Raw genomic sequence first — 57,671 nt, 5'->3', positions numbered from 1 at the left:
CACGTTGGCCGCACCGCCCGGTCTGTCTTCGACTTGGTTAATCTTCACCACAGGCACAGGCGCTTCGGGCGAGATACGACCCGTTGGCCCAACCCAGTAGCGATCTAACATCACATCGCCGACAACTAACACTTTGGCTTTTTCAAATGCTGGCAGAGAAACCTTCATAGCGCTCTTATCTATTGCAGAAATTAAACCGTGATTGTACCTAATTTTCGGCAAAATATGAGTTAGAATAAGCAGTAATTTTCAAAAGTAGTGAGTATTTTTGTGGTCGAGAAAGCTGAGTTTTCATCATCCTTATATCATCCGAAGCACTGGCCCATGTGGTTTGGGGTGTTAGTGATGCGGATTACCCAAGTGTTACCTCTCTCGTGGCAGATGAAGTTAGGTAAAGGATTAGGCCGATTAGTTAAGACTATTGCAGGCAGTCGAACCCATACCGCGCGCCGCAATTTAACTCTCTGCTTCCCCGATATGCCCGAGTCAGAGCGCGAAGCCCTCCTGACCCGTAACTTTGAAGAAACGGGTAAAGCGATTTTCGATACCATCAATGCTTGGTGGTGGACCGATGAAAAAATCCAACAGCATATGCAGATCACCGGCAAAGAGTACGTGCAAGACACCTTGAATGCCGGCCATGGAGTGATTCTGTTTGCCGTGCACTGCTTACCACTGGAAATGGGCGCGCGTATTTTTGGTCAATTCCAACCCGGTGTTGGGGTGTATCGTCCACACAACAATCCGGTGATGGAATATCTACAGGTAAAAGGCCGCTTACGCTCAAACAAAGCCTTAGTGCCGAAACGCGATCTACGCCAAATGGTGCGTTGTTTACGCAATCCCGATGTGATTTGGTATACCGCCGATCAGGATTTTGGGCGTTCGAGTGCGGTGTTTATTCCCTTCTATGCCGTGCCCGATGCAGCGACCATTACCGGTGCCACCACACTGGCAAAACTCGGTAAGGCCAAAGTGCTGCCCTTCTTTGTGGAGCGCACCGAAGGCGATAAGGGTTACCATATTGAGATTATGCCGCCGCTGGATAACTTCCCCGGTGAAGATGAGCTAGCCGATGCCATTCGCGGTAACAAAATTATCGAAGGAATTATCGATAGAAATCGCGCCCAATATATGTGGCTTCACCGCCGCTTTAAGACTCGCCCAGATCCAACGGACAAGTCCTTATATAAATAAGCTATCGTTACGTCTGTTTGAGATAAGTGCTTAAAAGCGGATAAAAAAATGCCAAGCAATTGCTTGGCATTTTTTATGTTAGATGTTTTGTTTAAAGCATTTTGAAGGCTTGAAACCCTACGCATCATATCTTTTTAAGCTCTACTTAGCAGGCACTTCAATACAGCTTCACTTAAGCCTCCGCCGGTAAGCGAATACCCACATTGGTCACTTTGCCTTCATTGAGTCCTGCAACTACCCAATGCAGTGACTGCCATAGGAACTGATCCCCAAGTACCGGATGCGAGCCTAATTCTGCCGCCACTAAATCTGCGACCGTCATGTCGCCGGTTGCTTCATCTAACTCCAGCCCATAAATCGGCGCCAGATCCAGCAGCTTAACTTCAGTATCGATAAAGAAGTCACCGAAGAAACGTGGCACTTCCTTGGTTTCGGGCGCCTGACTAAACAGGTTACTTAAGGCTTCTAGGCTCTTCTCTTGCCCAAGCACGCACAAAATATCCCCCGCTTCGAGGCAGGTACTGCCCGATGGGTGCAGCAGTGTATTATGGCGAAATACCGCCGCAATCCTTGTTCCATCTGGCATTGAGAGGCGTTTAAGCGGCTCGCCGATGCACCATTTGTTTTCACTCAGATGGTACACAAACACTTCCCACTCACTGCTCGGGTATATTTCGACCCCAGAGCGTGAAATAGGCAACGGCTTAGGCGGTAATTCGACCTTAGCTAAACGTGCCGCGGTGGTGAGTGACGCACCCTGCACAAGCAGCGACACTAACACCACGAAGAAAGCCAAGTTAAAGTACAGCTGAGCGCCCGGTAATCCCGCCATCATAGGGAATACCGCTAAAATAATCGGCACGGCGCCACGCAGTCCGACCCAAGAAATAAACCAACGGTCACGACTGCTAAAACTCTTAAAGGGCAGCAAGCTGAGCCATACGGCTAACGGTCTGGCAAACAGGATCATCCCAAAGGCTAACGCTAAGCCCGGTAACCAAATATCCAACAAGTCAGACGGTGTGAGCAGCAGCCCTAATACGAGGAACATACCGATTTGGCTGACCCAAGTCATGCCATCCAACACGTTTAAGATTGAATGGCGACCACGAGTTGGCTTATTACCGAGGAAGAGACCGACGAGATAAATCGACAGAATGCCGCTACCGCCGAGTTTGTTCGAGGCGGCATAAATCATCAGGCCGCCACTGAGCACTAAAATCGAATACAAGCCTTCGGCAAGCTTGCTTAAATTCACCAACTTCCACAGCAGCCAACCCCCGCCGAGGCCGAGGAAAATCCCCAAGCCAAACTGCTTGATAAAGCTTATAAGCATAAAGCTTACGGATAACTCGGCGTCCACATTAGCGAGGATGGCAATCAGGGTCACGGTTAAAAACACCGCCATTGGGTCGTTACTGCCCGATTCGATTTCCAGTGTCGCGCCTACACGTTCGTTAAGGCTACGTCCCTTTAATAGTGAGAATACCGCCGCCGCATCGGTGGAGCCGACAATTGCCCCCACAAGCAAGCCTTGCAACCAGTGTAGGTCAAATAACCATGCGGCCATCACGCCCGTGATACTGGTGGTAATAGCGACCCCAAAGGTCGCCAGCGATAATGCTGGCCACAGTGCCACCCTAAAGCTCGCGACCCGCGTGCGCATACCGCCATCGAGCAAGATAATGGCTAAGGCTAAGTTACTGACAAGATAAGCGGTTGAGTAGTCGTCAAACAGAATGCCGCCGGGACCATCCTCCCCAGCTAAAATCCCTACAGCGAGGAAAATTAATAAGATAGGGATACCCAAGCGCGAAGACACGGGACTTAACAAAACACTCACAGCGGCAAGCAAGGCACCGATCAGAAAAAAACTATTGATGGAATCTGCATCCACACATGCCTCCTTAAATACAAGAGTGTTTAGTTAAACGATAAAGAAATCACCTAGATTAAAAATGACTCAATTGAAAATTTTTGTGTTTCTATACTAGCATAAAAAATGCAAATTAATGGAGTTTTAAATATTAAATTTCAAACATCTACATCCAAATCTTCAGTGAAAGGCCATTTTGACTAACTTTTACATAAAAACCAGTACAACCACAAACGCCTACCGAACATGAACCCAAGCTCATAAACAAGATAAAATCTATATTTATCAATATATTTTAAAATTTCATTCCATATAAACTCACTGTATACCGCCAAAATCGCGAGGATAACCATATAAAAATATGCTGTATTCGCTAAAAGTCGGCTTAAGTCCAGTTAAACTCTGCAATAACTTGAAAGCATAGATAAAATCACCTTTTCCATTGTGTTATCGACATACAAGCCTCTAAAGATGTCATAAAGACAATCACTGTCATATCAACAATCAACATTCAGTATCAAAAAGACAATCAAGCATAGGGTAAAATTTATATTCTTCTTTATTTTCAACAACAAAAAGGTTTGGCACGTATTACGCAATAGCAGGTGAAACGTATCAAAATGACGTTGCATCAAGGAGACTTATGAGCAAACAAAAACTCACCGCTATCGCACTGTTAGTTGTGCTGATTGCTTCATTCACTGTCCTGCTGAGCATCGGCAGTGAAATTTATCGGGAAAAACCGCCGATCCCCACTGCATTTACCGATGTAAATGGTCAGGTTGTGTTTAGCGAAAATGATATCGAACAAGGTCAATTGGTCTGGCGCTCCATGGGCGGCCATCAACTGGGTTCGGTTTGGGGACATGGCTCTTATGTTGCCCCCGATTGGACCGCTGACTGGTTACACAGAGAAGCCGAAGCTTGGCTCGATATTCGCGCTGAGCAGCAATATCAAACGCCGTTTGCCCAATTAAACTCCCAACAAAAGGCTGGGCTTGAGCAGGCATTAAGGGAAGATTTACGCCATAACAGCGTCGAGCCACAGGCCGATGGCACTGTGCTGATCCGCTTGTCCGACACTCGTATCGAGGCGATAAATAAGGTCGAGCAGCATTATTTATCCCTGTTTGGCAGCGATCCAGAACTCAGCAACCTTCGTGAACAATACGCCATGAAAGAAGGCACTGTGCCCGATCTAGTGCGCCGCGAACAACTCAATGCATTTCTCTTTTGGGGAGCCTGGGCGGCAATCACCGAGCGCCCCGATGCCCCCTATACCTACACCAATAACTGGCCCTTCGATCCCCAACTAGGCAATACACCGACCTCGGATAATATCGTCTGGTCGATACTCAGTATTGTGACCTTAATTGCGGGGATTGGCGGATTGATCTGGCACCATGCGAGCGGCAAGCATGAAAGCCTGCCCAAGCCCTCGGAGCAAGATCCGCTGTTTTTCACTAAACCCACCGCCTCACAAAAAGCCGTCGGCAAATACTTCATCACGGCAATAGGACTGTTCTTACTGCAAATTTTACTCGGCGGGATCACAGCCCACTATGCGGTTGAAGGCCAAGAGTTTTACGGTTTACCGATTTCAGAAATACTGCCCTACTCAGTGACTCGTACCTGGCACACCCAATTAGCGGTATTTTGGATAGCCACGGTCTGGTTAGGTACTGGGCTGTATATTGCTCCCGCCTTATCGGGTTATGAGCCTAAATATCAGCGTCTCGGCGTTAACGTACTCTGGGTAGCCTTAGTCGTCGTGGTGCTTGGCTCCATGGCGGGCGAATGGATTGGGGTGCAGCAGTATTTTGACCTCGATATGAACTTCCTCTTTGGTCATCAAGGATATGAGTACATAGATCTTGGCCGAGTATGGCAAATCTTACTCCTCGTCGGATTATTGATTTGGCTTGCCTTAGTCACCGCAGCCATCAAACCCGCCCTTAAAGTGCAAGGCGAGATGCGCCCTGTGATTTGGGTACTCTATGCCTCTTGCGTGGCAATTGGTTTGTTCTATGGCGCAGGCCTCTTTATGGGTAAACACGCCAACTTAGCGATTGCAGAATATTGGCGTTGGTGGGTAGTGCACCTGTGGGTTGAGGGCTTCTTCGAGACCTTTGCCACCGCCGTTATCGCCTTGATGTTGGTACGTTTAGGGTTAATCCGCGGTCGCAGTGCCAACGGTGCGGTGTTATTTACAACGGTGATCTTCTTAACCGGAGGTTTGATTGGCACCCTACACCACCTCTACTTTACTGGCACCCCGACCTCAGTGATCGCCTGGGGCGCCATCTTCTCCGCCTTAGAAGTCGTTCCCCTCGCCATAATTGGTTTTGAAGCGATGGAAACCTACCGTCTGCGTAAAGCCAGTGGCTGGATGCAACGTTATCACTGGACGATAATGTTCTTTGTGGCGACCGCGTTTTGGAACTTAGTCGGAGCAGGTATGCTGGGCTTCTTAATCAATCCACCTATCTCGCTCTATTACATTCAAGGATTAAACACCACGGCCACCCATGGTCACGCCGCCTTTATGGGCGTGTACGGTATGCTGGGCATGGGCTTGATGCTCTTCTGTCTGCGGGGCCTCACCGGCAATATGCAGTGGAATGACAAAATACTCAAAGGCGCCTTCTGGAGCCTCAACATTGGCCTAGCAGCTATGGTGTTCATGTCGTTATTACCCGTGGGGATTACGCAGTTTTTTGCCGTCATCGACCATGGATACTGGTTCGCCCGCTCACCAGAAGTGATCCATAGTCCACTGGTTGAAAAGCTGGTTTGGATGCGTATGTTTGGAGATATAATCTTCAGTATCGGCGGTCTCTTAATGGGTGCCTTCTTAATCGATTTGATAAGAAAAGCCCTGAATAAACCGGCCAAAGTGCAACAGGAAGTTTTACAAACAAATCACTAATCACAACGATTAATCCTGTCTGACCAAGGTGCCGTTTAGGCACCTTGGTTGCTTAGTTTGATGGCCTGCGCCGTTTATCGTTTACCACGCTTTTATAGCCTTACCGCATTAACGGTTAGCAGTGTCTAAACAACCTGTGTCAATATAACAATCAATGCTATAAATCAGGGGAACCTCGCTGCAGGAGTTTTTATGGCCCTAAGTCAAACTGACCTTACCCGTATCGCACTGGATATCACCTCTGGTTTAGCCCACAGAGACCGCTTCTCACGCTTGCTCGATACGGTGAGAGCTAACCTGCACTGTGACGCGGCAGCGCTACTCACCTTCCATGGACACTATTTTACCCCGCTTGCCATCGACGGTTTGAACGAGGATGTGCTCGGCAGACGCTTTATCCTGAATGAACATCCAAGGCTTGAGGCCATTGCCCGGGCGGGGGATATAGTGCGCTTTCCAGCCGACAGTGAACTTGCCGATCCCTACGATGGCTTGATCCCCAATCAAACCGGGGCATTGAAGGTCCATGCCTGTATCGGACTGCCCTTATTTGCCGACGAACAGCTTATCGGTGCCGTGACTATCGATGCCTTTAATCCCCTGCAGTTCGACCAATTCAGCAATACTGAGCTTCGCAGCTTAAGTGCGATTGCCGCCGCATCCTTAAGCAACGCCCTGCTGGTTGAAAAGTTGGAGCGCATGGCACTCAATAGCCACTCGACCCATGTGCAGGAAAAGAGCCCGAACCTTAACCACGATGCCGAAATCATCGGTAACTCGCCCCAGATGCAAAGCTTGAATCGAGAGATAGAAGTTGTTGCCCATAGCGACCTTAACGTACTGATTTTAGGCGAGACTGGAACAGGCAAAGAGTTAGTTGCACAGGCAATACACCAAAAGTCCGCGAGACAGCACAAACCCTTGGTTTATCTCAATTGCGCGGCGCTTCCTGAATCGGTTGCCGAGAGTGAACTTTTTGGCCATATCAAAGGCGCGTTTACCGGCGCCATCAGCCATCGCAGTGGTAAGTTTGAAATGGCCGATAAGGGCACACTCTTTCTAGACGAGATTGGCGAGCTTCCGCTCACCCTTCAGGCTAAGTTGCTGCGGGTCTTACAATATGGCGACATTCAAAAAGTGGGGGATGATCGCAGTCTTAAAGTCGATGTGCGTATCATTGCCGCCACCAATAAGGATCTGAAGACAGAAGTGCTGGCTGGTCGCTTTAGGGCCGATCTTTACCATAGGTTGAGCGTGTTTCCCCTGCTGGTGCCGCCCCTGCGCGAGCGCGAGCAGGACATCACCTTGTTGAGCGGATTCTTTGCCGAGCGATATCGACAAAAACTCGGGATGAAACAACTTAACTTCAGCCCCAGTAGTTTAATCTTGCTCAATCAATATACCTGGCCGGGCAATGTGCGCGAGCTCGAGCACGCCATTCACAGGGCGACCGTGCTGGCGCGCGTCTCGGCACAGGATGGCTGCTGCACCATAGCGCCACAACATTTTGATTTACCGTTTAAACAAAGTCATTCAGAAACAAGCGCATCGACAAGTTTAAGCGTAAACGAAACACAGCATCGCCCGCAGGAATGCGCCAGTTTAGCCCAAGCGACCGACACCTTTCAGCGGGACTTCATCAAACAAGTGCTCAGTGTACATAACGGCAATTGGGCCGCTTCGGCCAGAGCCTTAGGACTCGACCCAGGCAATCTGCATCGCCTCGCAAAACGCTTAAGGCTAAAATAAGTGATAAATACGCCGTACGGATCATATTTCAGTTGAAATAATGGCCAAAATAAGGAAGGATGCGAGCTTCGCGCGCCAGTGCACTTTGCCCGACAATTTGCCGCCCTGTTTTGGGGAGAAAAAGCCGCGTAAAACAGGTTATTTTATTAACAGGAATCGTAGTATCCGCTTATGAGTATGCTTCGCACCACAGCTTTATTATTGACTCTGGTTTTTCCGAGTCTTTCCGCTTTAGCAACGGAATACCCTTTACCGTCTTCGAAGAGTCGGTTGGTTGGCGAAAACCTGTATTACACAGTGCCAGAGGGTAAACACACCCTCGAAGATATTGCCGCTAAATTCCAACTCGGTCTAAGCAACTTGCTGGAAGCAAACCCTGGCGTGGATCCTTTCCTACCAACACCAGGCAGCAAGCTATTAATTCCTCAACAGCTCATTCTGCCCAATGCGCCGCGTGAAGGCATAGTGATCAACGTTGCTGAAATGCGCCTGTATTACTATCCAAAAGGTAAGAACACCGTTGAAGTGCTGCCCATCGGTATTGGTCAGATTGGTAAAGATACCCCTGAAAACTGGGTCACCAGTGTTCAACGTAAACGCGCTAACCCAACTTGGACACCAACCCCACGTATTCGTAAAGAATATGCCGCAAGGGGCGAAATTCTGCCTGCTGTATGGCCAGCCGGTCCCGATAACCCAATGGGACTCTACGCGCTCTACATAGGTAACTTGTATGCCATCCATGGTACCAACGCCAGCTTCGGTATTGGTTTACGTGTCAGCCAAGGCTGCGTACGTTTACGCCACGATGACATTGAACACTTATTCAAAACGGTTCCAGTGGGTACCCGAGTACAATTTGTGAACCAACCGATTAAAGCGACCGAAGAGCCAGACGGTAAGCGCTACTTAGCCGTGCACCAACCACTGTCACGCACCATTGCCGAGTTTGAATCAGAAGAGCCCGTCTCTCTGACCCTACCGAAAGACATCGCCAAGTTTATTGCCAAGGCCGATACTGATTCAGCAGTGATTAAAAAGCTGCTCGATGAACGTACAGGCGTGCCAACGATTATTAATCAATAATCGGCAACCAGTAATAGATTGCAGCGGTTGATGCCGCTGCGCCCATAAAAATACCCGCCTAGGCGGGTATTTTTGTTTCAATCGAAATGAACTTATCGAATCAATCGCATAATGGTGCGCAAAGGGCCAAGAAATGAGTCATTGCCGCGCTATTTGCCAAGATACGTTGGTCGAAGTTTTGCAGTGCAGGGGTTTCGGTACAGGCACCGACACGTGCGCCGCTACGCACTAAACACGCCTCAAATGAGGTATCGAAGTGATTGAAAATGAGGCCATCTTTAACAGGGCAACCATCAATCTCACCGTCGGCGGCGATAGGGAAATAGCCCCCTAAGGTATCGCGTAAATCGAGACTAAAACGTCCCGGCACTTGGCTTGGCTCGAAGGAATACACATAAGCCTCACGGCTCAGTACGTCCTCATGGCAGGTTAAAATACCGTCACGGCTCGCCGCGATGAGTAACTGCGCATGATCTAACAGCAGCTTACCTTCCACCGAGGTGCTCTCGTTGGCCTTAGGTTTACCGTTTTCAAACACGAAGCCACGGTTAGGGTTTTCACCAAACTTGTTAAATCTGTGGCCACGCTTAAAGCCGGTTGGGTTCACCAGAGGCAGAATGCTCAAATTCACCCGTTCGAATAAATCGGCCGATGCCTCACTTAAAAAGTGCAGTAAGCCCCAAGGGCCAGCCGATTCTTCGCCGTGAAACCCTGCGCTGATCAATAACGAAGGTAAGCCAGATTTGGCGGCGGGAGATTGATACAGACTGACGCTGTACTTGCCGACTTCACCGAGTTTTTTCTCAACCATCCCCAAACGGGACATTTCCTGCTCAAGCTGTAGATAAAAATTATCGATATCTGTGCTTTCACAGTTAAAAATATCGCTTTTCCACTGAAAGGATTCGAACGGAGATCTGCTTACCATATCTTGTACTTATGCCAGAAAAAGAACTGTGCCATCATAGCAGTTCTTTTAAAAAACTGAATGCTATTCAACTGATTTAGATGAAATCAGAGGAGTGGGCTAAGCTGCTCACACAAGCACACAGATGAAAGCCTTCAGCGGGTAATTTAGATAGGATGCTAAATGAGACCATACCTTAGCGGTTATTTCGGCCTAGTTATCGCGTTGCTTAGCCCTTCGCTTAAGGCGCAGTGCCAGATAACGGGCGCCGAGCGCCTGTATCAACTCGAGTCGCAAATTGAGACTTACACTTTAGCCAATGGCCTCACTGTGCACCTCTTGCCGCAAGCGGATATGCATACTTTGACCATTGCCAGCCAATTTAATGTCGGCGCGCGCAATGAGGCCAAGGGCCAAACTGGCTATGCGCACTTATTCGAGCACATGCTCTTCAAGGGCAGCGAACAAGCGCCCGGCGACAGTTATGCCCAGCAGTTAAGTGCCCTTGGGGCGCGTTTTAATGCCAGCACCCACTTCGATTACACCAATTATTACGTCACTCTACCCAGCCAAGCCCTCGGCTTAGGGCTGTTCCTCGAGGCCGACCGTTTTATTCGCCCCGATTTGAACCAGACTACGGTAAAGAATCAGCAGGAAACCGTGCTCCAAGAAATGGCGCAAACCATAGATAACCAGCCCTATGTGCGCAGTGCGATGGAATTTCTGCTAGAACAGGTGAAGTATACACCCTACGGCCACGGTATTATTGGCAGCCGTGAGGATATTACCGAGGCGAGTCCCGAGCGTTTAATCGCCTTTCACCGCGCCCATTATCGCCCCGATGCGATGCAGTTATCCTTAGTCGGCAAGCTTCCATCCGACGTTAAGTCGCTTATAGCACAACACTTTAATGCTTGGCCCACGCCTGATCAGCCCATAACCGAATTCGATGAACTAAAAATCACGCCTAAGCCCGTACATGCAGAGCTTATTGATGAGCGTGGTCCTTGGCCCGGCTTACTGCTCGCCTGGCATACTGTGGGTAAAAATCATCCCGACGCCGCCGCTATTCGCCTGCTCGAAGGCTATTTATTCCAAAATACCCGCAGCGTTATAGCGCAAATCAGCCAGCACGATCCGGCGCAAATGTTGAGTTATTCACTGCCCTTTGAGCTGGAAAATCATGGCATAACCAATCTGATCTTAGTGCCTAGGGCCAAAACCTCCCTCGATGACTTAACGGAAAAGGTTTTAGGCGTGGTTGCCAAAGTGCATCAGACGCCATTGAGTGACGCTGAACTGTGCCAACTGAAACAAACTTGGCTGAACAATCAGTTAGCGCAGCTCGATAACACTCAATCGCTCGCCACTCTGCTATCCGCCACGGCGAAACAAGACCAAACGCATCCCTTAACGGCCCAATGGCAACGGATTAACTCAGTGACGACAGAAGATCTTCAACGGGTTGCCACGCGATACTTTAGCAACAATATGGTCAGGGTTGACCTCTTGCCGCCTTGGTATATCCGCGTAGGCAAGACTTTGCTGGAGTGGCTGCCATCGAGTGTGAGCGATAGCCTTGAGGACGCGGTACTATGATAAAAACGATTCTATTCAGTAGATTGGCAATAGCGCCAACTCTCCTTAAAGGCCTAAAAGCCATGAGTCTTGGCCTTATCGGTATCACGCTAATGGCCTGCCAACAGACCCAGCTTAACTTTACCGCCACCCAAGCGCCCAGTTTGGCAAGCTTCGATACACCAACTCAGCTACCGGAGGTGGGGCTGATCCGCCTACCCACAGAATCAGCGTTTATCGATGTGGTGCCCGATGGCCTAACACTCCCCTACCAGCTCCACACAGCACACAGCAGCCAAGGGCTGAGTAATAGGGTGAGCCTTGTCGCCATCAGCCCCAGCAAACCCTTCGAAAATCCGGATATTTTACAATTCGCCTTGCAGGAAAAAGCCCGTAGTCTGGCGCTCCGCCAACCCGATGCCTGCCTTGAAACCTTCGAGACTCGCGTTACCCTGCACAGTATCAATCTGAGCCTAGCCTGCCCCATGCCGGTTAATCATCTCTACCGCCTATTGATACAGTTTTGGCAAGCCGATGCGTTTAGCGAACATGCCATGGCAGCGGTCGATATCGACAATATCCGCCGCCAATTGAAACTCAATAAGCACTTGAATGCCTTTAGTGGTGCCGAAATTGATAAAGTCTGGCGCGATAAACTCCTCGGGGCGGCGCATCCCTATAATCAGAGCATCAATAATCAGGCAATGTACGACTCACTGACCTTAAGTGAGCTATCGCAATTGCAGCAGCGCACGTTTACCCAAGCAAAGTGGCACCTGTTTTTAGAAAGGACAGAGACCGAAGAAGCCGAGTTTGATTTAAAGCAAAGCCTCGCCCTGTGGCCGAGTAATACAAACTTAAGCTTGCCCACCGCATCAACTAAACCAAAGCCGCTTAATCGAGCGACGTCGTCAATAAAGCAGTCCCACACTATCTATCTGATTGATGCGCCGGGCAGCGTACAGACTCAGGTACGAATAGGTTATGCCCTCGACGATAAACACTTGTCTGCTCAGGATATACCGCTCGCATGCCGCAGTTTGGCCGCCATCTTGGGACGCAGCTTTTCGGGTCGGCTCTATTACGACTTACGTGAACAGCGCGGCTTAACCTATGGCATTTACGGCCAATGCGCTAATGCGCCGCTCGCCACCAGCATCAAGTTTTATGGCAGTACGGCGATAGAGCACACGGGCGCCTTTGTGGTGGGGATTTTAGATCATCTAAAGCTGCTAGCCTCTACACCCGCGAGCGATGGGGAAATTGCCGCCCTTAAAACTTACCTGATTGGTGAAGCACTGTTAACCCAAGACAATCCCAGCCAGCGCGAAACCCAATTTATTCATCAACTTGTGTTGGGATTAGATCCCCAGTCGAACCAAGCGATGAACGCTAAGCTGCAGGACCTCACGCCCGCTCAGTTGCAGCAGTTAACTCAGCAAGCCTTTAGCGGCGAACCTTTGGTGATTTTACGGGGGGATGTCGATAGGATAACGGCCGATCTCACCCACAAGCTGCCGGGCTGGCAGCTAGAGGTGGTCAAAGTAAACGATTAATTTTTAGAGTTTACCGCTAGGAACATCGCTCGCCGAGCCCTGTTGTAACATCTGGGCATGGCCTTGCTCCATTTGCGCTAAGTCTTCCATGGCAGCGCCAGATTCCATATCAGGATTCCCTTCGCTTGGATGTTCTGGATTACTGCCATCATGGCTATCCAATGCCATGGCTGAAGCCGTTTGTGTGTCGTTATCGCTTGCTACAGCGCTATCCTTGGCGAGCGAGTCATCTTTCACGGGGGATGGCAGCAGAGTTTCACTATTCAGGGCATCCCCCTGCGCAGTATTTGCTGTAATGGCCGCTGGTTGACTAAGGTGGCTTAGCCAAGTGGTTAACTTTACGGGTGTTATGACACTGACCAGCACAATAATGGCTGCGGCCGCGGCGCCATAGGGTAACCATTTGCGCGCCCCCGGCTGATTATCCCGAGCATACAAGGCGTTAGTCTGAGCGGTGTTGGTATTTTTAGCTGCGCCCTCTGGCGCTAAGGTTTGTAATAGCTCGGGTAAATGTTCCAACTCTTGGCCGATAATGCGCTGACCGATAAATTGCCCGCCCTCATAAATTTCTAATTGGTGGCTAAGCACTTCGCCCTCGACCGTGCCAGAGCTGACAATCACTAATTTATTGCAACGCACCTTGCCGCGAAAAACTCCGCAGACCCTCAGTTCATCACAGCAGAGTTCACCCGAGACTTCGCCACCAAGCTCGATTTTAATCTGTCCGGCGCAGCGGATATTTCCCGCTAATTTCCCCGCAACTAATGCCGTGCCCGCCAGTTGCATCTCGCCCTCAATGGAGGTTGAGGCACTGATAAAAGTGACACCATTACCTTTGCTACCCATAGGTTTAATTCCATATCATTATTTTTGTGAAAAAGATGTTAAGTGAAAATACCTGAAGAATAAAGCATTGGATTCCCTTGATATTTGACCTGAGTCGGTTTTAGGTAAGATTTTAGTCCGCTAATTAACTGTGTTAGGCTGGCAAGGTTTTTCAGCAGACTTAGGCTTAGCACCTCACAAAAAATAAGCCCTAGCTTGCTGCCGCAAAGGGATAATACTGGCTCAATTGATGACAAATTCCATGGTCTTAAACCCGCTCACAACGGCAACCGCCCCCCAATCACCTCTGGCCATTTATCAGGCCAAAATCGGCACCGAGCTGATTGAGGATCCCGCGCAGGCACAGGCGGTACTCTCCTTAGATAAGCTGTATCAGCAGATTATTGGTCGAACAGACGCTCAGCCAATCAAAGGCTTATATCTGTGGGGTGATGTTGGCCGGGGTAAAACCTTTCTTATGGATTTGTTCTTCGATACCCTGCCACAACAGGGAAAGCTTAGACTGCACTTTCATCGCTTTATGGCGCGGGTGCACCAAGCCTTAAAGGAACATGCGGGGCAGCGCGATCCCCTTAAGCTGATCGCAAAAAATCTAGCGCAGGAGTGCAAGGTACTCTGTTTCGATGAGTTTTTTGTATCAGACATAGGGGATGCCATGATCCTCGCCGGCTTGTTTGAAACCTTGTTTGCCCAAGGGGTGGTGCTAGTCGCCACATCAAACATTTCTATCGAGCGCTTATATGAAAATGGCCTCGCCAGACACAGATTTTTACCCTGCATTGCCCTGCTCCAAACCCATACCCAAATGCAGCATCTCAATGGCGAGCAAGACCACAGGTTGCACGCCTTGAATCACGAGCCGTCGGAAGAGGCCATTGCCGCCACCTCAAAGAATATTGGCCTGACTGGCACACTGGATTTCGAGGCCATTTTTACGGCGCTGACGCATGGCGCCCCCGTGCTTGAAGCCAATACACTGCGCGTTTGTCAGCGGGATATCCCCGTCGTGCGTACCACTGCTGAAGGCCAGCAGCCTTCGGTCGCCTGGTTTGATTTTCATGCCCTGTGCGATGGCCCGCGCTCGCAACTCGACTATATTGAAATTGCGAGCCGATTTAAGGTGTTAATGCTGAGTAATGTGCCCAGACTCGGGGGCGAAGTAAAAGGTTGGATCCGCGCCCGCGGCACTGAAGATGGCACAGGCGACAACCAAGCGGCCATCACGGGAGAGCGGCAACTGTCCTACGCCGCTAACGATGATCCAGCGCGGCGTTTTATCAGCCTTATCGATGAGTTATATGATCAAGGGGTGAGCTTATATTTAAGCTGCGACGTGCCACTGAGCGAACTCTACCAAGGCGGCGCCCTCAGTTTTGAGTTTCGCCGCACCTATAGTCGACTCATTGAGATGAGCCAGCAAAGAGTAGAATGAGGCGTCTCCACATGATCACGATTAACATCATAAAAAAGCGAATATTTACCACAGTACTCCTCTAGACCGTGATAATGATAAAAATGACCTCCAAGGTGCACTTAAGGTCGTGAGGCCACTCATGAGTAAATCTAAGATCTACCGCAGAGTAGCAACTATGCCTATATCCATATCGATAAATTGCGGTAAAACGACAGGGAAACGGCGCCACTTTGGATGTAAGAGATGGATGTAAGAGACATTCTCCTGTAAAAACACATTAGCATTTAAGCAGTATTGTTACCCACTAAATCGCTGGCTTAACTGCTGAATATCCGCAGCAACCCACTCAGGTTCAATACAGTCGGCAAGTTGACTCGCCATAAACGACACCAACTGCATGGCAGCATAGGGTAAGCGTCTATCCTTGCGTCCCACCAGATACCAGTTACTCTCCAGTGGAAATCCGTTCACCGACAAGATTGCGGGTTTTTCACGCCCCTCTTGCAGAGTGTGCGCCGAAATCACCGATAAACCTAAGCCCGACGCCACGCTCAACCGAATCGCCTCGTTGCTCTCAATTTGCATGGTGTCGCTCAAGGCAATCCCTTGGGCGCTACACCAAGACTCAAACATCAGCCGTGTAGCTGAGCCCGGCTCGCGCATGATAAAGCGCTCTTGTTTCAACTCGCTAAAGTTGAGATGTTGGCACTTAACCGCCCAGTGGTCCTTAGGGGCTATCAGTTGCAGCGGATTTTTAATGATCCGCGCCGATAACACATGCTCACCACTTGGGGGATGACTAAAGAGATATAAATCATCTTCTTGGCGCTCGAATCGCCCTAAAATATGCGCACGGTTGCCAATATTTAAGGTGACTTTGACCTGCGGAAATTGGCGATAGAAGGCCCCTAGAATCCGAGGCATCACGTATTTTGCCGTGGTGACTAGACCGATATTGATATGGCCCACACTGCCGCCCCTCGCCTGCTGGATAAAGGCATCGAAGTCTTCGAAACGACTCAAGGTATCGCAGGCAACCCGATAGAGCTCTTGCCCGACTAAGGTCGGCTGCATTCGCCCCTCAGCGCTTACTAACAAAGGCTCACCCAAAATATCCGCCAATTTCTTAAGCTGAAGAGAGACCGTCGGCTGAGTGAGATGCAAGGCGCGCGCGGCGGCCGAGATATTGCCAAGCCTGACGACCTGCACATACACCTCGAGCAAACGAAAGCTTAAGTGCCGAAGTTTAAGTTGGCCTTGGGATGATTTATCCATAGATTTTTATCTATACCTAATCTGCAAACAATTTATTTTTCAATATAGCGAATTGGGTTCAGAATCTCCAGCCATCGATGCCCGTGAAACTTTCTCGGCGCATTATTCTGTTGATGTCTTTATTAATGAGATACTTATGCCAGATATTGTCATTGCGTTTTTCGCCTTAGGTTTACTCGCCGGTTTGGTTAAATCCGATCTTAAGGTCCCCCCCGCCATCTACGAAACCCTCTCGATTTTGTTAATGCTGACCTTAGGGCTTAAGGGCGGTATGGCGCTACACGGCCATACCCAAAACCTAGTGATCACCGAATTGGTTGCCGTTGTCGCCTTAGGCTTACTGATCCCCTTAGTGCTTTACCCTGTACTGACGCGCTTAGTGCAACTCGGTCGAACCGATGCCATTAGTATCGCCGCCCATTATGGATCGGTGAGCGCGGGCACCTTTGCAGTGGTTCTCGCCATGGTGGAAAAATCAGGGATGACATTAAGACCCGAAACTACCCTATACCTAGTGCTACTCGAACTGCCCGCGATTGTGGTCATGCTCTGGCTGCACAGATACTTAAGCTCAAAACAGGCGGGGCAAGATGCTGCGCCAACGGCCCACAAATCCAGTGTGTTGCACGAGGCGCTAACCAGCCGTGGTGTCGTGCTACTGGTAGGTGGTGTCGTGATAGGTTGGCTCTATGGGCCGACGGGACTAGCTCCTCTCACACCTGTGCTGCTCGGCGGCTTTAAAACCCTACTGGCACTGTTTTTACTGGAGATGGGCTTAGTCACGGCGAAAGTCTGTTTACCGCTGCCACTGCAACAATGGCGCCTGTTAGTATTTGCCGCCGTAACGCCGTTTATCTTGGCATGGTGTGGTATCGGAGTCGGTTTATGGTTGGAATTGCCCGAAGGCAGTATCTTAATTCTTGCCGCCTTAAGTGCCAGCGCCTCCTATATTGCAGCGCCTGCCGCTATCCGCGCCGCGATTCCCGAGGCTAATATCGGTTTGGCGATGCTGGCATCGCTGGGGATTACCTTCCCGGTAAACGTGCTAATCGGTTTGCCCCTGTATCAGCACTGGGTGCTACAAATTACCGCTTAAACTTCGCCCATAAAAAAGGGAGACGACAGTCTCCCTTTTTAGCTTTTCAATCTGCTGTTCACTGACCCAACGCCCAATCCACTAGGGCTTATCTAAGTGGTGCAAGGCTTTGTTTTCATACATAGCCCGGTCGGCGGTATCGAGTAAATCCTCAAGGTTCATATCGGATTCTGGCGACCAATGGGCAACACCGATACTGGTTTCTAACGGGCGTTGCTGCGGACGTTGCTGATTATATTGCTCAAGCAATAACTTAAAACGCTCGATGGCATAACCGACGGTATCAGGCTGCACAAAACTGAGCAGCACCACAAACTCATCCCCGCCCAATCTGGCTATCACATCAGACTCTCTAAACGCTGCCATTAAAATATGGGCAAAATCATAGAGCACTTGGTCGCCCTTACGATGACCAAAGCTGTCGTTCACTTCTTTAAAAAAGTCGAGATCAAAAAACACTAACGCCGCTTTTGCGTTAGTACGTCGACAACTGGCAAGAGATTGATAGGCCAGCAGTTCGAACCCACGCCGATTAGAGATCATGGTGAGCGGATCTAAGGTATTTTGCGCGATAAACAGCAGCTCGGCCTCAACCATTTGCCCCAGATCCGTTAAGGTTTCAATGTCATCGTCGCTAAACTCCCGCGGCTCATTGCCGATTAAACACAGCGTCCCGACCCGATATTCCCCTTGAATGGTAAGAGGATAACCCGCATAAAACCGGATATGCGGAGGCTCGGTAACTAAGGGGTTATCGAAAAAACGGGGATCCTTGAGGGCATCGTTAACGATAAACACGCCATCATGGTTAATAGCATGGGCGCAAAAGGAAATATCCCTTGGAGTTTCAGTCACCTCTAACCCTTGGCGAGACTTAAACCACTGACGATTCGCGTCGACTAGGGTCACCACGCAAATCGGCAGGGCAAAGATCCGCCGCGTTAGCCGAGTGATCCTGTCGAATCTCTCCTCGGCATCGGTATCGAGTACATTCAGCGCCCTTAGGGTGGCTAAACGTTGTAACTCATTCTCAGGAATGGGAGGTAGTTGCATAGTACACTCCGCTAATGGCTCTCTAACAAGCTTAGACTAACTGCAAGGCTCACGTTGATTTACTCAAGGATTGCCTGATAAATCACAACCACTCGCTCCGCGTGGGCCGCCACATCATCAAAGGCCAACTTACCGGCTTTTTGTTGCAGGGTGAGACGATGATTTTCATCCCGTAGCCAGCAATAACTCTGGGTTAAGTGCTGCGCACTCATGAGCGGCAAAAGCTCAAGCTCGGCCAGCACACCAAAAATACGCACGTTATCAGACCAAATCGACAACTCGGGATATTCATGTGCATGGGCAAGCACTAAATATTGGGCGATAAACTCAATATCCGTGATCCCGCCGGGGCTCTGTTTCAGATCGAATTCACCATCGCTGACCTTGAGTAAATGGTCGCGCATCTTTTGGCGCATCTCACGCACGGCCTTTTTCAGCTCGTCCTTGTCCCTTGGTTGCTCAAGCACGGAGGCGCGGATCTGGCTAAATTTAGCCGCTAAACTATTATCGCCAAACACAAAACGTGAACGCACTAAGGCTTGATGCTCCCACGTCCAAGCCTCCTGCGCTTGATACTCACCAAAGCGCGCAATCTCACTCACCATTAAGCCCGATGCGCCAGACGGACGCAGGCGCATATCCACTTCATATAACTCACCCGAGGTGGTTCGGGTCGAGAATAAGTGCAGAATACGTTGAGCCAGTTTCAAATAAAAATGGCCCACTTCTATCGGTCTATCGCCATTGGTAAGACTGTTGGCCATATTTTCGGGCGCTTCGTAGAGGAAAACTAAATCCAGATCCGAACCGTAACCCAGTTCGATACCGCCTAACTTGCCATAGCCTATGACCGCAAAGCCGGTGTCGTTGCCTTCCTCAAGATAACTGGGCACACCATGGCGCACCGCCACTTGTTGCCATGCCTGCATCACCACTTGCTCGATAATGGCTTCGGCCAAGAAGGTTAAGTGATCGCTCACCTGCATCACAGGTAAAACGCCAGTCACATCGGCGGCGGCAATTTTCAGCTGTTGTGACAACTTAAACTGGCGCAGCGCCTCCATTTGCTGCTCCATATCATCTTCAGGTACTCGCAGCAGATACTGGCGCAGCTCACTCGGATAATCATCGAGCGAGGTTGTGTCGTACAGATGCGCTGGGTCGATAAGCTCATCGAGCAACATCGGGAATTTAGCAAGCTGCGCCGCAATCCAAGGACTGGCGCAGCACAGGCTCACAAGCTGTTGCCGTGCGCCGGGGTTTTCGCACAGCAACTCAAGATAGGTCGTGCGCGTCAGAATTTGCTCTAACACCTTTGAGACCGGCTCAAAGGCCGCTGAAGGGCTCGGCTGATTGAGTAACTCCTCGAGTAACCTTGGCATTAATTTATCGAGGGTCTCACGGCCACGGGGACCAATCGAGCGTTTAGTCACGGTGTCGCGCCAACTGCTGAGCAGCGGCCAGAGTTTATCGTCGTCAATCTGCTGCTCGGCGAGGAGATTGATCGCGTGATCGTCCTGCTGCACATTCCACAGCTGCGCAGTCCAATGCTCGGCTTTCTCCTCGCCTTCTTCGCCGCCCACTGTGGCTTTAAAATGACGATGAATTTTCGCCATCGCCGCCTCGATATGGGTGCGAAGATCGGTTTCGTTGGTCATATCCAGCACTGCGCAAAGTCTTGCCCAATCGAGGGGATTATTTGGTAGAGTCTGGGTTTGCTTATCATCAATCGCCTGTAACAGGTTCTCGACTCGACGCAGTAATAAGTAGCTGTGTTTTAGCTCATCGACCGCCAAGTATTCGAATTGCCCTAGGCTGTAAAGGGTGTCCATGGCCCCAAATAGGCTCTGTTGGCGCAGGGCGGGTTCACGACCGCCGCGGATCAGCTGGAAGCTTTGCACCACGAACTCCACCTCACGTATCCCGCCCGCACCGAGTTTAATATTGTCGGTTAACTGGCGGCGACGCACTTCTTGGGCAATGAGTTGTTTCATTTTGCGCAGGGATTCAATCGCCGAGAAGTCGATATAACGGCGATAAACAAAGGGGCGCAGTAAGCTGTGTAATTCGTCGGAAAAATGGTTCCAAGGTCCGAGCGAACGGGCTTTGACCATGGCATAGCGTTCCCAATCCCGCCCTTGCTCTTGGTAATAATCCTCAAGGCCACTAAAACTCACCACCAATGGACCACTCTCGCCGTAGGGACGCAGGCGCATGTCGACGCGGAACACAAACCCATCGACGGTAATTTGGTCGAGTAAATTAACTAGCCGCTGCCCCATACGGATGAAAAACTGTTGATTATCGAGACTTCGGCGCCCACCCACGGTTTCGCCATGTTCAGGGAAGGTAAAGATAAGGTCGATATCGGAGGAAAAGTTCAGCTCACGCCCACCGAGCTTGCCCATGCCCAAAATAAGCAAAGGCTGCGGGTTGCCTGCCTTATCCATAGGCGTGCCATATTGGGCACACATTTCTTTATAGAGCCAATCCCTTGCCCCAATAACTAACGCTTCGGCGAGTGCCGAGAGGTCTAACAGTGATTCTTCTAAGCTGGCGTAATCTAAAAAATCTCGCCAGGCTAAACGCACCATTTGATAGTTACGGAATCGGCGTAATTGACGTTTTGCGAGGTCTTCAGTCGTCGCACTATTTAACTGTTCGTGTAACTGGGCATCAAAGGTCTGCCGTTCCACTTGCTGCAGATCGCCCGCGAATAAAGTGTTAATCCACTCGGGTGACCGAGTTAACTGCGCTGCGATATAATCGCTTAATCCTAAAACGTTTTTCAGTTCCTGCTGCTGCGCAGGCGTTAAATTTGCCAGTCCTTCTGACCATACTTCGGCGAGGCGTGCCCAATGCCGCTCTGCGGCTTGAGTAACGAGGGGAGACAATGACTTATTACTGTCTTTTTGTACGGCCATAATAATCCCTAACAAATTTAAACGTCGACATATTATGTCATAAATGATATAGAATGAAGCCACATCAGGTTTGATGCCATTGCCATGCCTCAAGGCAAATTTCCCTCCATGGCAAATGCAAGCTCAGCCCAACAGAAAGTGGCCCCCCTCTTTCTTGGCTGTTTAGGGTACTATAACCTGTGAGGCAAACATATTGGGCAAGTAGATTATTATTGTCCGCCCATATTTGAGTTTTATTTCAGCACTTTTGGAGAAAACATGGCAGGAATGCTAATGCGGGTTCTCACGTCGATACTCATTTTGGCCGCAACCTTATCGCTTACGGGTTGTGGCGATGACAGGCCAGAGAAAATTGAGAAGTATCAACAACTCACTCAGCAGCGCCTCTCGACACTCAATACCATGCTCGAGGACGGTCAGGTACGTAACGCCAATCTGCTCAAGCAATATAGCAGTTTGCTCAAACAGCAAAAGCCCGATTTCGCGCCACTCTTGGATGAATTAGCCAAGGATTCAACCGCCGAAGGGCCAATGTATACGTCGCTGAAGCGCCGCTTAGACGATGCCAAAAACTCGGCTAACTTTACCGATCTCGACCAACAACTCGCCGAGGTTGAGAATCTCTATCAAGCGGCCGATCCCAGCCTGTATAACGACATGCTTTCCGATCCCGTCAACGTGATTGCCGATATGTCGGATGGCAAGCTTGCACGCGTTAATGCCATCAGCCGTGAAGCGGCGGCCCTTGCCAATAATGCCGAAGATTTTGGCCCTGGTAGCCAATTGGTGGGTAACCCTGCCTACGGCAGCTGGCAGACTGACTCGAGCGGCATGTCCTTCTGGGCTTGGTACGGCATGTATTCGATGTTTTCGAATATCTTCCACCGCCCCATTTATTACGACCGTTGGTCGGGTAACCGTGGCTACAGCTATTACAACGACGTAGGTCGCTATCGCTATACCTCGCCAAAACAAGCACAGGCGCAGGAAAAAACCTTCGAGCAGACCAAAAAACGTTTCGATTCTCAAGGGAAACGCTTCGACAGCCCCTATTCAAAATCGCGCACGGGTGCCACAGCTCTCTCCCGTGAGAGCAGCAGCGCGCCTAAAACCAATACCACAGCGAATAAGTCGAGCGCACAGTCGGGCAGCAAATTCCGCTCAAATTATTCTAAAGACAGCAGTTTCCGTAATTCCAGCAACCGCACGACCCGCAGTGTGCGCCGAGGCAAGTAAACTAAAGGATCTCCCATGACATTATTTCAGGATTTCGGTATCACACCAGAGCTAGTCACCATACTGGCAATTGACCTCTCGATTGCGGTTATCTTATTGACATTAATGCGTTATTTGCAGGGTTGGAGCGTTAGAGTCAACAGCAGTAAAGAGCTGGCTGAACGCGATAACTTTGCCTTTGGGATCAGCACCGCCGGCGCCGTTGCCGCGCTCGGCATAGTGCTGACCGGTGCTATTACTGGCGCAGCTGCACCCTCTTATTTAACCGAAGCTATCGGCATGAGCGCCTACGGGTTATTTGGTTTAGTGCTGATTAAACTCGGACGTTTTTTACACGACAAAATCGCGCTAAATGAGTTAGATAAAAATCAGCAAATCCTTAAAGGCAACGTATCAGTCGCCATTGTGGATGCGAGCGCCGCCATCGCTACCGCGATCATTATTCGCGCCGTACTGCTATGGGCCGAGGATTTAACACTCGACACCTTTATTGCTATCTTCAGCGCCTTTGCGATTTCTCAGTTGATGCTAGTGCTACTCACCCGCCTACGCGAAAAACGCTTCGCGAGTCGTAATCAAGACTCTTCCATGCAGCAAGCTCTCGCCCAAGGCCACACTGCGTTAGCCATTCGCCACGCAGGCTTTATGATCGCCATGGCGCTAAGCTTTAATGCCGCGAGTCATTTTATCCTGTTCAACCCAACCGCCTATGTGACTAACATCATCGGCTGGTTAGTGTTCTCTATCATCATGTTGGTGGTACTGACACTGCTGCTGTTTGTGATCAAAAAGCTAGTGCTGGCACGAATCGATTTAGCGGATGAGGTAGAGAGACAGCACAACATTGGTATCGCTGCCGTGGAAATGGCCATCAGTATTGCTATCGCACTTATTCTCACGGCCCTAATGGCGTAATCCAATGCACGAATCCCAAATAACTGGCTCGGCGACTCAAGCGGTAAAAACGAGTTGCCTAAGCTGGTTCGATGATGTCCTACTATTGGGCATTATGGCCGTACTCGCTGGGTGCGGCCTGATCTACGAATACCTGTTGTCCCACTACGCAGGCCGGATCTTAGGCGCGTTAGAAGCCGCCATTTACACTATGATCGGCCTGATGATCGTCTCCATGGGTCTTGGCGCCTTTGCCGCTCGCAAAATTAAAGATGCCTTTACCGGCTTTGTAGTGCTCGAACTCACGGTCGCGCTCTGTGGCTCGCTGGCGATTTTAATTACCGCTGCCGTAATAGGTTTTGGTCAACAGCTGCCAATGCTTATCGCCTCCACCTTAGGCTTACCACCAGATCAACTGCCCGAAGGTGGCATGATTGGCTCGCTGCAGAAGCTAAGCGAACATCTGCCCTATGTCTGGGGCGTTTTGCTCGGCTTGATGATCGGAATGGAAATTCCACTGATCGCGAGGGTGAGACAATCCCTGTCAGATGAACACTTACTGCATAATGCCGGTACCATTTATGGCGCCGACTATATTGGTGCAGGCATTGGCGCGGCCATTTGGGTCGGCTTTATGCTGGCCATCGATATTCAACTCGCCGCCGCGCTGACCGCCAGCTTTAACTTGCTCGCGGGCTTTGTGTTTATCTGGCGTTTTTGGCCCAAAATCCAAAGAGCAAAATTATTGCTCGCGGGGCATTTTGTGGTCACGGGTGTATTATTATTGCTCGCCATTCAGGGGCCGAGTTGGGAGCAACAGTTCAACAATCTGCTCTATAAAGACAAAGTGGTTTACGCCAAGGCCACGCGTTTTCAACAACTCACCTTTACCGAGCGCTTACGTGGCAATGGCCTCTCTCCCATATATTCCTTGTATATCAATGGCCGATTACAGTTTTCGAGTATCGATGAACATATCTACCATGCGTTTTTAGTTCACCCAACGCTTGCGGCCAGCGCTCGCCACAACAAAATATTAATCATTGGTGGTGGTGATGGACTGGGCCTAAAGCAAGTGCTGCGTTGGGAGCCTGAGCAAGTGACCTTGCTCGATCTTGATGCTGCATTGGTGCAACTCTTTAAAACGCCCGATACGGATATGCCTAAGCGCCTAAGCCAAGCCCTGTTAGCCCTTAATGGCAATGCCTTTAACGATCCTCGCGTTAAGGTGATTAACGACGATGCCTTTAATGGAGTCGATAAATTGATTGCCGCAGGAGATAAATACGACGCCATTATTGTGGACTTGCCCGATCCTAGCCATCCCGATTTAAATAAGCTCTATTCGGATTATTTCTATCGCAAGCTCAAGGAACTAATGAGCAATGATGGCGCTCTGACTGTACAGTCAACCTCACCCTATCACGCGCAAAAGGCCTTTATCTCGGTAGCCAAAACCTTGGCCTTAGCGGGGTTTGACGTAAAACAGTATCACCATAACGTCCCAAGCTTTGGAGAATGGGGCTGGAGTATTGCCACCCTATCTGGAAAGGATGCCCAGCATCGCCTTGGCGAGCTGACCACACTACCGATAGCGGATGACTGGTTAACCTTAGGTTTAGTCAAAGGTGCCTTTGAATTTCCTGCCAATTTTTATCAGGACGCCGCCAGTATTAAGCCTAACGAACTCGGTTCGTTACAGTTGTACCATTATCATCAACAGGCATGGTCCGAAACCCAAGGACTGGATCTTTTTTAACGGATAAAGATAGTGCTTGACATATTATGTCTCGGTGCTATCTTTGAACACAGACATAATATGTCAATAAGGACAAATATGAATATCCATACTCTTGCTAATCACCTCAACAGCCTTGGCAATAACAGCCAGACCGGCTTCCAATTCGATTGTTATCCAATTGATGGTGAAGTCGAAGTGTTGCAAGTGAATGTGGTCGGCCGTGAAGAAATCCCGGTATTCGTATCGGTGACGGACAACCAAATTCTCTGCATCAGCTACCTGTGGGGCGAGAACGAAGTAAACCAAGAACGTCGCAGCGAAATGTTTGAAACCATGCTCGAATTAAACATTCCAATGCCATTGTCAGCCTTTGCCAAAATCGATGACAAATACGTGGTTTACGGCGCACTGTCTCTGCAATCTAGCATGCTCGAAATAGAGCAAGAGTTAGCAGTCTTATCCGATAACTGCTTAGAAGTTATCGATGAAATGGTCGACTATCTGAAATAAGGAGCCACAATCATGGGCATTCTGAACAAAATTTTAACAGCGTTTCGCGGTGGTGCCACCGAAGTTGGCCAAAGCATCGTAGACGCAAACTCGACTCGAATTTTCGAACAAGAAATCCGTGATGCCGAGAAACACTTAACCAACGCTAAGCGCGAACTGACCGATGTGATGGCGAAAGAAATGCAAGCCAGCCGTGAAGTTGACCGCTTAAAGCGCTCAATTGCCGAACACGAAGGCTATGCAACGCAAGCTTTAGATAAAGGCAACGAAGCCTTAGCCATTGAAGTGGCAGAAAAAATTGCTCAATTAGAGCAAGAGCTGGCTGAGCAACAAAGCGCCAATGATAGCTTTAGCGCTCACGCACTGCGCCTGAAAGATTTAGTGAAGAAGACCGAGCGTCAACTGTCTGATTATCAACGTCAGTTAAGCATGGTTAAAACCACTGAAAGCGTACAAAAGGCGACGGCGACCATTACCGACTCTTTTGCCTCAAGCAACTCTAAGCTGCTGAATGCTAAAGATTCATTAGAGCGTATCAAGGCGCGTCAACAACAGTTTGACGACAGATTGAAAGCCGCTGAAACCTTAGCCGAAGAAGGCAGCGATAAATCATTGCAGGCCAAATTAGCCGAAGCTGGCATAGGTGAGCAAAAATCGAATGCCAACGCCGTGCTCGAACGTATCAAGGCACGTAAAAGCTAATTCATGATTGACCAAACGCCGAGCACCGATGGGACCATCACCCCCTATTGTGCTCGGCTTTTTTGTTTTAGACACGCGAATATGTCCAATCACCCATAGCGTGAGCTTTGGCATTCTGCGCACTGTTTAGGAGCGAATATGGGATTTTTCAACAGTATTTTTGGTAAAAAGGCGCCACCAGCGCGTGAACTCAATCATCCCTCTGCGCTCAAGATCGGCGATATGATCTCCATCGACAATAGTTTTGCTCTGCCGCCACAATTGCGCGGTCAACAACTGAAAGTCGAAGCGGTGAATACCTATGAGTTTGAACGCAATCAGCAAACCGAGTGGGTACTTAAAGGTCATGGTAGCGAGACGCTATTTTTGAGTATTGAAGAAGACGATGAAACTTACCTCGCCTTCTCTATGAAAATTACCCGCGCGCAGGTGGAACAGTTATTCGATTTAGAGCAATTCAGTACCCTGTTCGATGAACCTGGCCACGCCGAACTCACCACCCAAGAGCTATCGCCACAGTTAGCCGAGCAGCTCGAACAATGGCTGGGTAAGCAATACCATCAAGTGACCTTTGCGCTGTTTGGCTATTTTCACCGCGAAGACTACCGCGGCCTAAAACCGCCGCAGGATGCCGATGGTGCAACTGGCGAGCCCTTCGAATATTATTTACTGCTCGATGATGACGAAAGCCGTGCGGTAGAAGTCGAAGTGTATGAGGGTGGCGATACCGATGTGGTACTGACCTTATACCGCCCCTTGTCGGACATTCGCGACTACTGGCCCGGTCAGTAAGCTTTAGCATACGATAAAGTGCGCGACTCGCACTTTATCGCTTAAGCCATTACAATCCCAATTAAATTCGCTCGAAATGTACGGTTGATAGCAACAGGTAACGCCTAATGAGTAAAACGAAACATCCTCTCCCAGAGCAATGGCAAAAGAACCAGCAAGCCGCAAAAGCGACGCAAGTGGCCTTCGATCTCGATGAAAAGTTTCAATATTCTATTCGTAAAGCCGCGCTCGATGCGGGTGTCAGCCCTTCCGATCAGATCCGTACCATTTTGGGCTTAAGTGTTTCAAAACGTCCGACGCGTCCCCGCTTAACCGTCTCACTCAACGCCGAAGATTATGTACAACTCGCGGAGAAATACGGTCTTAGCGCCGATTCTCAGCTTGAGATTAAACGCCGCGTGCTCGAAGACCTAGTACGCTTTGTTGCCGAAGATTAATCGCTGTTACGCCCTAAGCATTTAAGCGCCCGACAAACCTAAGTCGGGCGATTTATCACAAAGTTAATTTACTCATAGCGTAAACTCTTTTACCTTAGACATTCGCCTTAAAACACAGGGATCATGTTAGGCATGACAGATAAAACCCCTTGGTCGCTCCGCTCTTTGGGTAATCCATCTCCCTTCGAATTCGCCATGATGCTGTTGTCGCTGCTCTCGGTCATCATAGTGTTAGTGATGACCTTTGGCCGCCTCGACAAAGAAACCTACCGATTACTGTTTTTTATCGATACCACGATTTGCATGATTTTTATGGTTAACTTTTTCGTTGGCCTGTTTCGCGCACGCGATAAAGTTTTTTATCTGCGCCACCATTGGATCGATTTTATCGCCAGTATTCCCGCCATCGAGGCGCTGCGCATCGCGAGGGTATTCCAAATTTTGCGGGTAATTCGTTTAATCCGCATGAGTCGCTCCTACCTTATTCCCTTGATAAAGCAGCGTAAACAAGCCACCCTCGCCAGTTTACTAGTCGCTATGGTGACCATTTTAACCTTCGCTTCTATCATCATTCTGATTGTCGAAAGTGGTACCGAAGGTGCCAATATCCAAACCGCTGAGCAGGCCATTTGGTGGGCCTTAGTGACGATTTCGACCGTGGGTTATGGCGATTTTTATCCCGTCAGCACCGCAGGGCATATTGTGGGCGGTATAGTGATAGTCAGTGGCGTGAGCTTTTTCGGGGTGATTTCGGGTTATATGGCCTCGGTATTTGTCGCCCCCGATGAAAGCGAGCGCCAAGAACGTCAAGACGCCCATAAGGCAGAGATTAAAAGCGAACTCGAAATGGCGCTTGCCAGAATGGAAGAAAACCAGCGGCAGATGGAGCAGAATCAGGCACAGATGCTGGCCAAAATTGCCGAGTTAAAACAAGCATTAGAAGCCCAAAAGAATTAGGAAGGCATGGCCTTCCTAAACTTTATTCAATGTGGTGACGACCAATCGGCTGTTTACCAATAGGTCGTTTGCGTCATCGCGTTTTGTCTCGACGCCTCCATCGCAAAGAGTAAGCTTTGCTGCTTAGCCTCAAGCCAGTCGCTTAAGTCGATGCCAAGGGTTTGCCCCGCCTGCGTTAATTGCTGATAACAGGCCAAGGTTCTAATCCCTAACACTAAATCCTGCCAAGGTGCCCTGAAGGCATCGCGGGATTTTGCCTCATACAAAAGCCCATAGGCTTGCCCGACTTGAATACTCTCATCGAGTAACGCCGCGCACTGCAAATAATCCTCGGCTGTCATGGTCTTATCGCTTGGCATCGCAGCCAAAACCGCCTGCCATGAGGCTTCCTGCGCATGATCAGCATGCTGGGATAATCCAAGCTCTGCGGGCAGCTCTATTTTACCCGCGCTGAGCGCCAATAGGATCTCGACAATCGCTAACTGCAATTGACCGTATTCAACACTTTGCCAGAGTGAGTCTAACCGCCCAGAGATATCCATGGCCTCAAATTGCAGCTGTAGTTGTTGCATCAAGGCTTGACGGGCATCGTGCCGAGTGAATAAGCCTTTTTGACTGCCCAGCAAGGCCGCTAGGGCCTGTGCCTCCTCAATAAACACCAGCTGGGATTCAATCAGAGTAAAGTGCTGCATCAAAGTAGTGTTAGCGAGGCTAAACTGGCTCAGCGTCATCCGTAATAAACGGATACAGGCGCGCATCCGCCACCACAGGGCAATGACGGCTTCGTTATCTTGTTCTTCGGCAATCATGGCTTCGAGCAACTGCCAACGTTCGAGCGCAGTTTCCAGTAATACTTGGCAGGTAGCCGTTAAATCCTGTTGATGGGGCTGATGAAGATTGAGATCCTCAGGCACGGGCAGTGGTAAAAACTCCAGTGCACTTAAGGTTAACGGTTTAGATTGCCCCGCGAGTCGATAGCCGCGCTGCGCCTTACTGGCTTTACCTAAACGAACAGGAACGCTATCGGCCACTTGCGTCGCCAAGGTTAATAAGGCACTGGCATCCCCCGACAATAGCTCAAATTCGAGTTCGCAGAGGGCTTCATGCTGACCATTGGCGGTAATATCCCCCGTGTCCAAGGCTACCTCGATAAGGCTATCTCCGAGACTCACATGCCAAGCGCAGCGATAAAAATCAGTATGAAATACGCAGCCCAGCGCCGCTTGCACTGAGGCTAAATCGGCATTGGCGGGCCAGATATTGGCGGGAAAGAGGCTTAAATTTGGGCTATCGGCTTCAATGGTGACGTTATATTCGGGACGAGAATGGATCCCGCCCACCACTTGCCCCGCCGTCTTAATGGTTTGCTCTTTGTGACCATCAAACCCACGCACCCTTAACCCCATGTCCCATTGGCGTAATTGTAATCCGGGTGTATCAAAGTAACCGTTGCTTAAGCGGCGCTTTCCCTGCGGAGTGGCGTTTGGCAGGCTATCTAACTTATTTATCAAGGATTCTTGAAGCTTAGGGAGGAAAAACAGTTTTAATTCTATCTCTGCATTCATTGCGGCACCGCTCATTTTGTCATCAAAGATTCATTGATGCGTCACTTTTAGTTCATAATGTCACAAATGTGTCATAAAAATCCCGTAGGATTTGGTTTTGAAGTTGGTATATAACCCGTTAGAATAAAGCTGTGATTTTTTCTCAAAAAACACAGTTTCAATACGCGGACGCATAGGGTAACATGCGCCCGCTTTTTCCAATCATGGAACAATCTAAATAGGTAAACGGCAATGCCAGTAAACTCTATTTTGGGCGTGTTTGCAAAATCGCCAATCAAGCCTCTTCAAGAGCACATGGACAAAGTCTACGATTGCGCATCGTTACTGGTCCCCTTTTTCGAAGCCACCATCACAGGTAACTGGGATGGCGCAGTTCAACTACGCAAGCAAATCAGTTTAGCGGAAAAGCAAGGTGACTCACTCAAGCGTGAAATTCGCCTCACTCTGCCAAGCGGTTTGTTTATGCCAGTTGAGCGTACAGATCTATTGGAACTACTGACTCAACAAGACAAAATCGCTAACAAAGCAAAAGATATCTCTGGTCGTGTTATCGGCCGTCAATTATTAATCCCTCAGGTCATGCAAGTGCCCTTTATTGCGTATCTACAACGTTGTATCGACGCAGTAGGTCTTGCAAAACAAGTCATTAACGAACTCGAAGATTTGCTCGAAGCAGGTTTCCGCGGTCGTGAAGTCGACTTAGTGGCTAAAATGATCAACGAACTCGATATCATCGAAGAAGATACTGACGATCTGCAAATTCAACTACGTCGTCAACTATTTGCATTGGAATCAGAATTGAATCCTGTCGATGTGATGTTCCTCTATAAAACGATTGAATGGGTCGGCGGTCTTGCAGATCTTGCCGAACGAGTCGGTTCGCGTCTTGAGCTTATGCTGGCTCGCGTTTAATAAATAAGGTTATCAAGGTATCAATATGGTTGATGCAGGTATGGAGGTGGCTAACGTCTTAGCCACTAATGGGCCGTGGCTTATTGCCATTGCGGCCGCGTTTGGTTTTCTAATGGCGTGGGGTATTGGTGCGAACGACGTGGCCAATGCAATGGGAACCTCTGTGGGTTCCAACGCTATTACTATTAAACAAGCGATTATTATCGCAATGATCTTCGAATTTGCTGGTGCTTACTTAGCCGGCGGCGAAGTAACCAGTACGATCCGTAACGGTATTATTGATTCAAGCTACTTTACCCAAACCCCTGAATTGCTGGTATACGGCATGATTGGCTCGCTGTTAGCCGCAGGGATTTGGTTAGTTGTCGCATCAGCCTTAGGCTGGCCAGTATCGACCACTCACTCAATCGTGGGCGCGATTATCGGTTTCGCGGCTGTGGGTGTTGGCACTGATTCAGTCGCTTGGGAAAAAGTAGGTGGTATCGTTGGCTCTTGGGTCATCACCCCTGCAATCTCTGGCTTTATGGCTTTCATTCTGTTCCAAAGCACGCAAAAACTGATTTTCAACACAGATAACCCACTCGCTAACGCGAAACGCTATGTGCCTTTCTACATGGCATTTGCGGGCTTTATCATGTCGTTAGTCACCATCCTTAAGGGTCTATCACACGTTGGTATTCACTTAAAAGGTGCCGAAGCATACTTGTTAGCCGGTGTGATTGCACTGATCGTGGGTATCGTGGGTAAAGTGGTAATTTCTCGTTTAAAAATGGATGAGAAAGCCACCCACAAAACCATGTACGCTAACGTTGAAAAAGTGTTTGCTATCCTGATGGTGCTCACCGCCTGTTGTATGGCGTTTGCCCACGGTTCAAACGACGTAGCTAACGCGATTGGCCCATTAGCCGCGGTTGTCTCTGTGGTAAACAGTGGTGGTCAAATTGCCTCTAAGTCTGCGTTGGTTTGGTGGATCCTGCCTTTAGGTGCCGTTGGTATCGTGATGGGTCTGGCAATCTTCGGTAAGCGCGTGATGCAAACCATTGGTAAAAACATCACTCACTTAACGCCAAGTCGTGGTTTTGCTGCCGAATTAGCCGCAGCATCAACCGTAGTTATTGCTTCTGGTACTGGTTTACCTATCTCTACTACACAAACCTTAGTCGGTGCGGTATTAGGTGTGGGTATGGCTCGTGGTATTGCTGCAATCAATATCGGTGTAGTGCGTAATATCGTTGTGTCTTGGGTGGTAACCTTACCTGCGGGTGCAGGTCTGTCGATCATCTTCTTCTTTATGATTAAAGGTATCTTTAACTAAGAAGCCCAAGGTGACTATGGCAAGCTTGCCGTAGAAACGCACAAACACACAGGAATCGCTAGCATGGATGCGGCAAAGTTGAGGGAAGTCTATGACTTCCCTCTTGCATTGCAGGCCTCAAATCCCTAGCATGTGGTCACTATTTCGTTGATGAGAATACAAAAGTGTTAAGAATGCTGACTCTGGTGGGAATGATGTTACTCTCCCCCAACCTGCTGGCCGAAGGCCAACCCCGTTATATCTCGGACAACGTGTTTCTTTATATTCTCAATGGTCCGAGTACAGACTATCGTATCTTAGGCTCGATTGAAGCGGGACAACCTATTACCTTATTGGGCGAAACCCAAGGCGATTACTCCAAAATTGTCGACCACAAGGGACGCGAAGGTTGGGTACCAACTAACATGATTAGTTCTACCACCAGTTTTCGCGAGCAAGTATCGTCACTCACCAGTGAACTGGCTGAAGCCAAAGCTAAACTGGACGAAGTGATGAGCTCAACCGATAACCATGCCGATGAAGTGGCCGAACTTAAAGCCAAGCTGACCGAAGCCGAAGCTATGCTTAACAAAACCACTCAAGAGCGTGACAGTTTAAAAGTGGCCGTGGATCGCAGCGCTCAGGAAGCACAATTTGCCCTATGGCGTGAAGGTGGTTTGATAGCCGCAGCCGGTTTAGTGGTGGGAGTGATTTTGGTGTATCTGCCAAGACCGCAGCGCCGCAATAAAAAGCGTTGGATGTAAATTTTTACGCGAATCTGCTGAAAGTAAAATCAAAAGCCAGTGTTTTCAAACACTGGCTTTTTTGTCAATTGAGCGTTACATCTGGCGCGTAACAAGCTAATCAAACAATCTTCACATTCTTTCACGCTATAGTGTTGTCCGTCACATTTTGGTTGTATAATCTGCGCGCGCAAAGCTTCATATTGTATACAAAATATCAAATGCGTTTCGCGCCCCCCATTTTTGTTTCAACAATAGAGCCGAAAACAACTGGCCAAGATGGAAGCGATTACTATGTTCAAAGCGAGTGAAGTGCTGGCAGGCCGCTACGATTCTGCCAATCTCGACGAACTGTTCAAAGCCGTCACCGACAACTACATTGTCGATGAAGAACAATACTTGTCAGAGCTAATCAAACTAGTGCCCTCCAGTGATGAAGCCATCGAGCGCGTCACTCGTCGTGCCCACGAACTGGTCAACAAAGTTCGTCAATTCGATAAGAAAGGTTTAATGGTTGGCATCGACGCCTTCTTGCAGCAATACAGCTTAGAAACACAGGAAGGGATTATCCTGATGTGTTTAGCCGAAGCCCTGCTGCGTATTCCCGATGCGGCCACCGCCGACGCCTTGATTGAAGATAAACTCTCAGGCGCGAAATGGGATGAACACTTAAGCAAGAGCGATTCGGTACTGGTTAACGCCTCCACTTGGGGCCTAATGCTCACTGGCAAAATCGTCAAACTCGATAAAAAAATCGATGGTACGCCAAGCAACCTGTTAAGCCGTTTAGTGAATCGTTTAGGTGAGCCTGTGATCCGCCAAGCCATGATGGCGGCGATGAAGATCATGGGTAAGCAGTTCGTTCTCGGCCGCACCATGAAAGAAGCGCTCAAGAACAGCGAAGACAAGCGTAAATTAGGTTACACCCATTCCTACGATATGCTGGGTGAAGCCGCGCTGACGCGTAAAGATGCCGAAAAATACTTTAACGATTATGCCAATGCGATTACCGAGTTAGGCGCGCAAAGCTATAACGAAAACGAATCACCACGCCCAACGATTTCTATCAAGCTGTCGGCACTGCACCCACGTTACGAAGTCGCTAACGAAGACCGTGTACTGACCGAGCTGTATGACACAGTTATTCGCTTAATTAAGTTAGCCCGTGGCTTAAATATCGGTATTTCTATCGACGCTGAAGAAGTTGACCGCCTCGAGCTTTCACTCAAACTGTTCCAAAAACTGTTTAATTCTGACGCCACTAAGGGTTGGGGCTTACTCGGTATCGTGGTGCAAGCTTACTCTAAGCGCGCCCTGCCAGTACTGGTATGGTTAACCCGCCTAGCGAAAGAGCAAGGCGATGAAATTCCGGTTCGCTTAGTGAAAGGCGCCTACTGGGACAGCGAGCTGAAATGGGCACAACAAGCTGGTGAAGCCGCATACCCACTCTACACCCGCAAAGCAGGTACCGACGTATCTTACTTAGCCTGTGCGCGTTACCTGTTATCTGACGCCACCCGCGGCGCGATTTACCCACAATTTGCCAGCCACAACGCGCAAACCGTGGCGGCGATTTCTGATATGGCTGGCGATCGTAACCACGAATTCCAACGCCTACACGGTATGGGACAAGAGCTGTACGACACTATTCTGTCGGAAGCTGGCGCGAAAGCGGTACGTATCTACGCCCCTATCGGTGCCCATAAAGATCTACTGCCCTACTTAGTGCGTCGCCTACTGGAAAACGGTGCGAACACCTCGTTCGTACACAAGCTGGTCGACCCGAAAACCCCTATCGAGTCTTTAGTGGTTCACCCACTGAAAACCCTGACAGGCTACAAAACCCTGGCTAACAACAAAATCGTTTTACCTACCGACATCTTCGGTAGCGATCGCAAAAATTCCAAGGGACTCAATATGAACATCATTTCAGAAGCAGAGCCATTCTTCGCGGCCTTAGACAAATTCAAATCGACGCAGTGGCAAGCGGGCCCTCTGGTTAATGGTCAAACCTTAACTGGCGAGCACAAAACCGTGGTGAGCCCATTCGATACCACTCAAACTGTGGGTCAAGTGGCCTTTGCTGACAAAGCGGCTATCGAACAAGCTGTCGCCTCTGCCGATGCGGCCTTTGCAACTTGGACTCGTACTCCAGTTGAAGTGCGCGCCTCTGCCCTGCAAAAGCTGGCGGATCTATTAGAAGAAAACCGCGAAGAACTGATTGCTCTGTGTACCCGTGAAGCGGGCAAGAGCATTCAAGACGGTATCGACGAAGTGCGTGAAGCCGTAGACTTCTGCCGCTATTACGCGGTGCAAGCTAAGAAGCTGATGTCAAAACCTGAGCTGCTCCCTGGCCCAACGGGTGAATTAAACGAACTCTTCCTCCAAGGTCGCGGTGTGTTCGTGTGTATCAGCCCATGGAACTTCCCATTGGCTATCTTCTTAGGCCAAGTATCGGCAGCCCTAGCAGCAGGTAACACTGTTGTGGCTAAACCTGCAGAGCAAACCTCTATCATTGGTTACCGCGCAGTGCAGTTAGCACACCAAGCGGGTATTCCAACGGACGTGCTGCAATATCTACCCGGCACTGGCGCTACCGTAGGTAACGCACTGACGGCTGATGAGCGCATCGGCGGCGTATGCTTTACCGGTTCAACTGGCACAGCCAAACTCATCAACCGCACTCTGGCAAACCGTGAAGGCGCAATCATTCCATTAATCGCCGAAACTGGTGGTCAAAACGCTATGGTGGTTGACTCTACTTCTCAGCCAGAACAAGTGGTTAACGATGTAGTGTCTTCATCCTTCACCAGTGCGGGTCAACGCTGCTCAGCTTTACGTGTACTCTTCCTACAGGAAGATATTGCAGACCGCGTTATCGATGTACTCCAAGGTGCGATGGATGAGTTAGTGATTGGCAATCCAAGTTCAGTGAAAACTGACGTAGGCCCAGTTATCGATGCGACTGCGAAGGCGAACCTTGACGCCCATATCGACCACATCAAGCAAGTGGGTAAGTTAATCAAGCAAATGTCTCTGCCAGCGGGTACCGAGAATGGTCACTTTGTGTCACCAACCGCCGTTGAAATTGATTCAATCAAAGTGCTTGAAAAAGAACACTTTGGTCCAATCCTGCACGTGATCCGTTACAAGGCATCTGAACTTGCCCATGTGATCGATGAAATCAACAGCACAGGTTTTGGCTTAACTTTAGGTATCCACAGCCGTAACGAAGGTCATGCCCTCGAAGTGGCGGATAAAGTGAACGTAGGTAACGTGTACATCAACCGCAACCAAATCGGCGCAGTCGTTGGCGTACAGCCTTTCGGCGGCCAAGGTCTGTCGGGCACAGGTCCAAAAGCGGGTGGTCCACACTACTTAACTCGCTTCGTGACTGAAAAGACTCGCACTAATAACATCACCGCTATCGGTGGTAACGCGACCCTGTTGTCACTGGGTGATAGCGACGCCTAAGTCCTAACGACTTATTGATAAACGAAAGCCAGACTCAGTCTGGCTTTTTTATTGCTTATTACATATCACTGACTAAAACAGGTTGGCCAAACTCCTTTAAATGAGCATTAGATGCCTCGAAGTATTGTTGCCAAAACTGTTTCAGCGGGATCATGACCTGACTACCTCTAAATCCTTTTGACGTAGCAGGAACCCAACCAGCCCCTAATACGTAAACATCAGCTTGCTTAAAATCGCTTAACGTTTCCGTTTTTTGGACTCTCTGCATTTCTTGTTCTGGTATTATGACTTTCACTGCACTCTTACTGTAAAAACTCGTGATATCTGAATTTTCAACCATATCAGAAACCAACAGAAGTACCCGCCGCTCGCCTTGGTTTGCTGCTATTTGCGGTGCAATAACTTGGGATAAATTGGTGAGTATTTCTGTTTTAGGTACATCAGAATCATTGGGTTTAAAAGCATGCTTTATATGAGCATCTACTTTAGCCCTAACAAACTGAGCCTGTTTAACCATACAACTATCAAAGGTCATCAAGCTCTTTTTAGAAACATCATCCCTTTGTTCTATATCAGTGTCTAATCTTCCACTAAATAAAACATCAGTATAAAAATCTTTTACATAGGCACTGAAGCTAATGATGGTGATTTTATCACCAGGCTGCAAAAAGCGATGCACTTTTTCATGCACCAACTTTTTAATATTTATATCTGGTGAAAACGTACCATCAATAGCAACAAATAAATGTCGACCAGAAACAACCTTAGCTGTTGATGGCTCGATTTTCGCAAAATCGTAACAACTTATAATATCATTTCTTTCACCCGCAATAACAGGCAAGCACCCTGATACTATGGCAATCGTACCAAACAAGCCACGAAGTACATACTTAGAGAGTTTTGTTATTCGAGGCATCAGCTTAATTCTCCAAGCAGTTCTTTTCGTAAGCGCTCTCGCATTTGTTCTTCAGTTTCAGCCACCTTTTTTTGCTGAGCGATTTCAGCCAGTAACTCCTGTCGAATACGTTGTTCTACCTGCTCAGGAGTCTCTATTTTCGCGGCTTTTTTAGCATTAATCTCTGCAAGAATTTCGGCTTGTAATCTTGCCTCCATTGACTCTGGTGTTTCTAGATTAGCCACTTTGTTAGCTGTAACAACTGTTGGACGAATTGTTTCTTGCGGGTTATGGATTCCTTGATGTTCACGTAAACGTGCGGATTGTGTATATTTATTCTCAGCATTACCTAAGTCATCCATATAATTAAGAAATGAACGACGTCCGCACCCCTCAAGCATCTCTAACACCTTTGGATCTTGACAATTTACTTCGGCTTTTTGGTTCATTCGTTGTTGCAAATTAGTTAGGCGTTTCTGCGCTACACGTGCAACCTGCTGCTTTAAACGAGAATAATGAGTTTTAAACTCACGTTCACTCTTAAAGTTACCAATTTCTTTACGAGCATCTTTCGAATGCTTGCCTGCAAAACCTGTTTTAAAGCCAATTAAAATTCCAAAAATTTGCAGAAGAATAAATAAGAATGCTAAAAATATAAATGTCCCCCAGCCTCCTTTTTGCTCACGCTCCCAAACATCATCACCAGCTTTATCAACTGCATTTTTTGCTTCTTGAACCAATATAGCGGGAGGAGCTTCAGCATAAGGGTCTTGCTCTTGAAAAACTACACCAGACTGTTTGATATTCACTTCATCTATATGCATTTTTTCTAAAACTTGACCACGTACATAAGTCGCTAATACTGCTATCACTATAATCGCAATCACGGTGATTGTTGTAATCAAATAGCGTGGTTTTACTTCTGCATTAGTTGAAATTCGACTGATGAGTTGTTTGTACTGAGGTTCATCATCATCTTCAAAGGTTTTATCTAAATTAATTCGGGTATTGGGAGCTAGTTCAGATGTAGTTTTATCTCGATTTTTCGCATTTTTCCACCATACTTTAGCTTTTATTATTAACGAATTAGCGTGTAATTCATGCCCAGTAAAATGCGTTAAACCAACAAGTAAAACTGAAATAATAAAAGCTATACCAATAGCACCTTGCTGTTGTAGCTTTTCAGAAGCCCCTGGAATAGTAAAACCAGAAAGAACATAACTAAACCCCATTGCTTCAACGAAGACTAAAGCAGCAATCAGTATCCAACCCAATATATGGAGATTATTACGTCCATTTTCAGTCACTTTACCTAAGTAATCCTGACTCTTACTAAAAAGCTCTTCATCTTTATTGACTTTTTCATAGTGAGCAGCAAAATCGGCACATAATGCGACCTCACTATTAAGCCACTCTTTATCATGATTTTTAACCTGAGTTTCATAATCTTTAGCTAAGCGACTTTCCTTACCGATTAACGGAAATGCATACCAAGTATTAAGCCACCAAAAACTTACTTGCTCCCACCAAACCGTAATAATCACGATTAACGCCATCATAGAAAGTAGCAACACGACAAGTGTACGATACTCGTTCAACAGCATTGATATAAAATCCATTTTCTACTCCTAAGCGTATTTTTTATAATAATTTAGGTTCAAAACCTGCTTCATATATGGTCTTATTTTTTTCATAATATAACTTACCTGTGATTGCTGTAGTAGACCTGTCAATCGGCATTACCACATCCATACAACGCACAGGAGACTCTTTATCTGTAGTAAAAATCCGGTATAGCAACCCTCTATCTCCATAGTAAGTCTCAACATGGCTTGATAACTGATAACTAGGTAATTCTTTGCTCGCTCCCTTATAGTTTTTCCAAATATTTACTGTTGGAGCAGAAACTGCCGTGCCGCTATCTTTAATGACAGCAACAGGGGCTAAACCAATATAATGACCATTTACTTTATTAACCCAAACAGTGCCGTTCATTCCTGGTAGATAATCAGCAGTATTGTAATCTTGACGATTATACCTTTCTCCAGTGGCTAAGCTCTTTACTTCACCATCCACTCTTGGTCCTTCAACAGCACAGTTGAGACTCGATATTTCTGATGCGTATGCATTACTAAATAATGCAAAACCACTCTCTTTTTTTACCCCGACCAATTGAACAAAATTGGTTGAAGGATCTGTCATTTTCTCACCACCAAAATCAACTAAAGCCTTTTGCTGATGTGATGGTTTAACTAATTTCCCTATCTCAGATTGGGTCATCATTATCTGTGAGTTGTCTTCGCTTACAACTACTGGAGATTTAGGAGAGGTTTCACTCGGTTTAACCGTAGCAACCTTATCCTGAGAACGACGTGATAAATAACTAAGGTTGGTTTTCTGTTTATTAGAATAAGCCAACAACTGATCTGGCTTACCATCAATCTCCACAATTTCTACTCGGCGATTTTTAGCCTTACCCTCTTCTAATGTATTGGCCGCGACAGGTTGCGATTCCCCCGCACCTTGGAAAAATAATCTTTCTGTTGGGATACCCGCCTGATGAAAAAGGGTAGCAACATAACGAGCCCTCGCCTCACTTAGCGCCTGATTTAATGATTCACTCCCACTTGAATCAGTGTGACCAGTAATCAGGATATTCTGCTGAGAATCTTTATAAATTGCTGCCAGTTTTTGCAATTTTTGCCTTGCTTTGGTTGTCGCCTCAGCAGAGCCAGAGTTAAACATCATTTCATCTGTACTAGAAATAGTTGCAGCCATACCCACAACTTGATAATCAGCATATTTTTCCTGTTCCTCCTTAGACATAGTTGTGTTGTTAGCACTAATCAATAGATTTTTTTGTTGATTATCAGCATTAACTGATGTGCTGATTGAAGTAAATTGAATATCAAGATTTTCAGTTTTAGCTAATGCTTCCAGTGCTTCACGTTTCTTTTGAAAATCGTAACCAACTGTGCACCCAATTGCAGCCCCTGCGGCTGCACCATAAGCCATCCCCTTCTTACCACCTAAGTAGTTACCAATTAATGCACCTAAACCAGTACCAATCGCACAACCAATGACTGTTTCTTTATTATTTTCGACTGATTGTGTAACAGCACAACTACTAAGTAACAATGCAAAAGCGACTGCAACTGCGATAGGCTTGAAATTAGATGTCATAGTCATCCCTAACTCTTTAAAAGATAAAATTTAAGTTGATATGTAAGAATTAACCTAGAAATTAGAAGGAATTGCTATTTGAATGTCAACCTAAAGTTTGCACAAATGAGAACAACGTGTTGTAAGAAAATTGCAAATGAGAGATTTGTAACGCCGTAGGTTAAGCTCTTTAGAGCTAAAGGTCATGATGATGACTAACACGCACACATAACTATAATTGTGAACAGGTAATCATTATTTTAAAAAATATCTTCAGAATTTATCTCTAAGTTGCCTTCAGTATTTCTCTCCACGCATAATCTATAATCTGTTCCTAAACAGGCTGTAATTTAACTTGTTCAACAACGAACTAAGGCAACTATGACATTCTCGCTACTAGATATTTCTGCATTGACGTGGTTTATCGTTTCTTGGGCTGGCTATACCGCCTTTGCCCGACGTAAGGCGAAGGATACCGACTGTATTGCCCGTGGCCTGCATAAACATCGAATTTACTGGATGCTCGAGCTGATGACTCGAGGTGTGCGCGTCGGTGATGCGGCGTTATTAGCTAACCTTGAGCGTAATATTGCCTTTTTTGCCTCGACTACGCTGTTCGTACTCGCGGGGGTATTAACCTTATTTGCACAGGTTGAACGGCTCGAAGCCGTGATCGCCACTATTCCCTATGCCACACCGCCGAACCACTCCTTAGTTCAAGTTAAGCTGGCGCTATTAGTAGTAATCTTCGTGATGGCATTTTTCCAATTTACCTGGTCGATGCGCCAATATGGCTTTGTGAACGTGATGATAGGCGCAGGCCCAATGGATAGCGAAGGCGCAAACGACAACCTCAAAGCCTACGCGCGGCAAATGGCAACGGTGCAAGACCAAGCCGCCCATTCCTATAACTATGGCCTGCGGGCGTACTACTTTTCGATGGCCGTGCTCTGCTGGTTTGTGCACCCGATACTGTTTATTTTGGCCAGCCTGTTTGTGGTGGTCACCCTCTATCGCCGCGAATTTAAATCCCGCGCCGTAATGGCCATTACCGCCGCCAAGGCACATTTGGGCAGCGAATATCAGGCGCGAGAAGCCCAGCGCCAAGCCAAGTAGTCGCCAGCCAACCCCAGACTGCGCCCGCCAAAGCGCAGTCTGATTCTTGTTCTATACTCATTGAGTTAATCACCAATCAATAAGTGGGAGTGAGCCATGAGTGATAATCTGTTAACTGTGGATGAAGTGTGCAAGTTGCTGGATAAGAGTCCAGCAACGATTAAACGCTATGCGCGGGAAAACCTGCTCAGCAGCGTGAAAGACGGTGAAGAATTGCGATTCCCCGAAGAAGAGGTCAAACGTTACTTAGCCTTTTCGCAGCGCTTAGGAAGATAAGCCGCCGCGCCTTGTATCGATCCATCCCCAAATGGACTTGGGATGCCTCGCTTATCCTTGTATAGCCATCTGTAACTGTCTGTAAGATAACAACTCCCGTTGTGATTCCTCTAGCCCAAGCTCAGCGGCTAAGGCGAGGAGCTGCGCCTCATAGATTGGCAGCTTAGCTTCATCATTAGTCATGATTGCAAGCTCGGCAAAGTCACCTAAGCCTTCGAGCCAATCAAGCGTTAAATGAAATTCCCCGAGAAAATATACGCTGCGGCGTTTTTTAATCTCAAGCACACATTGATACCCTAAAGTCCGTAGCATACTTTTGGCCTTGTTTGCATCCGTAATATTGACCGCCTCACAGCTAATGCCGATCAGTTAAGCCAGAACACTTGACGATCTCATTGAAAAGATCAAAATCCGATGACCACTCGTCATCGGATTTTTTTATGCAACTGACTACAGCGCTTGCACTGGCTAATGGCTACGCTCCCAACACTGAACAACTCGGCAAACTAAGTGATATCTTGTGTCCAGATTTCATCTCGCAATGCCTTGAAACATCTGGTGTAGCAACCATACGCAAACGTCGACTTCCTCTAGAGCAGGCTGTTTGGGCTGTCATTGCGATGGCAATGTATCGCCAAGAGCCTGTTTGGAGCATTGTCGCCAAAGCACAATTGATGTTGCCTGGTAAGAAGCCCCTTGTGGCTCCTAGCGCCGTTGTTCAAGCCAGACAACGTTTAGGTGTTGATGCCGTTAAAGAAATTTTTTCGCAAAGTCAGCGCGTCTGGAACCAAGATGCCCAGCATCCTGACTGGTGTGGCTTAACGTTGCTTGGGGTTGATGGCGTCATTTGGCGAACGCCCGATACTCCCAACAACCAGCAAGCCTTTACCTACAGCAAAAACCAGCACGGTGATGTTGGCTATCCGCAAGTACGCATGGTTTGCCAGATGGAATTGACGAGCCACATGTTAGTTGCCAGCGCATTTGACGATGCCAAAATCAATGAAATGAAGTTGGCAGAGCAACTGATTGATAGCACACCCGACAACTCACTCACCCTATTTGACCGAGGATTTTACTCACTGGGGCTGCTAAACCGTTGGCATCAAGCGGGCAAATCCAGACATTGGTTAATGCCGATGAAGAAAGGCACACAGTTTGAAGTCATCACAAAACTCGGTCGACACGATAAACTCATTCGGCTGACGACCACAGCACAATCTCGTAAACAATTTAATGAGTTACCTGAATTTATTGACGTCCGATTGCTGACAAAAACAGTGAAAGGCAAAGAGGTCAATATCCTCACCTCAATGACAGACCCGTTGCGTTTCCCTGGTGCAGAAATCGTGGATTTATACAGTCATCGCTGGGAAATTGAGCTGGGCTATCGCGAGATGAAGCAGAGTTTGCTCAACAGCGAGTTTACGTTGAGGAGCAAGAAACCGGAGATGGTAAAACAAGAGCTATGGGGCATTCTCTTGAGCTACAATATTATCCGCTACCAGATGGTGAAAATGGCGCAAAGCAAGCCGGGTTTATACGCTAACCAACTGAGTTTTACGACATGCGCGGTTGCGATAATCCATGTGATTTATGGGTTTTGGCTGGAAGCCGCCGGAACCATCCCTAAAAGGATGGATAGTTTACTCGCAGAAACCGAGCAGCATGTGCTACCAATACGAGGGGATTCAAGAGCTTACCCTCGGTGTGTCAGAGTGAAACCAAGGAAATACCCAGTCAAAAGAAAATGCCAGTCAGCTCTTAACTGACTGGCATTAGCCTCACAGCGGTCTTTCTCGGGCCCTTTCACAATCCACAGCATGATGCCGGAGGGCTGCATCTCGCGAATACACAGGCTTTTATGCTCCGCCGCTAACGACGCTGAGGGCGAATCAAAATAGCAGTCATGCTCAAGATTATCCTCGAGCATCACCTCGGGGGATTTGGCACTTAAACGCGCCCAAAAGGCCTCGCGGTCTGTGAGTCGATACTTAAGCTCAACCTCAAACTTGCCATTAAAATGGGCGTTAATTTGCGGGGCTAATTCTTTTGGTGCTGGATCTGCTTGCATAGGGTTATTCATCTAACGGCTTTACTCCTGCTGCACATATTTCTCACCCAATCGACATCCTGACTCAAGCTAAGCGACGATAGAGCGCCTGATAGGCGGGGCAAGTTTGAAGTAACTGCTCATGGTTGCCCGATGCCACAATTTGCCCCTCGGCGAGGAGGTGAATTTGGTCCATCTTGGCCATCGCCGTTAATCTGTGGCTGATCATTAGCAAGGTTTTATCCTTTGCAAATTCAAATAGTAAACTTAAGATTTCCCGCTCGGTGCGCTTATCTAAGCCCTCGGTTGGCTCATCTAACAATAACAAAGGCGCATCACGTAGCAGTGCCCTCGCCACGCCGATACGGCGCTGCTCGCCACCCGATAACTGTCGGCCGCCCTCGCCAATCCACATATCTAGAGGCTTATCGCCTTTAAGTAATTCGCCTAAACCAACCTGCTGTAAGACTTGGATAAAACGCTCATCATTGACGGTACGTTTTTGCCCTTCTGGCACAGGCAAGGCTATGGCAAGGTTCTCCCGCAGCGTGCCCGCGTACAGGTAAATCCGCTGGCTAACAACCGTCATCGCCGATCTTAAGGCGGCCTCGCTATAGTCACTCAGTTGATGGCCATCGAGGTAAATTTGGCCACGCTGCGCCTGCCATTCACGGGTGATTAAGGACAATAAACTGGATTTGCCGCAGCCCGTGGCGCCCAATAATGCCACCTTTTGCCCAGGCTGTACCGTTAAGGATAAGCCCTGCAGTACGCTCTGATTGTCGTGATAGCCAAAGTGGATATCCGTCATCTGCAGCCCGCCCGATGTCGCCTTGAGCGTTAAATCCTCGCTAAAACGAATATCGCTTTCCTGCTCGGTGATTTCGTGGATTCGTGTCGCCGCCAGCACGCAGCCTGACAAATGTTGGAAAGCGCCAGCGATTGGCATCATCATTTCGACGCAGGCCATAGTGGCAAACACCATCAAGGCGAACATAGGGCCGGGTGGCACAGCATCGCCCACGCCATTGGCGGCTAAAAATAGCATCATGATGAGTGCCAAGCCCGTCGCGAGGATCAGCATGGCTTGGCTCAAGGCGGTGATATTTGCCATCGCCCCTTGGCTGGCAAATAACGCCTGTTCAGCCTCGTCGAGCTTGTGTCTGTATCTGTCATTCGCACCAAATAGACTCAACTCCGCTTGTCCCTGCAGCATCTCAAGCAACTGCACCCGATATTGGCGTTTGGTCTCCAGCATATTGCGACTTGGTTGATGCCCAAGCCGATAAAACAGCAGAGGTAGCAGCAACCAAACCACAATCAAAAACAGGCATAAGCTTAACGCCAGCTTGACATCAAACCATGCGAGGAACAGATACAACAACGCCGTCATCAGCAAGGAAGCCGCCATCGGCGTCAACAACCGTAAATACAGATGGTCGAGTGTATCTATATCCGCCACGAGGCGGTTGAGCATATCCGCACGGCGCAGCCCCTGCAGATTTTTAGCGCTGAGCGGGAAAAGTTTTCGCCACGCCCAAACTCTGAGTTCCGTCAGTAACTTAAAGGTCGCCTCATGGGTCGCGAGGCGCTCACCGTAACGGCTGGCCGTTCGCGCGATAGAAAGGAAACGCACGCCACCCGCGGGGGTAAAAAAGTTAAAGGATTGGGAGCCGATAACCGTTAATCCCGCCACCGCCGTCGCCGATAAAAACCAGCCCGACAGCGACAATAAACCAATCCCCGCCATGAGTGTGGTTAGGGTGAGTACAAGCCCAACGGCCATCATCAACCATTGGTGGGAGAACAACCGAATAAAGGGAAGGAGAATTTTCATTGTGCGGCTCCTTCGGTTGTCCCTAACGCGATATCGCTATGGGTATCAGGCATTGACGATTCCAGCCCAATATCGGCTACTGACTCAGTATTTTCATGCAACATGGTTTGGAATAACCCCGCCTCAGTAGACAGCGTCGCAAAATTCCCCCGCTGGACTATCTTGCCTTTATCGAGCACCAGGATGGACGACATATGATCCAGTTGATCGACCCTGTGGGTCACCATAATGCCCATCTTACCCGCCATAGCCGTTTTTAAGGTGCGGCTGACGAGTTGTTCGCTGACGCTGTCTAAACTCGCCGTCGGTTCATCGAGAATAAAGACCTGCGCCGCCTGACCCAATGCCCGCGCAAGCGCAATACGTTGCGCCTGCCCAACCGATAAGGTCGATGACTGCTCGCCTATCGGCGTGGCTAAACCAAGGGGTTGCGCGTGGACAAACTCATGGATATTGGCCTGCTCCAGCAATTGCCACACCTGCTCATCCGACATTTCGGGATTGGCTAAGGCGACGTTTTCCCGCACTGTGCCATGGAATAACTGCGGCTCCTGCCCAAGCCATGCTAACTGCTGTCGCCAATGGGCAAGGTCGAGGTTTGCGAGCTCAACGCCATCGATTAGCAGCTTGCCTTTATAGGGCAAAAATCCTAATAAGGCATTGAGTAAACTTGTTTTACCAGCGCCGCTTGGGCCAACCAGAGCCAAGTGTTCGCCCTGCTTCAACTCAAAACTAATGGGGCCGAGCAAACGACTGCCATCGGTACTAAAGACTTCCAGATCTTTTACGCTAAGGTGAGTCAGCTTATCGAGTCGCGTTTGCTGCCCTAGCTTGTTCTGCGAAGAGCCAAGCTCAGAACCCGACTCTGACTCAGAACCCGGCTCGGGCTCAGGGTGTTCCAGCAGTGTCACCAATGCTTGGGCAGCGCCAATCGCCTGCGCTTTAGCATGGTAGTGAGTGCCCATATCCCTAAGGGGCTGATAAAACTCAGGTGCCAAAATTAAGATAAACAAGCCTACAAACAGGCTAAAAGGTAAGCCTTCATTCGCATTAGGCCCAAGTTGAGCGTGCACACCATAGTAGCCAAAATCGAGGTGACCTAAATAACTGAAACCAAAGTAAACCGCTAATACGGCAATCGATACCGCGGCAAAAAACTCCAGTACCGCCGAACTTAAAAAGGCCATGCGCAGCACAGACATAGTACGACTACGGAACTCCTCCGAGGCTTTTTCGATAACCTTAAGTTCAGCATCCCCCCTATGGAACAGTTTTAAGGTCGAAAGCCCTTTTAATCTATCCATAAAATGGCCGCTTAATCTGGCTAAAGCATTGAAGTTTTTACGGTTGGCATCGGCCGCGCCCATACCGACAAGGATCATAAACAGCGGGATAAGTGGCGCGGTTAACAGCAAAATCAGCCCCGCCGCCCAGTTGATAGGAAACACGGCGATGAGGATCAATAAGGGGATCACGCCAGCAAGGGTCATTTGCGGTAAATAACGGGCATAAAAATCTTGTAAATCTTCCACTTGCTCTAAAACTATGCTCGCCCAACTGCCTGCGGGTTTACCTTTAATAAACGCAGGCCCGAGCCGAGTTAACTTATCCATTACCGCACCGCGGATCTGTTGGCGTAAGCGCTTACCCGCTTCAAAACTGGCGCGCTCGCGGCCATAGGCGAGTAAGGCTCGCAGCAACATTAAGCCAATCAGGGCCATAAAATGTGGCAGATAATCGCTAGCCCCAACTGTAGATTGTGCTTGAGTGCTATTCGCTCCCTCAGTCAAAGCCTGCAAGGCATTACCAACAATAACCCCATCGAGAAGTGTGGCTATCAGATAAGCCTGCGCTATCAATGCAATAGCACTTAACATTCCACACCATACGGAGAGCTTAACAAACCAGCCACAGGCTTTTTTTTGAGACTTGAGCCAAACGAGAAGGGACTTTTCTAACGACTTATCCATGGTGCTCCAACAAAACCAACACTGCAGTAAATTGTAGAAATCGATCTAACGCTTACCAATCCATGCCAAGAACTTGCAATAAGCGAAAAGGTTCGATAGGGACGCAGTATCGCAGGCATCCCCAACAGATGAAACCTTGGACGTACCTTTTGCCAAAAGATTCATAAAAATGCGATAACGATCAATAAATTCAGATTTAGCTCACACAGATAAACACTGCACGCCTATAAACACGTATTCGCACTCTCACATTTCATCAAACTTAACAATCTTTGTTGATTGCGGATAACCCTATTTAGCAAGGATAAAGACTAAAATCTTAGCTAACTGGTCATTAGCGAAATTGTTAGCTAAGATAGGAATATTTTTCAAGGAGTTAGATAGCAATGACAAACAAACATTCCGGTTTCACGTTAATAGAACTTGTTGTTGTGATTATTATTTTGGGCATTTTAGCCGTAGTGGTCGTCCCCAAATTTGTGAATTTACAGTCTGATGCGTACAAAAGTCAGTTGTCTGGTGCATTGGCATCAATGAAGTCTGCCGTCACCTTATTCAAGGCAAAATCAGAAATCGCCAACACAGGTACCACTAATCGTGTGGTTTTTGATGGCATTCGGGGTGAGAATTACCAACCTTGGGCCGCAAGTAGCAGTGGCACAGCACCGAGTGCGGGCTACACAACACCACCTGAAATTTTTAATGCAGCAGGCTTAAACGTTAATGATTGGTCCTACCGCATTTATACATCCAACGGCACCTATCAAGTTATAGCAACCCCAAAGCAAAAGTTAAATCTGGCGACCCCGACTCAAGCGGAGGTATCAGCAACTAATTGTTATATAGACTATAAATGGGAGACAACTGGTGTTCCAACTTATACGAAGGTTGACACAGGTTGCTAATCATACAGACGTGTTGACGTTTTGGGCGCTATCAAAACGTCAACAATGCGCAAGTTGCCATATTGAGTGACCCTATTTCAGCGCTAAGGCTGAGTACCACCATATTTAACTAACACATGCCAGAGTAGCTTGAGTTCGTGCGCCACCTGAGCGCGGTTCCCCCGATCACGCCAATGTTGGGGCGAATGGTATAAATCCCGCGCCGCCACGCCAATCGCATAGGCGTCAACACGTTCATCAATTGCAATACGACTTGCCAAAGATGGCATTGTCGGCCCACGAAAATCACTGGGGATCTGCGCCGTGTGCAGACTAAAACCATTATGATATTGCAGCTCGATATCATAGCGATCACAGACCTTGCTCAAGGTGGCACCGATTTCAGTCCCTTTAAAACTAGGATCTGCCACCAGCATGGCAATGTCTTCATCGAGGGACACATCACCGTGGATCTGCGCTTCAATATAATGGTCGAGATTGTTCGACATCGGCCGTTCAAAGCGCGACAGCAAGGAGGAGTTCAGTTGATGCGCCAAATATTGGATCACATTGAGCGGTTTAAAATCTACTTTCCCCAAGGCATAGTGGCGCTCAAAACTCTCGGTGAGCAGTGCCGCTAATACATCATCAAAGCAGGATAGAGTGCCCTTTTCCTTTGGATTACGGTAGGAATCTAAATAAGTGAACGTCGAGCGCGTAAGCAACTGCGAATGGGTAAGCAGATAACAACTGCCAAAACGCGGGGCAGGGCCATCCTGCCACATACCTAAATCCAAGGCGCCATACTTAGGCCGAGACTTAGTCCCCTTGTAAGCATCGCCAAAGAGTTGATTTTCCCAATGATCCCTTGGCCCACCTAATTCGGGGGATAACTGTCCGTTGGAGATATGGGTTTCGAATTGGCTGCGGTATTGACCATCACGCAATAATCCTTCGGCCACTGTGATGCCGCGGCTATCGATTCTGTCGGGATGAAAATGCAGTGCGACTCGGCCACAGTGTAACAATTGCTTCAGCGCCGCTTGCATCTCCTGCATGGGAATGTTGGACATCTGCTGCACGTTTCGAATAACCGCCACGGCCTGTTCACTTCGACCACGTGCGAGGCGTTCAATATGCTGTATTGCTGTCATAATCCACCTGCCATGGAGCGTCAATATGCCTAAGAGGACTCATCCTAAGAATTCAATGCTGCTGAATTCAAGCTACAAAGGGAAAATTTCCCGGTTATCTTTACTAATCCGATTGATGACTAACGTCTTTGCAACCTATTGAGGATGTTTGTTAATTTTACCCCAAGTTAGATTACTTAGAAGCAATGAAATTAACACAAGCGTGATCTTTCCCTAAATACTGAACAAGATACTGATAGGTCGATAAATTAGCCACTCCTGAATCGGCTTTTGCACCTGATAGACAACAAACCGCTTTCAAACATGGCGATCTAGCGCCTCTTCATGTAAGCTGCACGCCCGCCAATTCGGCCATACTACTGCTGCGACACTTTGCTGCCACAAGAGACCCATTAATGAGTTTTTCCTCCCTAGGTTTATCTGCACCGATCCAAAAAGCCGTGACTGAACAAGGTTATGACACACCCTCGCCCATTCAAGCACAGGCGATTCCCGCCGTACTGACGGGTAAAGACGTGATGGCTGCGGCCCAAACGGGGACAGGAAAAACCGCAGGCTTTACCCTGCCGCTGCTCGAATTACTCTCTAAAGGTAATAAGGCAAAGGCGGGACAAATCCGCGCCCTAGTGCTCACCCCCACGCGCGAGTTAGCGGCTCAAGTAAGCGAAAGTGTTGAAACCTATGGTAAATATCTGCCATTACGCTCAGCGGTTGTCTTTGGTGGCGTGCCGATTAATCCCCAAATTCAAAAGCTACGCCATGGGGTAGATGTACTGGTCGCAACGCCAGGCCGATTATTAGATCTAGAGCAGCAAAAGGCGGTGAAGTTTAATCAACTCGAAGTTTTAGTGCTGGATGAAGCGGATCGCATGCTCGACATGGGTTTTATTCGCGATATCAAAAAGATCCTCGCCATGTTGCCCGCTAAACGACAAAACCTGATGTTTTCGGCGACCTTCTCCGATGAAATCCGCGAGCTCGCCAAAGGCCTAGTGAATCAACCAGTAGAAATTTCAGTTACGCCACGCAACGCCGCGGCAAACACGGTCAAGCAATGGATTTGCCCCGTCGATAAGAATCAAAAATCGGCGCTGCTTATTCAGCTCATCAAGCAGGAAGACTGGCAGCAGGTACTAGTGTTTTCACGCACTAAGCACGGTGCCAACAGACTGGCTAAGAGTCTTATTCAAGCCGAGATCAGCGCCGCCGCTATCCACGGCAACAAGAGCCAAGGCGCACGCACCAAAGCCTTAGCCGACTTTAAGAGTGGCGAAGTACGAGTACTCGTGGCGACCGACATTGCGGCGCGCGGGCTCGATATCGACCAATTACCACAAGTGGTGAACTTCGATCTGCCCAATGTGCCCGAAGATTACGTGCACCGCATTGGCCGCACCGGCCGTGCTGGCGCCTTAGGCCAAGCCGTATCCTTAGTCAGTAGCGAAGAAACTAAGCTGCTCAGGGATATTGAGCGTTTGATCAATCGCGTGCTCGAAAGGCAGGAAGTTGAAGGCTTCAGCCCTGTCCATACGCTTCCCGAATCGACCCTAAATGCCCATGGTAAAGAGAACAAAATCAAAGCCGTGGCGAGTCAACGTAAGCACCGCAGCGCAGGTAAACCCGCGCCAAGAGCCGGTTCGGGCCGCGATGGTCGTAAAACACCGGCACCTAAAACAGCTGACAATGGCGACTTAGCACAGCAAAAGGGCCAAAACGCGCAGCCAAACTCAAGTCAGCGTAACAATCAAGGCCAGCGCAGTCATCAAGGTCAACGCAACCAGCACCAAGAGCAACGCAATCACCAAGGCGAGTCTAAGCGTCCGCAAGCGGCAAAAAACGCTGAGCACAAGAATGCACCTGCGACAGCCGAACAGGCCCGCTCGCCAAAACCGCAGGATAAATATCCGCAACGTAGTAAAGGCCCTGCTAACTCAAGTAATAGCGAACATAAGGCCAATCGTGAGCATAAAGCCAAAGGCCAGTCTCATTCAGGCTCGCAGCAACGCAGTCAAGAGGCTCGCCATCACGAAGGGTCTAGCGAAAAGACAAACCAAGGGCTGCGTCGCCAAGGCAAGCCACAGGGACGAGTTCAACAGAGTACAAACTCCGCAGCTAATGCCCCGAAAAAGTAATCCTATCGCCCAGATAATCGCGGTAATGGTGTGAAGTAAGCAAGTTGCCACACTTATCACCACATTAAATATGATGGCAAAACCGTGGTTTTAAGCAATGTGATACCTTGAGTTAAGCTCCATAAAAATGCCCAACTTTATAAGCTGGGCATTTTTTATGGATGTCACACACGCTTAAATCTAGACGATTCGAACCTTAAACTGCTGCATCCCCTCCCGCAACGAATTTGCCTGTTGCGATAATGACTCACTGGCTTTAGCCGTTTCGAAAGCACTATTTAAAACGAGCTCCCCCGAATCACGTATCGCATTAATGCGCTCGCTAATATCTTCCGCCGTGACCGCCTGCTCCTCACTCGCGGTCGCTACCTGCGAGTTCGCCTGCGAAAGTTGCGTCAATGCATCTAATATCTCAAATAAGTTCTGTTTAATTTGATTAACCAGTACGGATGACTCACTGATTTGACGTTCATTTTCCTCAAAGGAACTCACAGCCGATTTAGCATCGACCACTAAGGTTTGGATAAGCTCACTGATTTCCTGTGTTGCCGTTTGGCTACGAGTCGCTAATGCTCGCACCTCATCGGCCACCACGGCAAATCCTCGGCCTTGATCGCCCGCCCGCGCCGCCTCAATCGAGGCATTTAACGCCAACAGATTCGTTTGCCCGGCAATCGCATCCACTACCGACACAAAGTTTAAGATCTTGCCCGTACTGGCCTGTAATTGCTGAATAAGTTGACTCGAATGTTGAGCGCTAACGACCAATTGTTGAGTGATTTTCTCGCTAGCCTCAACAACGCCACAGCTCTCCTTCGCTCTGTTTTCCGCCTGTCCCGCCGAAAAGGATGCCGTCTCGGCGCTGCAGGCCACCTCGGTAATCGTCGCGGCCATTTGTGTCATAGAGGCGGCGACCTGATCCGTATTGTCCTGCTGTTTCAGTATCGCCTCGCGATTGTTTTCGGCCACCGCATTAAGCTCTGTGACCATCGAAGCGATTTCTTCGCTACGATCAACCACTTGCCCCACGGTTTTGCTTAAGGTTAATGCCATTTGATTCATGCTTATGGTCAACTCACCTAATTCGTCCTTTGAGGTGACGGCAAGTTCGTGGCTAAAATTTCCCGATTGCATTAAGGAGGCCGCATTACGCAGCTGGGTGATGGATTGCACTATGTAACGACTAGAAAGCAGTCCGACAAATAAACCGATAACGACCGCAATTGAGGAGATAATCATCATACCGTAGGCGGCCTTAATCTCTTCCTCTTCGGTCACAGATACCGCTGTCTTCGTCATTTGCTCCAATTGCAGCGCAAATTGGCTTAACTCGGTATTGAACTCTTTTTGCGTTTTCTCTAGCGCATCAACTCGCTGCGCTAACAGGGCAGACTCCTGTTTTTGCTCAATTCCCGCTATCACAGCCACTAATTGGGCGTCGTAGTGACGAAAGCCTTGGATGATGTTGGCAATCTCTTGACTCAATTGTAGGGTTTTGTCGCGCAGCTCAGCGGGTTGAGATAATTTCAGCGCATCATTGAGCATGGTTTGAGTCGATTGTAATTCATGATTTATCAACTCTTTATGCTTTATCACGTCGGCAATAAAACCATCTATCAACCTTTGTTCGGGAGAGACTTTAATGTCCGAGGCACGAAAAGCCTTTTCGAGGATAATCGAGCTTTCAAGCTGTTGAATCGTCACATCGGTAGACAGCCTAACGAGTGGAATATTCTCGGTCGCAATACCATGGACTTCGTCCGACACTCGCTTCATTTTCAGCAAACTAAAGCCTGATAACAGCAACATCAACACTAGCATCATCCCAACGAGGGCAAACATCTTATGCTTGATGCTGAGATCTTTTAAAAAACGGCCCATAAAACCTCTCTCCATGAATAGCGCTGCTCATCCTTTATTTAGGATAGTCGCAGTTTTCAACAAGAGCGGAAGAATTGAAGCTAAACTCAAGAAAAAACTAACTTATATAGAAACACTTGAGCATAAAACCTCCCATTTTCTTTGGTGTTTGACCACAAAGGAGAGAGCTTAAATCGCTTCATCTTTGGCGTATTTCAACCTCAGTAACCACAGCAACAATAACGGGAAATTAGCCCGCGAAAACTTGCATTCGGCAGGGAGATAACCGAAGATCCCAAAGCCTTTTTTATTGCGTAAAGCCCTAGATGACACACTCAGCCTCGACCGACACAGCATTGCCCGATAGCCATAACCAAATCCGCGCGCAATTTCCTACCCTCTCGCAAATGTTGGGCGATTATCCCCTGTGTTATCTCGATACTGCGGCCACCAGCCAAAAGCCGCAATCCGTGTTAGATGCCATGGCGCAGTATTACCTGAACGACAATGCCAATGTGCACCGCGCGGCGCACCAATTGTCGGCGCGCGCGACTTCTAGCTACGAGAAGGTTCGCGATGACTTACAAGGGTTTATTAATGCTAAACGCCGCGAAGAAATCATCTTCACCCATGGCACCACTGAGTCGATCAATCTAGTTGCCTATGGCTTAACGCCACAGATAGCAGCGGGCGATCTGATTTTGATCGATACCGCCGCCCACCACGCCAACATAGTGCCGTGGCAAGAATTGGCAAAACGCACGGGTGCCATCATTAAACCTATTCCTCTCGATCAGGATGGCAGGCTCGATCGCCATGCCTATCAAGCACTGCTCACCCTCAAGCCAAAGGTAGTTGCCCTTTGCCATGTGTCGAACGCCTTAGGCACAGTGAATCCTGTTGTCGAGTTAGTACAGCAAGCCAAGGCGCAGGGGGCGCTCACCTTAGTCGATGGAGCACAGGCGGTTGCACACTTAAACTTAGATATGGCCGCCATCGATTGTGATTTTTATGTGTTTTCAGGCCATAAGATGTATGGTCCAACTGGCATTGGTGTGCTTTATGGCCGCTTCGATAAGTTAGATACGCTCACCCCGCTGTTAACGGGCGGCGAGATGATTAAACGAGTGAGTTTCGATGGCACAGAATTTGGCAGTTTACCTAATCGCTTAGAGGCAGGCACCCCGCCCATCAGTGAAGTCATCGGCCTAGGCGCCGCTATCCGCTTTTTGCAACAACACTTAACGCCAGCGGTTCAGGCCCATGAGGCAGAACTACTGCAGTATTTACAGCAGCAGCTGCGCGCCCTCGGAGATGTGCATCTCTATGCTGCCCATAGTGATAATCTCGGTGCGGTTGCCTTTAATCTGGGTGATGAACATCATCAAGATGTCGGGATTTTATTAGACCAACAAGGCGTTGCCGTGCGCTGCGGCCATCACTGCGCCATGCCCTTGATGCAAAGCCTTAACCTGAAGGGCTGCTGCCGCGCATCGATTGGGATCTACACCAATAAAGCCGATATCGACCGCTTTATTGCCGCCTTAGCCTCAGTCAAAGAGTTGCTGCTCTAATCCGCTCGCTAAGGGTTAATATCATTGCGCCATCAGGCAACATGCTTAAGAAGAGGACATTTTCCCCATGACATTGCCAATCATGCCCGCTGCCACCGAGTTTGATTACTCCGTTGAGGATTCATCAAGCCTGTTAGCCCGTTTTGAGCAAGCGCCAAACTGGCAGGAAAGATATCGCCAAATCATGTTATTAGGTAAAACCTTACCGAGTTTAGCGGATGAATTTCGCCTTGAGGCCGCCCAAGTCAAAGGCTGCGAGAGCGATGCCTGGCTGTACCATATTGAGCGAGACGCTAAGCATTATTTTCTAGCCGATAGCGATGCACGCATAGTGAAGGGGTTAATCGGTTTACTGCTGAGCGCCTGTCACGGCAAACAGAGCGACGAGATACTCGCCTTCGACCCTTCCACCTATTTCAAACAATTAGGGCTTGAGGGCCAATTAAGTCCCTCGCGCACCAATGGCTTACATGCCTTAGCCAAGGCAATGATTGATGCGGTAAAACCCTAAATCAATCTGCGGGTTAAATCGGTAAAAGAGGGATTTAATCAAAGACTTCTACGCCTTAACAGGGTATAAAGAAGTAAAAATTAGCTTCATCTGAAGGAGAGCGCACGCCCATGAAGGCTGTTAATCAAGATCGTCGAACGCTGTTAAAAGGGATTGGCGCCGCCACGCTACTTTGTCCCTTTGCCAGTTTCTCCAGCCTTGCTGCGCCGCGCTCTTGGCGCTTATATATCGATGGTTTATCCTTTTTGCCCGATGATTTAGCCGATGTCCCCGCATCTGGGCTCGATGCCTTTCTATGTGATATCTCTGCCATCGAAACCATTGAACAAGCCGACGGCACCTTAAACTACAAACGCACTTACAAAGCCTGTATGGAAAGCATCCAGCAAGCCGCGAAACGTGTCAGCGAACATCCTGATATTCTCCTGCAAGGCTTAACCGGACGCGATATCCAATTGGCGAGGGAGAGCAATCGCACTGCGGTTTTCTTCCAAATCCAAGGTGCGGATTGCGTTGAAGAAGACAGCGAGGCCAATCAATGGGCCCGCGTCGATGAGTTTCACCGCCAAGGTCTGCGAGCACTGCAGCTCACCCACCATTACGGCAATACCTTTGCGGGCGGCGCCCTCGATAACGATGCCAATGGCGGGCTCAATAAACCTCTTACCGCCCATGGCCGTGCTCTGATTGAAAAACTCAATCATGCCAATATCTTAGTCGATGTCAGCCACTCAAGTGCCCAAACCGCATTAGATGTTGCCAAACTCAGCCGCGCGCCCATAGTCCAAAGCCATGGCGCGGCGCGTGGTATTGTCAAACATGCCCGTTGTAGCCCCGATGAGGTGATCCGCGCCATTGCCAACTCAGGCGGCGTATTCGGGGTCTTTATGATGAGCTTTTGGCTCACCAATAATGCCGTCCCGACCGTTGATGACTATATCCGCCAGTTAGAATATGTAGCCCGTATCGGCGGGGTCGGTTGTGTCGCCATCGCCAATGATTATCCACTCAGAGGCCAAGAAAATCTGTTAGCCCTGAATAACGACAATGCCCAGGGCGTGAAGGAATATCAGGAATGGTGGTACAGCCTAAGGGCTAAAAAAGTGTTAGGTTTTGATGCGGAGCCAAGACATGTGGTCATTCCCGAGCTAAACCATATCGAGCGTATGAGCCGTATCGACGATGCGTTAGCTAAGGCCCGCTTTAAGTCGACCGATCGCGACCGCTTTATGGGCGGAAACTGGCAAAGAGTGCTCAATCAGGTACTCATCTAAGCGCACTAACAACGTCATGGTTGAATTGCGAATAATCACTCGAGTAAATGGACCGTCATGCTGACCACCCTAGCCATCTCTAACTATCGTACCTTGAGGGAGATAGTCTTACCCCTTGGACGCCTAAACCTAGTGACTGGCGCTAACGGCAGTGGCAAATCCAATTTATACAAAGCCTTACGGCTATTAGCTCAAACGGCGCAGGGTGGCGTTGTTAATGCGTTAGCGCA

44 protein-coding genes and 2 pseudogenes (2 of these 46 only partly in view) are annotated in these 57,671 nt (G+C 48.6%); 29 read left to right on the top strand and 17 right to left on the bottom strand.

The window, feature by feature from the left end; translation table 11 throughout:
- Nucleotides 1-168, bottom strand: the beginning of a protein-coding gene (hldE, locus tag N7386_RS04330) for a bifunctional D-glycero-beta-D-manno-heptose-7-phosphate kinase/D-glycero-beta-D-manno-heptose 1-phosphate adenylyltransferase HldE (RefSeq protein ID WP_023268433.1). The gene continues 1,263 nt to the left of window position 1, outside the view; the window shows 168 of its 1,431 coding nt (coding positions 1-168); its start codon is at nucleotides 166-168; its stop codon lies beyond the left edge, outside the window.
- Nucleotides 169-270: 102 nt separating this feature from the next.
- Between hldE and N7386_RS04325 the strand changes: the two genes are divergently transcribed.
- The gene (locus tag N7386_RS04325; RefSeq protein ID WP_084796736.1) at nucleotides 271-1,197 is read left to right on the top strand and encodes an LpxL/LpxP family Kdo(2)-lipid IV(A) lauroyl/palmitoleoyl acyltransferase; all 927 of its coding nucleotides are present in this window, start codon (nucleotides 271-273) and stop codon (nucleotides 1,195-1,197) included.
- Nucleotides 1,198-1,369: 172 nt separating this feature from the next.
- Here the strand turns inward: N7386_RS04325 and N7386_RS04320 are convergent, their stop codons facing one another.
- Nucleotides 1,370-3,094 (bottom strand): potassium/proton antiporter, encoded by a 1,725-nt coding sequence (locus N7386_RS04320; RefSeq protein ID WP_011715990.1) that lies wholly within the window; start codon nucleotides 3,092-3,094, stop codon nucleotides 1,370-1,372.
- 622 nt (nucleotides 3,095-3,716) lie between these two features.
- Here N7386_RS04320 and N7386_RS04315 point away from each other — a divergent pair.
- The 3 genes from N7386_RS04315 to N7386_RS04305 all read left to right on the top strand — a co-directional run bounded on the left by N7386_RS04315 (nucleotide 3,717) and on the right by N7386_RS04305 (nucleotide 8,837).
- The gene (locus N7386_RS04315; protein WP_279767160.1) at nucleotides 3,717-6,002 is read left to right on the top strand and encodes a nitric-oxide reductase large subunit; all 2,286 of its coding nucleotides are present in this window, start codon (nucleotides 3,717-3,719) and stop codon (nucleotides 6,000-6,002) included.
- A 192-nt stretch (nucleotides 6,003-6,194) separates the two neighbouring features.
- Entirely contained in the window at nucleotides 6,195-7,751 is a 1,557-nt protein-coding gene (gene norR, locus N7386_RS04310; protein ID WP_279767159.1) for a nitric oxide reductase transcriptional regulator NorR, read from the top strand.
- A gap of 171 nt (nucleotides 7,752-7,922) precedes the next feature.
- On the top strand, nucleotides 7,923-8,837 hold the full coding sequence (locus N7386_RS04305) for a L,D-transpeptidase family protein (RefSeq protein WP_011625331.1): 915 nt from the start codon (nucleotides 7,923-7,925) through the stop codon (nucleotides 8,835-8,837).
- Nucleotides 8,838-8,937: 100 nt separating this feature from the next.
- On the opposite strand, the gene N7386_RS04300 is transcribed toward N7386_RS04305, so the two are convergent.
- Nucleotides 8,938-9,765, bottom strand: a complete 828-nt coding sequence (locus N7386_RS04300; protein WP_088210999.1) for a M14 family metallocarboxypeptidase — start codon at nucleotides 9,763-9,765, stop codon at nucleotides 8,938-8,940.
- Between the two features lie 162 nt (nucleotides 9,766-9,927).
- On the opposite strand from N7386_RS04300, the gene N7386_RS04295 reads away from it, so the two are divergent.
- Nucleotides 9,928-11,343, top strand: coding sequence for a pitrilysin family protein (locus tag N7386_RS04295; RefSeq protein WP_279767157.1), 1,416 nt, complete (start codon nucleotides 9,928-9,930; stop codon nucleotides 11,341-11,343).
- The gene (locus tag N7386_RS04290; protein ID WP_279767156.1) at nucleotides 11,340-12,878 is read left to right on the top strand and encodes an insulinase family protein; all 1,539 of its coding nucleotides are present in this window, start codon (nucleotides 11,340-11,342) and stop codon (nucleotides 12,876-12,878) included. Before N7386_RS04295 ends, N7386_RS04290 begins: the two co-directional genes overlap by 4 nt.
- Nucleotides 12,879-12,881: 3 nt before the next feature.
- Here the strand turns inward: N7386_RS04290 and N7386_RS04285 are convergent, their stop codons facing one another.
- Nucleotides 12,882-13,724 (bottom strand): polymer-forming cytoskeletal protein, encoded by an 843-nt coding sequence (locus N7386_RS04285; RefSeq protein WP_279767155.1) that lies wholly within the window; start codon nucleotides 13,722-13,724, stop codon nucleotides 12,882-12,884.
- A gap of 229 nt (nucleotides 13,725-13,953) precedes the next feature.
- On the opposite strand from N7386_RS04285, the gene zapE reads away from it, so the two are divergent.
- The gene (gene zapE, locus N7386_RS04280) at nucleotides 13,954-15,156 is read left to right on the top strand and encodes a cell division protein ZapE (RefSeq protein ID WP_279767154.1); all 1,203 of its coding nucleotides are present in this window, start codon (nucleotides 13,954-13,956) and stop codon (nucleotides 15,154-15,156) included.
- Between the two features lie 279 nt (nucleotides 15,157-15,435).
- On the opposite strand, the gene N7386_RS04275 is transcribed toward zapE, so the two are convergent.
- Nucleotides 15,436-16,413: a LysR family transcriptional regulator gene (locus N7386_RS04275; protein ID WP_279767152.1), complete on the bottom strand. Its 978-nt coding sequence runs from the start codon at nucleotides 16,411-16,413 to the stop codon at nucleotides 15,436-15,438.
- Nucleotides 16,414-16,549: 136 nt separating this feature from the next.
- Between N7386_RS04275 and N7386_RS04270 the strand changes: the two genes are divergently transcribed.
- A complete protein-coding gene (locus N7386_RS04270; protein WP_279767151.1) occupies nucleotides 16,550-17,509 on the top strand; it encodes a sodium-dependent bicarbonate transport family permease in 960 nt (319 codons plus the stop codon).
- A gap of 81 nt (nucleotides 17,510-17,590) precedes the next feature.
- On the opposite strand, the gene N7386_RS04265 is transcribed toward N7386_RS04270, so the two are convergent.
- Nucleotides 17,591-18,562: a sensor domain-containing diguanylate cyclase gene (locus N7386_RS04265; protein WP_126512462.1), complete on the bottom strand. Its 972-nt coding sequence runs from the start codon at nucleotides 18,560-18,562 to the stop codon at nucleotides 17,591-17,593.
- Between the two features lie 59 nt (nucleotides 18,563-18,621).
- Nucleotides 18,622-21,486 (bottom strand): bifunctional [glutamate--ammonia ligase]-adenylyl-L-tyrosine phosphorylase/[glutamate--ammonia-ligase] adenylyltransferase, encoded by a 2,865-nt coding sequence (gene glnE, locus N7386_RS04260; RefSeq protein WP_279767150.1) that lies wholly within the window; start codon nucleotides 21,484-21,486, stop codon nucleotides 18,622-18,624.
- A 258-nt stretch (nucleotides 21,487-21,744) separates the two neighbouring features.
- On the opposite strand from glnE, the gene N7386_RS04255 reads away from it, so the two are divergent.
- The 8 genes from N7386_RS04255 (at nucleotide 21,745) to N7386_RS04220 (ending at nucleotide 28,755) form a co-directional block, all read left to right on the top strand.
- Complete coding sequence (locus tag N7386_RS04255) at nucleotides 21,745-22,722, top strand: hypothetical protein (protein ID WP_011623853.1); 978 nt, start codon at nucleotides 21,745-21,747, stop codon at nucleotides 22,720-22,722.
- A gap of 15 nt (nucleotides 22,723-22,737) precedes the next feature.
- Complete coding sequence (locus tag N7386_RS04250; RefSeq protein WP_279767149.1) at nucleotides 22,738-23,637, top strand: DUF350 domain-containing protein; 900 nt, start codon at nucleotides 22,738-22,740, stop codon at nucleotides 23,635-23,637.
- A 4-nt stretch (nucleotides 23,638-23,641) separates the two neighbouring features.
- Nucleotides 23,642-25,375 (top strand): polyamine aminopropyltransferase, encoded by a 1,734-nt coding sequence (locus N7386_RS04245; protein ID WP_279767148.1) that lies wholly within the window; start codon nucleotides 23,642-23,644, stop codon nucleotides 25,373-25,375.
- A gap of 78 nt (nucleotides 25,376-25,453) precedes the next feature.
- Nucleotides 25,454-25,867, top strand: a complete 414-nt coding sequence (locus N7386_RS04240) for a DUF2170 family protein (RefSeq protein ID WP_007645549.1) — start codon at nucleotides 25,454-25,456, stop codon at nucleotides 25,865-25,867.
- Nucleotides 25,868-25,879: 12 nt separating this feature from the next.
- Complete coding sequence (locus N7386_RS04235; RefSeq protein WP_279767147.1) at nucleotides 25,880-26,569, top strand: PspA/IM30 family protein; 690 nt, start codon at nucleotides 25,880-25,882, stop codon at nucleotides 26,567-26,569.
- Nucleotides 26,570-26,707: 138 nt separating this feature from the next.
- Entirely contained in the window at nucleotides 26,708-27,361 is a 654-nt protein-coding gene (locus tag N7386_RS04230) for a hypothetical protein (RefSeq protein ID WP_279767146.1), read from the top strand.
- A 107-nt stretch (nucleotides 27,362-27,468) separates the two neighbouring features.
- Nucleotides 27,469-27,798 carry a hypothetical protein gene (locus N7386_RS04225; RefSeq protein ID WP_011715971.1) on the top strand — a complete coding sequence of 110 codons (330 nt, stop codon included), beginning with the start codon at nucleotides 27,469-27,471 and terminating at the stop codon, nucleotides 27,796-27,798.
- 132 nt (nucleotides 27,799-27,930) lie between these two features.
- Nucleotides 27,931-28,755 (top strand): ion transporter, encoded by an 825-nt coding sequence (locus N7386_RS04220; RefSeq protein ID WP_011715970.1) that lies wholly within the window; start codon nucleotides 27,931-27,933, stop codon nucleotides 28,753-28,755.
- A gap of 53 nt (nucleotides 28,756-28,808) precedes the next feature.
- Here N7386_RS04220 and N7386_RS04215 read toward each other — a convergent pair whose 3' ends face one another.
- On the bottom strand, nucleotides 28,809-30,320 hold the full coding sequence (locus N7386_RS04215; protein WP_279767145.1) for a CYTH and CHAD domain-containing protein: 1,512 nt from the start codon (nucleotides 30,318-30,320) through the stop codon (nucleotides 28,809-28,811).
- A 231-nt stretch (nucleotides 30,321-30,551) separates the two neighbouring features.
- Here N7386_RS04215 and N7386_RS04210 point away from each other — a divergent pair, with 231 nt between their 5' ends.
- The 4 genes from N7386_RS04210 (at nucleotide 30,552) to putA (ending at nucleotide 36,743) form a co-directional block, all read left to right on the top strand.
- Entirely contained in the window at nucleotides 30,552-31,232 is a 681-nt protein-coding gene (locus tag N7386_RS04210) for a TIGR00153 family protein (RefSeq protein WP_011623862.1), read from the top strand.
- Nucleotides 31,233-31,257: 25 nt separating this feature from the next.
- The gene (locus tag N7386_RS04205) at nucleotides 31,258-32,547 is read left to right on the top strand and encodes an inorganic phosphate transporter (protein ID WP_011715968.1); all 1,290 of its coding nucleotides are present in this window, start codon (nucleotides 31,258-31,260) and stop codon (nucleotides 32,545-32,547) included.
- Between the two features lie 194 nt (nucleotides 32,548-32,741).
- Entirely contained in the window at nucleotides 32,742-33,290 is a 549-nt protein-coding gene (locus N7386_RS04200) for a TIGR04211 family SH3 domain-containing protein (RefSeq protein WP_011715967.1), read from the top strand.
- Between the two features lie 258 nt (nucleotides 33,291-33,548).
- On the top strand, nucleotides 33,549-36,743 hold the full coding sequence (gene putA, locus N7386_RS04195; RefSeq protein WP_181382201.1) for a bifunctional proline dehydrogenase/L-glutamate gamma-semialdehyde dehydrogenase PutA: 3,195 nt from the start codon (nucleotides 33,549-33,551) through the stop codon (nucleotides 36,741-36,743).
- 58 nt (nucleotides 36,744-36,801) lie between these two features.
- Here putA and N7386_RS04190 read toward each other — a convergent pair whose 3' ends face one another.
- The 3 genes from N7386_RS04190 to N7386_RS04180 are packed head-to-tail and all read right to left on the bottom strand — an operon-like array spanning nucleotide 36,802 to nucleotide 40,827.
- Complete coding sequence (locus N7386_RS04190) at nucleotides 36,802-37,659, bottom strand: hypothetical protein (RefSeq protein WP_249554018.1); 858 nt, start codon at nucleotides 37,657-37,659, stop codon at nucleotides 36,802-36,804.
- Nucleotides 37,659-39,257, bottom strand: coding sequence for a hypothetical protein (locus N7386_RS04185; protein WP_279767144.1), 1,599 nt, complete (start codon nucleotides 39,255-39,257; stop codon nucleotides 37,659-37,661). The genes N7386_RS04190 and N7386_RS04185 overlap by 1 nt, the downstream gene beginning before the upstream one ends.
- A 22-nt stretch (nucleotides 39,258-39,279) precedes the next feature.
- Nucleotides 39,280-40,827 carry an OmpA family protein gene (locus N7386_RS04180; protein WP_279767143.1) on the bottom strand — a complete coding sequence of 516 codons (1,548 nt, stop codon included), beginning with the start codon at nucleotides 40,825-40,827 and terminating at the stop codon, nucleotides 39,280-39,282.
- A 354-nt stretch (nucleotides 40,828-41,181) separates the two neighbouring features.
- Between N7386_RS04180 and N7386_RS04175 the strand changes: the two genes are divergently transcribed.
- Both N7386_RS04175 and N7386_RS04170 read left to right on the top strand, forming a co-directional pair.
- On the top strand, nucleotides 41,182-41,916 hold the full coding sequence (locus tag N7386_RS04175; protein WP_011715964.1) for a DUF599 domain-containing protein: 735 nt from the start codon (nucleotides 41,182-41,184) through the stop codon (nucleotides 41,914-41,916).
- Between the two features lie 96 nt (nucleotides 41,917-42,012).
- Nucleotides 42,013-42,192 carry a helix-turn-helix domain-containing protein gene (locus N7386_RS04170; RefSeq protein WP_011623867.1) on the top strand — a complete coding sequence of 60 codons (180 nt, stop codon included), beginning with the start codon at nucleotides 42,013-42,015 and terminating at the stop codon, nucleotides 42,190-42,192.
- 51 nt (nucleotides 42,193-42,243) lie between these two features.
- Here N7386_RS04170 and N7386_RS04165 read toward each other — a convergent pair.
- Nucleotides 42,244-42,546: pseudogene (locus N7386_RS04165) on the bottom strand (class IV adenylate cyclase); the annotation flags it as partial.
- Between the two features lie 86 nt (nucleotides 42,547-42,632).
- Between N7386_RS04165 and N7386_RS04160 the strand changes: the two are divergent.
- Entirely contained in the window at nucleotides 42,633-43,964 is a 1,332-nt protein-coding gene (locus N7386_RS04160) for an IS4 family transposase (RefSeq protein ID WP_218211666.1), read from the top strand.
- Nucleotides 43,965-43,972: 8 nt separating this feature from the next.
- On the opposite strand, the pseudogene N7386_RS04155 reads toward N7386_RS04160, so the two are convergent.
- From N7386_RS04155 to cydD, 3 genes and pseudogenes are all read right to left on the bottom strand, one after another.
- Nucleotides 43,973-44,278 (bottom strand): annotated as a pseudogene (locus N7386_RS04155) (class IV adenylate cyclase); the annotation flags it as partial.
- 52 nt (nucleotides 44,279-44,330) lie between these two features.
- Complete coding sequence (gene cydC / locus N7386_RS04150) at nucleotides 44,331-46,082, bottom strand: cysteine/glutathione ABC transporter ATP-binding protein/permease CydC (RefSeq protein WP_279767142.1); 1,752 nt, start codon at nucleotides 46,080-46,082, stop codon at nucleotides 44,331-44,333.
- Nucleotides 46,079-48,052: a cysteine/glutathione ABC transporter permease/ATP-binding protein CydD gene (gene cydD / locus N7386_RS04145; protein WP_279767140.1), complete on the bottom strand. Its 1,974-nt coding sequence runs from the start codon at nucleotides 48,050-48,052 to the stop codon at nucleotides 46,079-46,081. The genes cydC and cydD overlap by 4 nt, the downstream gene beginning before the upstream one ends.
- 386 nt (nucleotides 48,053-48,438) lie before the next feature.
- On the opposite strand from cydD, the gene N7386_RS04140 reads away from it, so the two are divergent.
- Nucleotides 48,439-48,957, top strand: a complete 519-nt coding sequence (locus N7386_RS04140; RefSeq protein ID WP_279767139.1) for a prepilin-type N-terminal cleavage/methylation domain-containing protein — start codon at nucleotides 48,439-48,441, stop codon at nucleotides 48,955-48,957.
- Between the two features lie 83 nt (nucleotides 48,958-49,040).
- Here the strand turns inward: N7386_RS04140 and N7386_RS04135 are convergent, their stop codons facing one another.
- On the bottom strand, nucleotides 49,041-50,090 hold the full coding sequence (locus tag N7386_RS04135) for a DUF3626 domain-containing protein (protein WP_279767138.1): 1,050 nt from the start codon (nucleotides 50,088-50,090) through the stop codon (nucleotides 49,041-49,043).
- A 395-nt stretch (nucleotides 50,091-50,485) separates the two neighbouring features.
- Here N7386_RS04135 and N7386_RS04130 point away from each other — a divergent pair, with 395 nt between their 5' ends.
- On the top strand, nucleotides 50,486-52,222 hold the full coding sequence (locus N7386_RS04130; RefSeq protein ID WP_011715959.1) for a DEAD/DEAH box helicase: 1,737 nt from the start codon (nucleotides 50,486-50,488) through the stop codon (nucleotides 52,220-52,222).
- A 180-nt stretch (nucleotides 52,223-52,402) separates the two neighbouring features.
- Here the strand turns inward: N7386_RS04130 and N7386_RS04125 are convergent, their stop codons facing one another.
- On the bottom strand, nucleotides 52,403-54,103 hold the full coding sequence (locus N7386_RS04125; RefSeq protein ID WP_011715958.1) for a methyl-accepting chemotaxis protein: 1,701 nt from the start codon (nucleotides 54,101-54,103) through the stop codon (nucleotides 52,403-52,405).
- Nucleotides 54,104-54,408: 305 nt separating this feature from the next.
- Here N7386_RS04125 and N7386_RS04120 point away from each other — a divergent pair, with 305 nt between their 5' ends.
- The 4 genes from N7386_RS04120 to N7386_RS04105 form a co-directional block, all read left to right on the top strand.
- Nucleotides 54,409-55,656: a cysteine desulfurase gene (locus N7386_RS04120; RefSeq protein ID WP_011715957.1), complete on the top strand. Its 1,248-nt coding sequence runs from the start codon at nucleotides 54,409-54,411 to the stop codon at nucleotides 55,654-55,656.
- 67 nt (nucleotides 55,657-55,723) lie between these two features.
- A complete protein-coding gene (locus N7386_RS04115) occupies nucleotides 55,724-56,167 on the top strand; it encodes a SufE family protein (RefSeq protein WP_011715956.1) in 444 nt (147 codons plus the stop codon).
- 110 nt (nucleotides 56,168-56,277) lie between these two features.
- Entirely contained in the window at nucleotides 56,278-57,441 is a 1,164-nt protein-coding gene (locus tag N7386_RS04110) for a membrane dipeptidase (RefSeq protein WP_279767137.1), read from the top strand.
- Nucleotides 57,442-57,498: 57 nt separating this feature from the next.
- On the top strand, nucleotides 57,499-57,671 hold the 5' end (the start) of the coding sequence (locus tag N7386_RS04105) for an AAA family ATPase (protein WP_011715954.1). It continues 1,000 nt past the right edge of the window; 173 of the gene's 1,173 nt are visible here — the first part of the coding sequence; it begins with the start codon at nucleotides 57,499-57,501; its stop codon lies off the right edge, out of view.

Source organism: Shewanella sp. GD04112 (assembly GCF_029835735.1).
Classification (GTDB): Bacteria; Pseudomonadota; Gammaproteobacteria; order Enterobacterales; family Shewanellaceae; genus Shewanella.
The sequence above is the reverse complement of the archived record's forward strand: the minus strand, read 5'-3'. Positions and strand labels throughout refer to the sequence as shown.

What these genes read in the sequence shown, in the direction of transcription:
- N7386_RS04315 (WP_279767160.1), top strand. Translation starts at nt 3,717, where the DNA reads ATGAGCAAACAAAAACTCACCGCTATCGCACTGTTAGTTGTGCTGATT.
- norR (WP_279767159.1), top strand. Translation starts at nt 6,195, where the DNA reads ATGGCCCTAAGTCAAACTGACCTTACCCGTATCGCACTGGATATCACC.
- N7386_RS04305 (WP_011625331.1), top strand. Translation starts at nt 7,923, where the DNA reads ATGAGTATGCTTCGCACCACAGCTTTATTATTGACTCTGGTTTTTCCG.
- N7386_RS04300 (WP_088210999.1), bottom strand. Translation starts at nt 9,765, where the DNA reads ATGGTAAGCAGATCTCCGTTCGAATCCTTTCAGTGGAAAAGCGATATT.
- N7386_RS04295 (WP_279767157.1), top strand. Translation starts at nt 9,928, where the DNA reads ATGAGACCATACCTTAGCGGTTATTTCGGCCTAGTTATCGCGTTGCTT.
- N7386_RS04290 (WP_279767156.1), top strand. Translation starts at nt 11,340, where the DNA reads ATGATAAAAACGATTCTATTCAGTAGATTGGCAATAGCGCCAACTCTC.
- N7386_RS04285 (WP_279767155.1), bottom strand. Translation starts at nt 13,724, where the DNA reads ATGGGTAGCAAAGGTAATGGTGTCACTTTTATCAGTGCCTCAACCTCC.
- zapE (WP_279767154.1), top strand. Translation starts at nt 13,954, where the DNA reads ATGACAAATTCCATGGTCTTAAACCCGCTCACAACGGCAACCGCCCCC.
- N7386_RS04275 (WP_279767152.1), bottom strand. Translation starts at nt 16,413, where the DNA reads ATGGATAAATCATCCCAAGGCCAACTTAAACTTCGGCACTTAAGCTTT.
- N7386_RS04270 (WP_279767151.1), top strand. Translation starts at nt 16,550, where the DNA reads ATGCCAGATATTGTCATTGCGTTTTTCGCCTTAGGTTTACTCGCCGGT.
- N7386_RS04265 (WP_126512462.1), bottom strand. Translation starts at nt 18,562, where the DNA reads ATGCAACTACCTCCCATTCCTGAGAATGAGTTACAACGTTTAGCCACC.
- glnE (WP_279767150.1), bottom strand. Translation starts at nt 21,486, where the DNA reads ATGGCCGTACAAAAAGACAGTAATAAGTCATTGTCTCCCCTCGTTACT.
- N7386_RS04255 (WP_011623853.1), top strand. Translation starts at nt 21,745, where the DNA reads ATGGCAGGAATGCTAATGCGGGTTCTCACGTCGATACTCATTTTGGCC.
- N7386_RS04250 (WP_279767149.1), top strand. Translation starts at nt 22,738, where the DNA reads ATGACATTATTTCAGGATTTCGGTATCACACCAGAGCTAGTCACCATA.
- N7386_RS04245 (WP_279767148.1), top strand. Translation starts at nt 23,642, where the DNA reads ATGCACGAATCCCAAATAACTGGCTCGGCGACTCAAGCGGTAAAAACG.
- N7386_RS04240 (WP_007645549.1), top strand. Translation starts at nt 25,454, where the DNA reads ATGAATATCCATACTCTTGCTAATCACCTCAACAGCCTTGGCAATAAC.
- N7386_RS04235 (WP_279767147.1), top strand. Translation starts at nt 25,880, where the DNA reads ATGGGCATTCTGAACAAAATTTTAACAGCGTTTCGCGGTGGTGCCACC.
- N7386_RS04230 (WP_279767146.1), top strand. Translation starts at nt 26,708, where the DNA reads ATGGGATTTTTCAACAGTATTTTTGGTAAAAAGGCGCCACCAGCGCGT.
- N7386_RS04225 (WP_011715971.1), top strand. Translation starts at nt 27,469, where the DNA reads ATGAGTAAAACGAAACATCCTCTCCCAGAGCAATGGCAAAAGAACCAG.
- N7386_RS04220 (WP_011715970.1), top strand. Translation starts at nt 27,931, where the DNA reads ATGACAGATAAAACCCCTTGGTCGCTCCGCTCTTTGGGTAATCCATCT.
- N7386_RS04215 (WP_279767145.1), bottom strand. Translation starts at nt 30,320, where the DNA reads ATGAATGCAGAGATAGAATTAAAACTGTTTTTCCTCCCTAAGCTTCAA.
- N7386_RS04210 (WP_011623862.1), top strand. Translation starts at nt 30,552, where the DNA reads ATGCCAGTAAACTCTATTTTGGGCGTGTTTGCAAAATCGCCAATCAAG.
- N7386_RS04205 (WP_011715968.1), top strand. Translation starts at nt 31,258, where the DNA reads ATGGTTGATGCAGGTATGGAGGTGGCTAACGTCTTAGCCACTAATGGG.
- N7386_RS04200 (WP_011715967.1), top strand. Translation starts at nt 32,742, where the DNA reads ATGTTACTCTCCCCCAACCTGCTGGCCGAAGGCCAACCCCGTTATATC.
- putA (WP_181382201.1), top strand. Translation starts at nt 33,549, where the DNA reads ATGGAAGCGATTACTATGTTCAAAGCGAGTGAAGTGCTGGCAGGCCGC.
- N7386_RS04190 (WP_249554018.1), bottom strand. Translation starts at nt 37,659, where the DNA reads ATGCCTCGAATAACAAAACTCTCTAAGTATGTACTTCGTGGCTTGTTT.
- N7386_RS04185 (WP_279767144.1), bottom strand. Translation starts at nt 39,257, where the DNA reads ATGGATTTTATATCAATGCTGTTGAACGAGTATCGTACACTTGTCGTG.
- N7386_RS04180 (WP_279767143.1), bottom strand. Translation starts at nt 40,827, where the DNA reads ATGACTATGACATCTAATTTCAAGCCTATCGCAGTTGCAGTCGCTTTT.
- N7386_RS04175 (WP_011715964.1), top strand. Translation starts at nt 41,182, where the DNA reads ATGACATTCTCGCTACTAGATATTTCTGCATTGACGTGGTTTATCGTT.
- N7386_RS04170 (WP_011623867.1), top strand. Translation starts at nt 42,013, where the DNA reads ATGAGTGATAATCTGTTAACTGTGGATGAAGTGTGCAAGTTGCTGGAT.
- N7386_RS04160 (WP_218211666.1), top strand. Translation starts at nt 42,633, where the DNA reads ATGCAACTGACTACAGCGCTTGCACTGGCTAATGGCTACGCTCCCAAC.
- cydC (WP_279767142.1), bottom strand. Translation starts at nt 46,082, where the DNA reads ATGAAAATTCTCCTTCCCTTTATTCGGTTGTTCTCCCACCAATGGTTG.
- cydD (WP_279767140.1), bottom strand. Translation starts at nt 48,052, where the DNA reads ATGGATAAGTCGTTAGAAAAGTCCCTTCTCGTTTGGCTCAAGTCTCAA.
- N7386_RS04140 (WP_279767139.1), top strand. Translation starts at nt 48,439, where the DNA reads ATGACAAACAAACATTCCGGTTTCACGTTAATAGAACTTGTTGTTGTG.
- N7386_RS04135 (WP_279767138.1), bottom strand. Translation starts at nt 50,090, where the DNA reads ATGACAGCAATACAGCATATTGAACGCCTCGCACGTGGTCGAAGTGAA.
- N7386_RS04130 (WP_011715959.1), top strand. Translation starts at nt 50,486, where the DNA reads ATGAGTTTTTCCTCCCTAGGTTTATCTGCACCGATCCAAAAAGCCGTG.
- N7386_RS04125 (WP_011715958.1), bottom strand. Translation starts at nt 54,103, where the DNA reads ATGGGCCGTTTTTTAAAAGATCTCAGCATCAAGCATAAGATGTTTGCC.
- N7386_RS04120 (WP_011715957.1), top strand. Translation starts at nt 54,409, where the DNA reads ATGACACACTCAGCCTCGACCGACACAGCATTGCCCGATAGCCATAAC.
- N7386_RS04115 (WP_011715956.1), top strand. Translation starts at nt 55,724, where the DNA reads ATGACATTGCCAATCATGCCCGCTGCCACCGAGTTTGATTACTCCGTT.
- N7386_RS04110 (WP_279767137.1), top strand. Translation starts at nt 56,278, where the DNA reads ATGAAGGCTGTTAATCAAGATCGTCGAACGCTGTTAAAAGGGATTGGC.